We start from the raw sequence: 47,149 nt of genomic DNA on the forward strand, positions 1-47,149 counted from the left end.
TTGAGCTACGATCTTTACTACATCAAGCATCTTTCCTTCTGGTTGGATCTTCGGATACTGGTGAAGACTCTTTGGGTCATCGGGACCGGTTTTGGTGCGCGTTGAGGTGGGGTATGGATGGTGGGTAAGCGCATTTCCACGGGAACCGCTTTCAGACCCGACGTTCAAAGTATGCCGCGCGGGGCCGAGCATACGTAGAAGTTTGGGGGGCCTCGTTTGGGTCCCGTGTTGCTTACGGGCTAGTGGGGTTGGAGCAGGAAGTGGGATAGGGGGGTGCGGTAGGGTTAGCTTTAGGCGGAGGGTAAGGCGCAGTCGCGAGGGCATAGAGGGAAGCCTGGCGACAAAGTGGCCGGAGAATTGCGGTGAAGACGCCATGGCTATTAGCATTTGCTTGCCCACCCCCTCATTTCGTGGCCGATGAGCCTCTATCCTCCAGCCTCGTGAAAACGTTGGGAGGGAAGGTGAGATCACAGGGGGTTTGACGACAGGGCGTTTTTGCCCTACAATCCCCCTTGGACGCTGGGGCGTCGTCTAATGGCAGGACAGCGGACTTTGGATCCGCCGGTCGTGGTTCGAGTCCACGCGCCCCAGCCAGATTTTTTTCATAGCCTTTTCGCAACTCCTGTGTAAACTGGCGCCGTGGCGGCAGAGTATCCGGGGCTTCTTCTATTAAGCCGCAACGAGGCGCTGCGGGCCTATGCGGAACTGGCCCTTTTGGAAAGGGGATACCCTGTGGCCTACTTCGACTCGGCCAGGGAGGGGCTCTTTTGGCTTTTGGACCACACCCCCAAGGCCATCCTCTTGGACGAGGACCTGGACGTGGACCCCTTCGCTGTGGCCGCGCGCATCCGCCATGTGAAGCGGCTCAAGGAGGTGCCTTTGGCGGTGCTCATCTCCCCCTCGGAACGGCTTCGCATCACGGCGGAGGTGGTCCGGGTTTTGCCCTTAGAAAAGCCCTTAAGCCGCGAAAAGCTTTTCCGCTTTTTGCGCCTTTCTCCCCAACAGGGGGAGCTTGGGTAAACTGGTGGGCGTGCGGGTGCTCCGCTGGCTCGTCATGGTGCTGCTGGGGCTTTTGGTGGGGGGGAGCCTCGCCTTGGGCTATCTGGCCTACGCCTACACCCGGAACCTGCCGGACCTTTCGCAGTTTGAGCGTCTCCGCCTCACCGCCACCTCGGTTTTGTATGCCCGGGACGGCACGCCCTTGGCCCAGATCGCCAGCGTGGAGGAGGGGCGGGCCATCCACCGGAGCCTGGTGCGCCTAAAAGATGTGTCCCCGGCGGCGGTGGCGGCCATCGTTTTCTCCGAGGACCGCCGCTATTTCCAGCATTACGGAGTGGACTTTCTGAGGCTTCTCGGGGCGCTTTACGCCATCGCCCGGGGGGACTTACAGGGGGGAAGCACCATCACCACCCAGGTCATCAAGAACACCCTCCTCAAGGAGCTGGCCCAGGCCCGCTCCCTGGAGCGCAAGTTCAAGGAATGGGCCTTGGCCCTGGAGCTAGAGCGGCGCTACACCAAGGAAGAGATCCTGGAAATGTACCTAAACGTGGTGCCCTGGGGCGGGAACGCCGTGGGGATTAAGGGGGCGGCGGAGGCTTACTTTGGCAAGGACCCCGCTGCCTTGACCCTGGCGGAGGGGCTTTACCTAGCCTCCCTCATCCCCGCCCCCAACGCCCGCTACCAGGACCTGAAGGGGGTGCGGGAGCGGATGCGCCTCCTTCTGGACCAGATGGTGGCTGAGGGGTGGGTGAGCCCCGAGCTGGCGGAGGCCAGCTGGCGGGAGCCCTTGGTGCCCAAGGGCTGGCGAGCCCGCTACGACGGGGAGGGAAACCTTTTGGAGGCCCAGCTGGTGGACCCCGAAGCCCGGCTGGTGCGCCAGATGGACTTCCGCATGGCCCCTCACTTCGTCTTGGAGGTGCGGCGCTTCCTCGAGGCCCGCTTTGGCCGGGAGAAGGTGTACGGGGAAGGGGGACTAAAGGTCTACACCACCTTGGACCCCGCCATGCAAAGGGCAGCGGAACGGGCGGCCAAGGAGGCCCGCCTGCCGGAAGGGGCGGAGCTCGCCATCGTGGGCCTGGACCCGGAAACGGGGGAGGTCTTGGCCCTGGTGGGGGGCATCCGGCGGGAAGGGGATGAGTACAACCGGGCCACCCGGGCCCTACGGAACCCGGGAAGTGCGGTGAAGCCCTTCGTGTACGCCACCGCCTTCGAGGAGGGCTTCACGCAGGCCACCTTGGTGCCTGATCGCCCTCTGGAGTTCCCCGATCCCAGCCAGCCCGGGGGGGTGTGGCGGCCCAAGAACTTCTCCGGGACCTTCCTCAACCGGGAGATCAGTGTGCGCTACGCCTTGGACCTCTCCTTGAACCTTCCCGCCATTTACACCGCCAACGCCATCGGGGTGGAGAAGGTGGCGCAAAAGCTTTCCCAGGCGGGCTTCGCCGTGCGCTACCCCACCTTGGCCATCGCCATCGGCGGGGCCTCCATCACCCCCGTGGACCTGGCCGCCGCCTACGCCGCCTTTGTGAACGGGGGGTACCGGGTGTCGCCCCTCTACGTTCTAAGGGTGGAGGATGCGGAGGGAAGGGTGCTCTACCAGGCCTCCCCGGAGCGGCGCCCCCTCTTTAGCCCCCAGGTGGCGTACCAAGGGTGGGACCTGCTAAAGGGCTACGTCTACGACCTGGGGGAGAAGGGTCTGGCCAAGGGGGCCCGCATCCCGGGGCGGGTGGTGGGGGGGAAGACGGGGACCACCAACGAGGCCAGGGACCTCTGGTTTGCCGGGGTAACCCGGGGGCTTTCCGCCGTGGTTTGGGTGGGCCGGGACGACAACCGGCCCTTGCGCATGGGGGGGCGGGAGCCTTCCAGCTCCGTGGTGAACCCCCCCATTTGGCGGGCCTTCGTGGCGGAGGCCTTGCGGGGCCGCCCCGGGGGCGACTTTCCCCCGCCTTCAGGGCTTGTGCAGGCGCGGGTGGACCTGGTTTCGGGATTGCCCTCGCAAGCGGGCGTGGCCATGTGGTTCCCCCAGGGCAAGGTGCCCCTTCCCCCGGTGGTGCCGCCTTCGGAAACAGCCCCTCCCTCTTCGCCTGAGCCCACGGGCCAGGGGGCCCCAGAGGCTTCCCCCGAACCGATGCCTTTGGAGGAATCCCATGGAACATCGCCCTGACCTGAGCCACGTGCGCATCGTCTTGGTGGAGCCGCAAGAGCCCATGAACGTGGGGGCCGTGGCCCGGGCCATGCGCAACTTCGGCCTATCCCGGCTTTACGTGGTCAACCCTCACCCCCGGGTGGGGCCGCCTTGGGCCCGGGAGGCCTACTGGCTGGCGGTGCATGCGGAGGACGTCTTAGACCGGGCGGTGGTGGCCCCCACCCTCCAGGAGGCCTTGGCGGGGACCCACTTCGTGGTGGCCACCACGGGCCGCCCCCGGGAGCTTTACCCTGCCCCCGTGGCCCCGGTTTGGGAGGTGCCGCGCCACGTCCTGGCCGTGGCGGGGGAGGTGGCCTTGGTCTTCGGCCGGGAAACCTTTGGCCTCACCAACGAGGAGCTGGACCTAGCCCACCTTATCGGCACCATCCCCACCGCTCCCGAGCAGCCCTCCTTGAACCTGGCCCAGGCGGTGGTGGTCTTCGCCTACGAGCTTTTCAAGGCCACCCTAAAGGCGCTCGAGGCCAAGGAGGAGCTGGCCTCGGTGGAGGCCCTGGAGGCCCTTTTCGCCGATTTGGGGCAGTACGTGTTGGAGATCGGCTTCACCGATTCCCACCGCCATCCCTACGCCATGCGCCGCCTGCGCCGCATCCTGCACAAGGCGAGGCTTTCCCCGGGAGAGGTGCAGCTCCTCAGGGGGCTCCTCCACCAAAGCCGCTACGCGCAAGGGAAGAAGGATGGCTAGCCAAAGCCTTTACCGCCTGGTCCGCTTGGCGCAGCGCCTCTTGCCGCCCCTCATCGCCTTGGTGGTGGTGGCCTTTGAGGTGGCCCTGCTTCCCTACCGCCATGTGGACGCCTTGCTCTGGCTTCGCCTCGGGTTTTACGGCCTGGTGGGGCCCTTGGTCACCTACGCCGTTTTGGAGTGGATCGCCCAGGAGGTCTTGGAGAAGGTTCGGGCGGAGCGGGCCTTGGAGGAGGCCAACCGGAGGCTTTTGGCGGCGGGGCGGGTTTTCCGGGAGGCCTTGGAGAGCGAGAACCTGGAGGAGGCGGTGCACCGCGTGGCCTTGGCCCTGCGGGAAACCCTGGGCTACCCCGTGGCCCTCGAGGCGGAGGGGGTCCGGGCAGGGGAGGAGTGCGGGGGGGTCAGGGTGGAACTCCCCGGCCTAAAGGGGTACCTGGAGGCCTGCCCTCCTGCCCCAGAGCGGGCCTTTCTGGAGGTGCTCGCCCACGAGGTGGGGGGAGCCTTGCAGTCGGTGGTGGCGAGAAGCCGCGACCTCCTCACCCTCTTTGAGGTGGACCAGGCCCTAAAGGCCGAGGCCAACCTGGACCGCCTTCTGGATAACTTACTGGAGCGCATTCGGGACTGGGCGGGGGCGGAAGGGGGCGGGGTGCTCCTTTTGGACGAGGAGGGGTTTTTGGTGCCCCGGGTGGTGCGGAACCTATCCCTCCCCACCCACCCTTTCCTTCCCGAAGGGCCCTGGAAGGGGGCCTTGGAGGGCCCCGTTTTCGTGGCCCCCAAGACCCTGGCCCTGCCTCTGAAGGCCCGGGGGACGGTGGGGGTCTTGGTCCTGAAAGGGGAAGACCTTTCCCGGCGCATTGCCTTCCTCTCCTTCCTGGCCTCCCAGGTGGCCTTGGCAGTGCGCAACGCCCAGGCCTACCTGAGGGCGGAGGAGCTCGCCATCAACGAGGAGCGCACCCGCATCGCCCGGGAGATCCATGACGGGCTGGCGCAAAGCCTCGCCTTCATGGCCTTGAAGCTGGACCTGGCGGAGAGGCTTTGGGACAAGGACCGGGAGGCGGCGCTGAAGGCGTTGGGCGAGGTGCGGGAAACCCTAAGGAGCCAGATCCGGGAGGTGCGCCGGAGCATCTTCGCCCTGAGGCCCATCGACTTGGAGCGCTACGGGTTCCTGGAGTCGGTGCGGCGCTACGCCCAGGCCTTCGCCGAGCAGGCGGGGTTTAGGGTCCACCTCTCCTTGCCCGAGGCGGTGGGGCTTTCCCAGGCGAGCGAGCTGGTCCTCTTCCGCGTCCTGCAAGAAGCCCTCACCAACGCCGCCAAGCACGCTAAACCCACCCGGGTGGAGGTGGTCTTGGAGCCCTTGGGGGAAAGGGGGGCGAGGCTTCTGGTGCGGGACAACGGCCAAGGTTTCCAAAGCCCCGAGGCCCAGGGCCTGGGCGGCTTCGGCCTGACCCAGATGCGGGAGCGGGTGGAGGCGCGGGGAGGGCGTTTTTGGGTGGCTTCCACCCCGGGGAAGGGCACGGAGGTGGGGGCGGAGGTGCCCTATTAGGCCCCTATGATGAGGGGTATGGAGCGCCCCATACGCGTGCTCTTTGTGTGTTTGGGCAACATCTGCCGCAGCCCCTTGGCGGAAGGGGCATTGCGCAAGCTCCTCAAGGAGCGGGGCCTCGAGGCCCACTTTGAGGTGGACTCCGCCGGCACCGGGGCCTGGCACGCCGGGGAGCCCATGGACCCCAGGGCTCGGAGGGTTTTGGAGGAGGAGGGGGCCTACTTCCCCCACGTGGCCCGGGCCATGACCCGGGAGGATGCCCTTTACTACGACCATATCCTGGTCATGGACCGGAAGAACCTGGAGGAGGTCCTGAGGCGCTTTCCCGAGGCCCGGGGCAAGGCGCGGCTTCTTTTGGACTACCTGGGCGGGGGCGAGGTGAAGGACCCCTACTACGGCGACTACCAGGACTGCCTCGAGGCCTACTGGACGGTGGAGGCGGCCTGCAAGGCCTTCCTAGAAGCCCATGGACCCAAGGACCTTCCTCCAGAGGGCGGGGCTTGAGGCGGAGGGCCCCATCCTTCCCCTCCACGGGGGGGATATGGCCCGGGTCTATCGGGTGGGGCCTTACGTGGTGAAGCTGGCGGAAAACCCTCCACCGGGCCTCTTCCCCGCAGAGGCGCAGGGCCTTGCCGAGCTGGGGGGAAGGGGGGTAAGGGTTCCCCGGGTGTTCCACGTGGCCGAGGCGGGGCTGGTGCTGGAGTACCTGCCGCCAGGCCCGGAGGACTGGGAGGCCCTTGCCGCCATGCTGGCCCGCCTCCACCGGCAACCAGAGGAGGCCTATTGGGCCGAGCCCGGCTTCCTCGGCACCTTTCCCCTGCCGGGCAGGCGGGGAGGGGACTGGACGGAGTTCTTTTTCCTCCGGTGCGTGGAGCCCTTGCTCCGGGCCACTTGGGGCCGTCTGGAGGGGCTTGGGCCCAAGGTGGAGGCGCTTTTTCAGAAGCCCTTGCCCAGGGAAGGCCCGGTTCCCCTCCATGGGGACCTGTGGCGCGGGAACGTCCACTTCGCCCAAGGGGGGCCGGCCCTTTTGGACCCCTCCTTCTTCGTGGGGGAAAGAGGGGTGGATCTGGCCATGATGCGGCTTTTTGGGGGGTTTCCCCCGGCCTTCTGGCGGGCCTACCAGGCCCTGTATCCTGTGCCCGAGGAGGTGGAGCGGGCCCTTCCCCGCTACCAGGTCTACTACCTCCTCGCCCACGTGCACTTCTTCGGCCCGGGCTACTTGGGGGCGCTATGGAAGGCGATTTCCGCCTCTTAGGTCCCATCGACCTCCTGCAACTTTTGGCCCAGGGGGGTAAGACGGGCCTTTTCCTGGTGGAAGGGCCGGGCGGGGTGGGGGAGGTTTACCTGGAAAGGGGCCGCCCCGTCCACGCCGCCTTCCGGGGCCAGGTGGGCCGGGAGGCCTTCTTGGAGATCCTGGCCCTGAAGGAGGGGCGTTTCCGCTTTCACTTGGGCACGAAAGCCCCCCTCACCACCCTCTTGGGGCCCCTGGAGGCGTACCTCCTCGAGGCCATCCGCGCCCTGGACGAACGGGTGGAGGTGGGGCCCTTTGACCTGGTGCGCCCCTCGGCCCGGGGGGAGGCGGTGGGGGCCACCCTGGACCCCGTGGAGCTTGCCCTGCTCCAGGACCTGGGCCGGGGGAAAAGCCCCCTGGACCTGGTGGGCAGGTGGCCCTTGGAGGAGGTGCTGAAGCGCTTGGGGCACCTGGCCCGGCTCAGGCTGGTGGAGGTGGCCCCCCGGGTGCCCCGCACCGCCAAATTGCGGGTGGCCCTGGGCAAGCGGGGGGCCCAGGTGGAGGCCCTACTCCTCAAGGCCTGGCGGGCCCACTATGGCCCTTTTGCCCAGGTGCGGGTCAAGGGGGCTAAGGAGGTGCTCCTGACCGTGGAGGGGGCGGAAGGGCTTGGGGTGGAGCTTAGGCTGTCCCCCGAGCTCCTCCTCTTCCACGGCCTCAAGGCGGGGGAGGAAGTCCTGGTGTGGCCCGAGGTATAGTGGCCCCATGCGGGAAGCCCTGGTGGCCTTGGAATCCGCCCTCCTTACCCACGGCTTGCCCTACCCCTTGAACCGGGAGGTGGCCTTGGAGTTGGAGGAGGCGGTGCGGGAGGAAGGGGCGGTGCCCAAGACCATCGCCTTGGTGAAGGGCGAGGTGCGGGTGGGCCTGGAGCGGGAGGAGATGGAGCTTCTGGCCAAGGGAGGGGCGGAGAAGGCGAGCCTTTGGAACCTGGCGGCCCTCTTGGCCCAAGGGAAAAGCGCCGGCACCACGGTGGCGGCCACGGTGCACCTGGCCCACCGCCACGGGATCGGGGTCTTCGCCACCGGGGGCATCGGCGGGGTTCACCCGGAGCCCCACGACGAGAGCGCCGACCTGGTGGCCTTGGCCCGCACCCCTATCCTGGTGGTGTCCGCCGGGCCCAAGGCCATCCTGGACCTCCGGGCCACCTTGGAAAGGCTGGAGACCCTGGGGGTGAGCGTGGTGGGGTACCGCACGGACCGGCTACCCGCCTTCTTTTCCCCCGCCTCCCCCTACCCCGTGCCCGCCCGGGTGGAAACCCCTTTGGAGGCGGCGCAGGTGTACCGGAAGGCCCAAGAACTGGGTCTAGGGGCGGTGCTTCTGGTGAACCCGGTTTCCCAGGGCATCCCCTACGAGAAGGTGGCGGCGTGGGTGGAGGAGGCGAGCCACCAGGCGGCGCGGGAAGGGGTTTTCGGCAAGGCCCTCACCCCCTACCTTCTCAGGCGGCTTTCCGAGCTTTCCCAAGGGGAGACGGACCGGGTGAACCGGAGGCTCCTCGTGGAAAACGCCCGCCTGGCGGCCAAAGTGGCCCGGGCCTTGGCGGCGCTAGAATAGCCTTGTGTGCGAGCTGGGAGAGAGGCTTAGGCGGGCGCGGGAGGAACGGGGCCTAAGCCTTAAGGAGGCGGCGGAGCGGCTATCCTTGAAGGCGCGGGTCCTGGAGGCCCTCGAGGCCTGCCGCTTCGAGGACCTGCCCGAGCCCGCTTTGGCCCGGGGCTACCTGAGGCGCTACGCCCTCCTCTTGGGCCTAGACCCTGAGCCCCTCCTGGCCCTTTACCCCGCGTCCTCTCCCAAGACCCCTCCGCCCCCGCCCAGGGAGCGGCCCAGGCGGCCTTGGGGGCTTTGGGTGGCGCTCTTCCTCGCCCTTTTCCTGGGCTATGGGGCCTACCTGCTCCTCCGGCCCGAGCCCGAGCGGGTGGTGGTCCTCCCCGAGGCGCCGCCCCCGCCCGCTCCCGCCCGTTACACCCTCCGGGTGGTGAGCGAGCCCCCAGGGGCCCGGGTGTACCTGGATGGGTTCTACCTGGGCCAGACCCCCTTGGCCACCCCCCCGTTGGAAGGGGGAAGGCGGGTGCTCAAGGTGGAGCTTCCGGGCTATACCCCTTGGGAAGGGGAAATCCTTTTGGACAAGGACCTTTCCCTGAGCCTCCGGCTCACCCCCGCCGAGAAGCCCGCTCCCAAGGAGGCCGCCCCCCCGCCAGGGACAGGCCAGCTGGTCCTGAGGCTAGAGGGGCGGAGCTGGCTTCGGGTGACCCAAGGGGAGAAGCGGCTTTACGAGGGCATTCCCGAGGTGGGAAGCGAGCTTCGCTTTGACCTTCCCGTGGAGGTGCGGGCCGGGAACCCGGGTGGGGTGCGGGTCTTCCTGGATGGAAAGGACCTGGGGCTTCTGGGCGAGCCTGGCAAGCCCCTCACCCGGAGCTTCCCCTAGGCGGAGCCTTGGGTCCAGGCTATACTTAGGCCTTGTTGGGGGTTTACCCCAAGGAGCGCTATGGCGAAGATCGGCTTCGTGAGCCTGGGTTGCCCCAAGGCCTTGGTGGATTCAGAGCAGATCCTTTCCCGGCTCAAAGCCTTAGGCTACGAGACGAGCCCCACCTACGAAGAGGCGGAGGTGGTGATCGTCAACACCTGCGGCTTCATCACCCCGGCGGTGGAGGAGAGCCTCGAGGCCATCGGGGAGGCCCTCCGGGAAAACGGCCGGGTCATCGTGACGGGTTGCCTGGGGGCAAGGCCCGAGGTGATCCAACAGCGCCACCCGGAGGTCCTGGAGGTCACGGGGCCGGGGGAGGTGGAGCGGGTGCTAAAGGCGGTGGAGCGGGTCCTGCCCGCTCCCCGGGACCCCTTTTTGGACCTGGTGCCACCCCAGGTGAAGCTCACCCCCAAGCACTACGCCTACCTGAAGCTTTCCGAGGGGTGCGACCACCGCTGTAGCTTCTGCATCATCCCCAAGCTCCGGGGGCGGCTTCGCTCCCGGGACGCCGCCGAGGTCTTGGCCGAGGCGGCCCGCCTGGTGGCCACGGGGACCCAGGAGCTCCTTCTCATCGCCCAGGACCTCTCCGCCTACGGGGTGGACCTGGGCCACCGGGAGAGCTTCTGGGGGGAGCGCCTGGTGAAGGCCGAGCTCAAGGACCTCCTCACCCACATGGCCGAGCTTGGGGCCTGGGTCCGCCTCCACTACGTCTACCCTTACCCCCACGTGAAAGACCTCCTCCCCCTCATGGCCGAGGGCAAGGTCCTCCCCTACCTGGACGTGCCCTTGCAACACGCTTCCGAGCGCATCCTACGGCGCATGCGCCGCCCTGGAGGGTACCAAAGCCACCTCAAGACCCTAAAGGCCTGGCGGGAGGTGGTGCCGGAGCTGGCCCTTCGCTCCACCTTCATCGTGGGCTTCCCCGGGGAGACGGAGGAGGACTTCCAGATCCTCTTGGACTTCCTGGAGGAGGCGGAGCTGGACCGGGTGGGGGTCTTCCCCTACTCCCCGGTGGAGGGGGCGGAGGCCAACGCCCTGGACGGCCACGTGCCCGAGGAGGTAAAGGAGGAGAGGAAGGCGCGGCTCATGGAGCTCCAGGCCAAGGTGAGCCGGCGGAAAAACGAGCGCCTGGTGGGGAGGACGCTGGAGGTCTTGGTGGACGAGCTCCCCGAGCCGGGCCTCGCCCTGGGCCGCACCTACCGCGACTCCCCCGGCATTGACGGGGTGATCTACGTGGAAACGGACGGCACCGTGCGGGTGGGGGAGAGGATCCGGGCCCGGGTGACCCGGGCCGACACCTACGATCTTTACGGGGTCCAGGTTTAGCATAGGAGCCGTATGTACATCGTCATCGCCGGGGGTGGGGAGGTGGGCGGGGAGCTCGCCCGCACCCTGGAAAAGGCCCACGAGGTGGTGGTCATCGACCGCAATCCCCAGGCCAAGGAGCGCCTGGCCCACCTGGACGTGAAGGTGGTGGTGGGCGGGGCCACGGACCCCGACACCCTGCGGGAGGCGGGGGTGGACCAGGCCGACCTCTTCATCGCCAGCACGGACTCCGACGAGGTGAACCTCCTGGCCTCCCTCCTGGCCAAGGGCCTTGGGGCCAAGCAAACCCTTTGCTTTGTGGGCAAGGGGGGGTACGTGGAGGTGCTGGCCGACCCCCGCACGGCAGAGATCCTGGGCACCCGCATCGACAAGGTGCTCTGGCCCCAGCGGGCCATGGCCCGGGAGATCGTGGAGGTGATCCTGGTCCCTGGGGCGGTGGACACGGAGTTCTTGGCGGGGGGAAGGCTTCGCTTCGTGGAGTACCGGGTGAAGGAAGGGGGGCCCTACGCCCACCGCCTTCTGGCCGAGGAGGTTTGGCCCGAAGGGGTGTTGGTGGTGGGGGTGGTGCGGGACGGGACGTTTTTGAGCTTTGCCCACCCCGAGTTTCCCGAGCTGGTGCTGGAGCCTAGGGACAAACTCCTCTTTGTGACCACCTTGAGGGCCTTTCCCGAGCTCGAGGCCTGTTTCGCCACGCGTCGGGGAGTGAGGCGGGTCATGATCCTGGGCGGGGGGAATGTGGGCTTTATGGTGGCCCAGGAACTCGTGCGCCGCAGGCTGGAGGTGGTCATCATCGAACCCAACCGCGAGCGTTGCGAGTGGCTTTCCCAGGAGCTCCCCGGGGCCTTGGTCATCCAGGGGGACGGCACGGACCTGGAGCTTTTGGAGGCGGAAGGGATGCAGGAGGCCGACGCCGTGGTGGCGGTGACGGACAACGACGAGAAGAACCTCTTGGCTTCCCTTCTCGCCAAGCAGCTTGGGGTGGGCAAGGTCATCACCCGGGTTTCCCGTTCGGAAACCCGCAGGCTTTTTGAGCAGGTGGGGATTGACCTCCCCCTCACCCCCCGCCAGGCGGCGGTGCGGGCGGTGTTGGACTTCTTGGGGCCGGAGAACGTGGAGCACGTTTCCACCATGGACGAAAACATAGAGCTATTGGAGGTGGAGCTGCCCGAGGACTTTCAGCCCAGGGCCTTGCGGGTCCTGGCCGGGCCTCAGGTGGCCCCCGTGGCCTTGGAGCGGGACCATCGGGTCATGCTGTACCGGGAGGACTTGTTGGCCCTCCCCGGGGATCGGCTCTTCTTGGTGGCGGCCCGGGAGGTGGCGGATGAGGCCGTGGCCCGCATCGCCCACTAGGCCGGGGTTCCGCTCCAGCCTTTACCTCCTCGGTCTCACCTACCAGGGGGTAGGGGCGCTCCTCTTCCTCTTTGCCCTTTTGGCTCTCCTCTTAGAGGAGGACGCCCGGGGCTTCGCCGTGGGGGCCCTCCTCGGCGTGGGTCTGGGCAAGGCCCTCCAGGCCCTGGGCCACCCCCAGGCCCAGCCCCGGAGGGCCGAGGTCTTCGCCAGCGTGGCCCTTCTTTGGATCCTGGTGCCCGCCTTGGGGGCGGTGCCCTACTGGATTTCCGGGGGCATGAGCTACCTAGATGCTCTCTTTGAGTCGGTTTCCGGCTTCACTACCACCGGGGCCACGGTCTTGGCCGACTTTGACCGCTTTGGTCAAAGCCTCTTCCTGTGGCGAAGCCTTACCCAGTGGATGGGGGGCATCGGGATCGTGGTGCTCTTCTTGGTCATCTTTCCCCAGCTCCAGGTGGCGGGGCGTCAGGCCTTTTTCGCCGAGAGCACGGGGGTGGAGAAGGAGCGCCTCACCCCAAGGCTCCGCCACACCGCCGTGGCGGTGCTCAAGGTCTACGTTCTCCTTACCTTTCTGGCCCTCGTGGCTTACGGGGCGGCGGGTATGCCCCTTTACGAGGCCCTGGCCAACGCCCTCACCACCATCCCGGCCGGGGGGTTTAGCCCGAACCCGCAAAGCTTCGCCACCTATACGCCCCTGGCCCAGTGGGCGGGGGTGGTCTTTATGTTCTTGGCGGGGGTGAACTTCCTCCTCCAGTACCGTCTCCTGTTCGGCCGGGAGGTGAAGCCCCTTTGGCGCGACGCCGAGTTCCGGGCGTATTTGGGCATCGTCCTTTTTTTTGGGACGCTTCTTGCCCTTTACCTCTACACCCATCACCTGTACGGGCTGGAGGCGAGCCTCCGCCACGCCTTCTTCCAGGTGGTTTCCATCCTCACCACCACCGGCTTCGCCAGCGTGGACTTCGCCCAATGGGTGGTTCCAGCCCAGGCCCTTTTGGTCTTTCTGATGTTCTTCGGCGGAAGCGCCGGCTCGGGGGCGGGGGGCATCAAGGTGGTGCGCTGGCTCCTCCTGTTTGGGCTTTTGCGCCGGGAGGTTACCCGCACCCTGCACCCCCAGGCGGTCCTCCCCTTGCGCTTGGGGATGCGGGTGGTGCCGGAGGAGGCGCTGCGGCAGGTTGCTGTTTTCGTCTTCCTGTACACCGTGCTCTTTGGCCTCGGGGCTTTGCTCTTAGCCTTGTTGGAAAAGGATTTCGTGGTGGCCTTCACCGCCAGCGCCCAGGCCATCGGCAACATCGGGCCGGGTCTTGGCCCGGTGGGGCCCATGGGTTCGTACGCCGCCCTTTCCCCTTGGTCTAAGCTTGTCTTGATCTTTCAAATGTGGGCCGGGCGCATCGAGATTTTGCCCGTGGTCCTCCTCTTTAGCCCGGAGCTTTGGCGCAGACTGCGCTAGGGGTTTTGGGTATAATCTCCCCCCGTGAGAACCCTCGGCCACATCACCGCCATGCCCCTCTTGCCTGGCCCCCTGCAGGGCCTTAGGGAGCTGGCCTATAACCTTTGGTGGAGCTGGAACCCGGAGGCGGCGGAGCTTTTCCAAGAGATCGATCCTTTGCTCTGGAAGGGCTTCCGGGGCAACCCGGTGAAGCTCCTCTTGGAGGTGGACCCGGCCCGCCTCGAGGCCCTGGCCACCACCGGCTATCCGGCCCGGGTGGAGGCGGTGGTGGGGGCCTTGCGCCGCTACCTGGAGGAACGGAGGGCCAAGCGGGGCCCCTTGGTGGCCTACTTCTCCGCCGAGTACGGCTTTCACAGCTCCTTGCCCATCTACTCCGGCGGGCTTGGGGTCTTGGCCGGGGACCACGTGAAGGCGGCGAGCGACCTGGGGCTAGCCTTGGTGGGGGTGGGGATCTTCTACCACGAGGGCTACTTCCACCAGCGCCTTTCCCCCGAGGGGGCGCAGCTTGAGGTCTACGAGCCCCTGCACCCGGAGGAACTTCCCCTTTTGCCCGTGCCGGACCAGGAGGGGCGGCCCCTAAGGGTGGGGCTAGACCTTCCCGGGCGGAGGCTTCTTTTGGGGGCTTACCGGGTGCAGGTGGGGGCGGTGCCCGTCTACCTCCTCACCGCCAACCTACCGGAAAATGCGCCCGAGGACCGGGCCATCACCGCCCGGCTCTACGCTCCGGGTTTGGAGATGCGCCTTCTGCAGGAGATGGTTCTGGGCATCGGGGGGGTGCGGCTTTTGCGCGCTTTGGGCCTGGCGCCCCAGGTCTTCCACATGAACGAGGGCCACTCCGCCTTTTTGGGCTTGGAGCGGCTCCGGGAGCTTCTTGCGGAGGGGCACGCCTTCCCCGTGGCCTTGGAGATGGCCCGGGCCGGGGCCCTCTTCACCACCCACACCCCCGTGCCCGCCGGGCACGATGCTTTCCCTTTGGACCTGGTGGAGCGCTACCTGGGGAACTTCTTCCAGGGGCTTGGGGTGGGGTGGGAGGCCCTCTTGGCCTTGGGCTTGGAGGAGAAGCCCTGGGGCAAAGTTTTTTCCATGTCCCACCTGGCCCTTTCCACCAGCGCCCAGGCCAACGGGGTATCCCGGCTGCACGGGGAGGTTTCCCGGCGCATGTTCCACCATCTTTGGCCTGAGCTTCTGCCCGAGGAAGTGCCCATCGGCCACGTCACCAACGGCGTCCACACCTGGACCTTCCTTCACCCCCGCCTGCGCCGCCACTACGCCGAGGTCTTCGGGCCCGAGTGGCTCAGGCGCCCGGAAGACCCCGCCACGTGGAAGGTGGAAGGCCTGGGAGAGGAGTTTTGGCGCATCCACCAGGAACTTAGGGGGGACTTGGTGCGGGAGGTGCGGCGGAGGCTTTACGAGCAGCGCCGCCGCAACGGGGAAAGCCCAAGCCGCCTGCGGGAGGCGGAAAGGGCCTTGGACCCGGAGGCCCTCACCATCGGCTTCGCCCGCCGCTTCGCCACCTATAAGCGGGCGGTCCTCCTCTTTAAGGATCCGGAGCGGCTTCTCAAGATCGTGCGGGGGCCCTACCCGATCCAGTTCGTCTTCGCCGGCAAGGCCCACCCGAAGGACGAGCCGGGGAAGGCGTATCTGCAGGAGCTGGTGGGGAGGATCCGGGAACTGGGCCTCGAGGACCGCATGGTGGTCCTAGAGGACTACGATATGTACCTGGCCCGGGTCTTGGTCCACGGCTCGGACCTCTGGCTCAATACCCCTCGCCGCCCTATGGAAGCCTCGGGGACCAGCGGCATGAAGGCCGCCTTGAACGGGGCCTTGAACCTGAGCGTCTTGGACGGCTGGTGGGCCGAGGCTTACAACGGCAAAAACGGCTTCGCCATTGGCGATGAGCGCACCTACGAGAGCGAGGAGGCCCAGGACATGGCGGACGCCCAGGCCCTTTACGACATCCTGGAGTCCGAGGTCCTCCCCCTCTTTTACGCCGTGGGGTCGGAGGGCTACTCCTCCGGTTGGCTGTCCATGGTTCACGAGAGCCTGCGCACCGTGGGCCCCCGCTTCAGCGCCGCCCGCATGGTGGGGGAGTACGAGGCCCTCTACCAGACGGGGGAGGCCTGGTCAGGGCAGGCCAGGGTCCAGGGGGAGCTTCTGCGGGCGTTTCACGAAGCCCTCCCCGCCTTCTCTGCCTTAGGCCTCAAGGTGGAGGCGCCGGGGGACCTCACCCTAAACGGCACCCCCATGCGGGTGCGGGCTTGGGTGGAAGGAGAGGTACCCGAAGCCCTGCGGCCCTTTGTGGCCGTGGAGCTCGTGGTGCGCCGGGCGGACGGGGCCCTTTGGGTGGTGCCCTTGGAGCCGGAAGGGGAGGGCTACAGCCTAGCCTACCGCCCTCCCCGCCCGGGGAGCTACGCTTACGGGGTGCGCCTCGCCCTCCGCCACCCCATCACCGGCCGGGTGGGGTGGGTGCGCTGGGCCTAGGCTTGCCTCGGGGAAGAGGACGTTATAATCTTGCGGTGTACGTAAGGGGGTATGCCATGAAGAAGCTTCTTGTCTTGGTAGGGCTCTTGGCGCTTTCCTTGGGGCTTGCCCAAGTGCGGAGCATGGACCAGATCAGGCGCTCCGGGGAGATCCGCATCGGCACGGAGGGGGCCTTCCCGCCCTTCAACTACTTTGATGAGAAGAACCAGCTCACCGGTTTTGAGATCGACCTGGGCAACGCCCTGGCCAAGAAACTGGGCCTAAAGCCGGTTTGGATCACCCAGGCCTTCGATAGCCTCCTCATCCAGCTCAACCAGGGCCGTTTTGACTTCGTCATCGCCTCCCACGGCATCACCGAGGAGCGGGCCAAGGCGGTGGACTTCACCAACCCCCACTACTGCACGGGCGGGGTGATCGTGAGCAAGAAGGGCGGGCCCACGACCGCCAAGGACCTTCAGGGCAAGGTGGTGGGGGTGCAGATTGGCACCACCTACATGGAAGCGGCGCAGAAGATCCCGGGGATCAAGCAGGTGCGCACCTACCAAAAGGACCCCGACGCCCTCCAAGACCTCCTGGCGGGCCGGCTGGACGCCTGGATCACCGACCGCTTCGTGGCCAAGGAGGCCATCAAGGAGCGCAAGTTGGAGAACACCCTGCAGCTGGGCGAGCTGGTTTTCGAGGAAAAGGTGGCCATGGCGGTGGCCAAGGGCAACAAGAGTGTCTTGGACGCTCTGAACGGGGCCCTGGCCGAGCTGATGAAGGACGGCACCTACGCCCAGATCTCCAAGAAGTGGTTTGGGGAGGACGTCCGCTGCAAGTAGCCTCTTTCTAGCCCAAGGCGGCAAGGCCTTGGGCTTCGTCGTGCGCTTATGCCCTTTTGGCTACGCGTGATCCTCTTTCTGGCCCTCCTCTTGGGGGGCTACTTTCTCTTCTTCGCCCTTTTAGGGTTTGCCCTGGAGCGGTACTTCCTCCTCACGGGCTTCGGTCCGGAGCGGGCGGCCTCCGCCAGCCAGGCCATGGCCTTGGGGGCGGAGATCACCTTGAAGCTCACCCTGATCTCGGGGCTGGCGGGCCTTTTCATCGGCGTTTTCGCCGGGATGTTCCGGCTTTCCTCCCGGGCTTGGGTGCGGCTTCCCGCCACCTTTTACATCTGGGTGACCCGGGGCACACCCCTCTTGGTGCAGATCCTCTTCGCCTACAACGCCTTGCCCCTCTTGCTCCAGCCCCTATGGCCCGAGGCGCAACAGGCCCTCACCCCTTACTGGGCCGCCTTCATCGCCCTCGCCTTCAACGTGGGGGCCTACAACGCCGAGGTGGTGCGGGCGGGGATCCAGGCCATCCCCAAGGGTCAGTGGGAGGCGGCCTGGTCCTTAGGGCTTTCCCCGGCGGACACCATGCGCTTCGTGGTCTTGCCCCAGGCCCTTCGCATCGTGGTGCCCCCCTTGGTGAACAACGTGGTGGCCCTCCTCAAGGACTCCTCCTTGGCCAGCGCCATCGCCCTCACCGAGCTCGCCCTTTCCGGACAACGGATCATCTCCGCCACCTTCCGCCCGGTGGAGGTGTACTTGGCGGTGGCCGCCATCTACCTCCTCCTCACCACGGTGCTCACCGCCTTCACTAACCGCTTGGAACTGCGCCTTAAGGTGCCTGGGCGCTAGGGGTTGCCCCCAGTTGGGGGCCCCCGGTATACTGCCTTCGGCTAAGGAGGTGTAAAGATGCGGCTAAAACGGTATCTGCTTGCGGGGTTTGCCCTCTTGGGGCTAGGTTTTGCCCAGGAGTTCCTCACCATCGGTTCCGGTTCCACCACCGGCGTCTACTTCCCCGTGGCTACAGGCATGGCTAAGCTGGTGAACGATGCGGGCGTGGGGATCCGGGCCAACGCCCGCTCCACCGGGGGGAGCGTGGCCAACATCAACGCCATCGTCGCCGGGGAGTTTGAGATGGCCTTGGCCCAAAACGACATCGCCTATTACGCCGATCAGGGTTGCTGCATCCCGGCCTTTGAGGGGAAGCCGGTGAAGGGCATCCGGGCCCTGGCCGCCTTGTACCCCGAGGTGATCCACATCGTGGCCCGGGCTGACGCCGGGATCCGCACCGTGGCCGACCTCAAGGGCAAGCGGGTGGTGGTGGGGGACGTGGGCTCCGGCACGGAGCAAAACGCCCGGCAGATCCTCGAGGCCTACGGCCTGCGCTTTGAGGACCTGGGCCAGGCCATCCGGGTGAGCGCCAACCAGGGCATCCAGCTCATGCAGGACAAGCGGGCGGACGCCCTGTTCTACACCGTGGGCCTGGGGGCCAGCGCCATCCAGCAACTCGCCCTCACCACCCCCATCACCCTGGTGGCGGTGGACTTGGGCAAGGTGCAGACCATCGCCAAGAAGTACCCCTTCTACGTGGGCTTTAACATCCCCGGGGGCACCTACAAGGGCGTGGACGTCACCACCCCCACGGTGGCGGTCCAGGCCATGCTCATCGCTTCGGAGAAGCTCTCCGCCGACACCGTGTACAAGTTCATGAAGGCGGTCTTCGGCAACCAGGAGGCCTTCAAGAAGATCCATCCCAACCTGGAGCGCTTCTTCAGCCTGCAGAAGGCGGTGAAGGGTCTCCCCATCCCCTTGCACCCCGGAGCGGAGCGCTTCTACAAGGAGCTGGGGGTCTTGAAGTAGGCGGGTAGGGTTGGCCAGGGGCCCCGCCCGGGGCCCCTTTTGCCTGGTGGGCAAGGAGGAAGGATGACGGACGCCAATCTTTTGGTGGAGGAGAGCGAGCTTGGGGGAAGGCGCCCTAAAGGGTCGGGGCGGTTCCTTCTCTTGGGTTTGGGGGTGGCCTGGAGCCTCTTCCAGCTTTGGGCCACGGAGGTGGGCACCCTGGACCCCTTAAGGCTCAGGGCGGTCCACCTGGCCTTTGCCCTGGCCCTGGCCTTCTTGGCCTATCCGGGAAGGCGGGGGCCTAAGGACCGCATTCCCCTGCTGGACGTGGTCTTGGCCCTTTTGGGGGTGGCGGGGGCTTTGTACGTGGTGGTGGACTACTACGGCATCACCCAGCTTCGGGGGGGCATCCCCAGCGAGCGGGACGTGGTCTTGGGCACCCTTACCCTCCTCGTGCTCTTCCTCGCCGCCTGGCGGGTGGTGGGGCCCGCCTTGCCCATCATCGCCTCGGTCTTCGTGCTCTACGCCCTCACGGGGCCTAAGGGGCTTCTTCCCTTTAGCCTGCCCTCCTGGCTCCAGCTTCACGCTGGGAGCCAGTGGAGCCAGCTGGTGGGCCAGCTCTACACCACCGCCGAGGGGATCTGGGGGGTGCCCCTAGGGGTTTCCGCCACCTTCGTCTTCCTCTTCGTTCTCTTTGGGGCCCTTTTGGAGAAGGCGGGAGCGGGGCACTTCTTCATCCAGGTGGCCTACGGCCTATTGGGCCACTTCCGCGGGGGGCCGGCCAAGGCGGCGGTGGTGGCGAGCGCCCTCACGGGGGTGGTTTCGGGGAGCTCCGTGTCCAACGTGGTCACCACCGGTACCTTCACCATTCCCCTGATGAAGCGGGTGGGCTACCCCCCGGAAAAGGCGGGGGCGGTGGAGGTGGCGAGCTCCTCCAACGGGCAGCTCATGCCCCCCGTCATGGGGGCGGCGGCCTTCATCATGGCGGAGTTCCTGAGCATCCCCTATAGCCAGCTCATCCTCATCGCCCTCGTCCCCGCCCTTTTGGCCTACGCTACCCTCTTTATCACCGTCCACATCGAGGCCCTCCGCCTTGGGCTCAAAGGGGTGCCCCGGGCGGAGCTTCCGCCCCTGGCCCCGGTGCTCCGCTCGGGGTTCCACTACCTGCTGCCCCTCCTTTACCTCATCTACGCCCTGGTGGGGCTCAGGCTCACCCCGGAGCGGGCGGCGTTGAACACCGTTTTTCTCATGCTCCTCCTCATCCTCCTGCAGGAGGCGTGGCGGGGGTGGAGGAGCGGGGCGGGCCTGGGCTTTGGCCTCGTGCGGGGGGCAAGGCTTGTGGTGGAGGGCCTCGAGGCGGGCGCTAGGGGCATGGTGGGCATCGCCTTGGCCACGGCCACCGCCGGGATCATCGTGGGCATCGTCACCATGACCGGCATCGGCTTCGGCCTCACGGACATCGTGGAGCGGCTCTCCGGGGGGAACCTCATCCTGGTCCTCCTCCTGGCCCAGCTCACGAGCCTCCTTTTGGGCATGGGCCTTCCCACCACCGCCAACTACATTGTCATGGCCTCCTTGGTGGTGCCCGTGGTTTTGGCCCTTTCGGAAAAGGCGGGGTACAGCGTGCCCCCCGTGGCCGCCCACATGTTCGTCTTTTACTTCGGCATCATGGCCGACTCCACCCCCCCCGTGGCCCTGGCCGCCTACGCCGCCAGCGCCATCGCCAAGTCCGACTTCTGGAAGACGGCGGTCCAGGGCTTCGTGTACGAGCTACGCACCGCCCTTCTCGCCTACATGTTCTTCTTCAACCCCAAGCTCCTCCTCCTGGGGGTAGAAGGCCCCCTGGAGGCGGCGTGGATCTTCCTCTCCGCCCTCTTGGGCATGACCGCTTTTAGCGCCAGCCTTGTGGGGTTTCTGCATAAGAGGACCAACCTCTTGGAACGGGTGTTGCTCCTGGCGGCGGCCTTGACCCTGGTGGTGCCGGGGCTCGTCACGGACGCCTTAGGCCTCGGCCTTCTCGGCCTCACCTATCTCCTCCAGCGGGTGCGAAAATGAAGGCGGTGGAACCCATCATCCGCATCCACAACCTGCACAAGTGGTTTGGCTCCCTGCACGTTTTGCGGGGCATCAACCTGGAGGTGGCCCCCGGGGAGAAGCTGGTCATCATCGGTCCCTCGGGCTCGGGGAAGAGCACGCTCATCCGGTGCATCAACCGCCTGGAGGACTTCCAGGAGGGGGAGGTGGTGGTGGACGGGCACAACGTGAAGGAGGAGCGGGCCTTGAGGGAGGTGCGGCGGGAGGTGGGGATGGTCTTCCAGCAGTTCAACCTCTTCCCGCACATGACGGTGCTGGAGAACATCACCTTGGCGCCCATGCGGGTGCGGGGTTGGACGCGGGAGAAGGCGGAGGGGAAGGCCTTGGAGCTGTTGGAGCGGGTGGGGATCCTGGACCAGGCGCGGAAGTACCCGGCGGAGCTGTCTGGGGGGCAACAGCAGCGGGTGGCCATTGCCCGGGCGTTGGCCATGGAGCCCAAGGTGATGCTGTTTGACGAGCCCACGAGCGCCCTGGACCCGGAGATGGTGGGGGAGGTGCTGGACGTGATGCGGGACTTAGCGCGGGGGGGCATGACGATGCTGGTGGTGACGCACGAGATGGGGTTTGCGCGGGAGGTGGCGGACCGGGTGATTTTCATGGACCGGGGGCAGGTGGTGGAGGAGGGGAGGCCGGAGGAGATCTTCACCCGGCCCAAGGAGGAGCGGACCAAGGCCTTCCTGGAGCGGGTTCTGCACCATTAGGCCCGTGGAGGCGTTCTTCCAGGCGCTAAGGGCTTTGGCCGACCCCAAGGCGCCTTACCCAGAGCGGCGAAGAGGGCTTCGCCTGTACGCCCTTTCCCTTTTGGGCCTTCAGGGGCTTTTCCTTCTCCTTCTCGCTCCCCTGGTGCCCAAGGCGGGGCACCCCTTCCTTTGGCTTTTGGCTTTCCTGGGCGGGGGGTGGCTCCTTTGGCTCGGGATGCGAGCCCTAAAGGAGGAGGCCCCCATAGCCCCCTTGGTGGCGGCTGGGCTAGGGGCCTCCCTCACCTTCTTCCTGGGGGTGATGGGGCTACTTCTTCGGCCCTTGGGTTTTGCCCTCCTTGCCTTAGGCGTGTTGGGGTTTGCCTTTTTCCTCAGGTGGGCCGAGGCGGCCTTGGGACGAGGAGGTGAGGGAGGTCTTTGAGGCGGAGGCGGGAAAGGGCCTGGATTTCCTTTAGCTTTTCCTGGGCCCGCTTCTGCCCGAGGGTGTAGACCAGGGGAAGCTTTTCGTGGTCAAAGGTGTCTATGGGGAAGGGGGGGTCTAGGGTGAGGACCAGGTCCGCCGCTTGCAGGGCCAGCTCCTTAAGCCGCCTGCGGCTTGCTTCGCCTGCCAGGAGGGCGGCCTCGAGGGCGGTCTTGGGCGCCTCTTTGGGCGGGGGGTTGGACACGTCCACCGCCACCACCTTGGGGAAGAGGGCCTTGGCGGCCCGCACGGGCACCTTCTCCGCCACGTCCCCGTCCACCAAAAGCCTCCCTTCCCAGGCCACCGGGGGGAAGAGCCCAGGGATGGCGGCGCTGGCCAACACCGCCTTCCACACCGGGCCACGCCGTAAGACCACCGCCTCCCCCGTGAGGAGGTCCGCCGCCTGGATGGCCAGGGGGATGGGGCTGTCCTCGAGCCTGGCCTCCCCGAAGAGGCGCTTTAGCCCCTCCGCCACCTTGGCGGTGTCCGTCAGGGCTGGCCGCCTTAAGGCGGAGAAAAGGCGGGCTAAGAGGCGGAGGTTCCCTGCCCGTTGCAATTGGGCGATTCCCTCGTCAAAGACCGCCTGGTGCACCTTCCAAGGGTCCTTGTGGCCAAAGGCCCAGGCGCAGGCGGCCAAGGCCCCGGCGGAGCTTCCCGCCAGGCCCCGGATGGGGATGCCCGCCTCTTCCAAAACCCAGAGCACCCCCAGATGGGCGTACCCCCGCACGCCCCCACCGCCCAAGGCCAAGGCCACGCCCTTCATTCCGTATCCCCAAAGCCCAGTTCTTGGCCCTCGCGAATAAGTTTGTCTAGGAGAGCCTGCCCCTTCTTTTTGGAGGCTTCCAGGTAGGCTAGGAGGTCTTTGGCCAAGACCCGCCGGTGGGCCCCCACCTTGCGGTAAGGGATTTTCCCTTCTTCCAGGAGGCGCACCAGGTAGGGCCGGGAAATCCCGAGAAGTTCCGCCGCCTGCCCGGTGGTAAGCTCTGCCTCCAAGGGAACAATCCTTACCGGCTCGCCCCGGAGAAGCGCCGCCAAGAGGTCTTGTAGGAGCTGGGTTAGCTCGGGGGTGAGCACCAAGGTGGCTTCCTCCAGGCGCAGGGTTTTGCCAGGTGCTAACCGCTCCCGGAACTGGCGGAGCCCCTCGGGGGAAATGCCGGGCGCAAAGAGGACACCGCTCATGGCATCCCCAGGGTAGCCTATAAACGAAATAAACGCAACAGGGCCTTAGGGCCGAGTGGCGTACGGGCTTTCCCGGAGGAGCCTAGCGAAGTGGGTGAGCCTGGCCTTCCTTAGGCTCTCCCCAAGTTCAGGGCGCAGGCGTCCAGGAATAGGACCCAGGGGTAGGCTTAGGGGCATGGCTCCCCTCTAAGGCCCGGGTACAATGTCCCCATGCGGCCGGACCTTTCCCGGGTGCCAGGGGTCTTGGGGGAGATCGCACGGCGGCGGGCGGGGGCGGTGGCGCCCTACCCCCTTCCCGAGGCCCCGCCGGTGCCCTCTTTCCGGGAAGCGTTGCGTTCTCCGGGGCTCGCCCTCATCGCCGAGGTGAAGCGGCAAAGCCCTTCCGAAGGGCTCATTCGTCAGGTGGACCCGGCGGCGGCGGCGGAGGCGTACGCCCGGGGAGGGGCCCGGGCCCTTAGCGTCCTCACCGAGCCCCACTACTTCGGGGGAGGCTTGGAGGACCTCAGGAGGGTGCGGGAGAAGGTGGCCCTCCCCCTGTTGCGCAAGGACTTCGTGGTGGACCCCTTCATGCTGGAGGAGGCCCGGGCCTTTGGGGCGAGCGCTGCCCTCCTCATCGTGGCGGTGCTGGGGGAGCTCACCGGGGCGTACCTGGAAAGGGCCCGGGCCCTCGGCTTGGACGCTTTGGTGGAGGTGCACACGGAAACGGAGCTGGAATTGGCCCTCGAGGCGGGGGCGGAGATCCTGGGCATCAACAACCGCGACCTTGCCACCTTGCGGATCGACCTTACCACCGCCCCCCGCTTGGGCCGCTTGGCCCGGGAGCGGGGCTATTCCGGGGTGTTGGTGGCGGAGTCGGGCTACGGCCGCAAGGAGGAGTTGGAGCCCTTGAAGGGGCTTTTTGACGCCGTCCTCATCGGCACGAGCCTCATGCGCCAGCCGGACCTGGAGGGGGCGGTGCGGGAGCTTGTAGGATAGCCCCATGCTGGTCATCCCCGCGGTGGACCTCAAGGGGGGCAAGGCGGTGCGGCTCTACGAGGGCCGCCCCGAGGCGGAAACCGCCTATGGCGACCCGGTCTTGGCCGCCTTGCGCTGGCAGGAGGAGGGGGCGAAGCTACTGCACCTGGTGGACCTGGACCGGGCCCTGGGTACCGGGGACAACCGCGAGGTCCTTTCCCGCATCGCAAAGGCCCTTTCCGTTCCCTTTCAGGTGGGAGGGGGGGTCCGTTCCCTGGAGAGCTTGCAGGAAGTCCTCTCCTTAGGGGCGAGCCGGGCGGTGGTGGGCACGGTGGCGGTAAAAGACCCCACCCTCTTGGAAGCGATGCTGGCCCAGGCGGGCCCGGAGCGGCTCGCCGTGGCCCTGGACGCTCGAGGGCTTAGCGTGGTGGTTTCCGGCTGGAAGGAGGCCACCCCCCTCCCCGCCCTAGACCTCTTGCGGACCTGGGAGGCCATGGGGGTCCGCTGGGTCATCTACACCGACGTGCGCCGGGATGGGACGCTACAGGGATTGGACCTGGAGGTGGTAGCCCGGGTGCGGGAGGCGTGGCCCCACACCCTCATCGCCGGTGGGGGGATTGCGGGGCCGGAAGACCTCCAGGCCCTAATGCGCCTGGGCGTGGAAGGGGCCCTGGTGGGGAAGGCCCTTTACGAAGGGCGCATCCGGCTAGGGGACTTCGCCGTATCCTAAGGGGGTATGAAGCTCGTCCACTGGACCTTCCTCCTGGTGAGCCTCGGGGTGGCGGGGGCGGGGCTTTACCTTTACCTCACCTACCCCTCTTTGGCGGTGCCCACGCCTTGGGGCCCGTGGCCCCTCTACCTGGTCCTCCCCGCCGCCTACGCCTTGGGCTTCTTGGTAGGGGGGCTTTACGCCTTGGCCTTTTGGCTTTCCGGCATGGGGGGGCGGCGGGCCCTGCTCCGGGAGGTGCGGCGGCTGCAAGGGGAGGTGAACGCCCTAAAACGGGAGCGGATCGAGGAAATCCCCCGCATCCCCGACCGGGAAGCGCCATGAGGGATAGGGTCCGGTGGCATCTCCTCCCGCTGCCCCCGGTGCCCGAGTGGCTTGGCCTCATGCAGGGCCTAGGGGTGGGGCCTGAGGCGGCCTTGGCCTACTGGCACCGGGGGGTACGGCGGCGGGAGGACCTCGCCCCCCCCCTTACCCGGCTCCCCCTGAAGGGCCTGGAGGAGGCGGCTGAGCTCCTTGCCCGGGCCATGGGCGAGGGGAAGCGCATCCGCATCCACGGGGACTACGACGCCGACGGCCTCACGGGCACGGCCATCTTGGTGCGGGGGCTTCGGGCGCTTGGGGCCGAGGTCCATCCCTTTATTCCCCACCGCCTCGAGGAGGGCTACGGGGTCCTCATGGAGCGCATCCCCGAGCACCTGGAGGCGGCGGACGTCTTCCTCACCGTGGACTGCGGGGTCACCAACCACGCCGAGCTTAGGGAACTGGTGGAAAACGGGGTGGAGGTCCTGGTCACCGACCACCACACCCCCAAGGAAACCCCACCCCCGGGCCTGGTGGTTCACCCCGCTTACACCCCGGGGCTAGGGGAGCACCCCACGGGGGCGGGGGTGGCCTTCCTGCTCCTTTGGGCCTTGCACGAGCGCTTAGGCCTTCCCCCGCCCTGGGACTATGCCGATTTGGCGGCGGTGGGCACCATCGCCGACGTGGCGCCGCTTTGGGGCTGGAACCGGGCCTTGGTGCGGGAGGGGCTGGCCCGCATGCCCGCCTCGCCCTGGGTGGGCCTTAGGCTCCTCGCCGAGGCGGTGGGCTATACGGGGAAGGCGGTGGAGGTGGCCTTCCGCATCGGCCCCCGCATCAACGCTGCAAGCCGCCTAGGAGAGGCGGAGAAGGCCCTAAGCCTCCTCCTTACCGATAGCGAAGCGGAAGCCCGGGCCCTGGTGGAGGAGCTAAACCGCCTCAACGCCCGCCGTCAGGCCATAGAGGAGGAGATGCTGCGGAGGCTTCTCCCCCAGGCCGACCCCGAGGCCAAGGCCATCGTCCTCCAAGACCCCGAGGGCCACCCCGGGGTGATGGGCATCGTGGCGAGCCGTCTTCTGGAGGCCACCCTGCGCCCGGTGTTCCTGGTGGCCCAAGGGAAGGGGACCGTGCGGAGCCTCCCCCCCATCAGCGCCGTGGGGGCGCTCCAGGAAGCGGAGGACCTCCTCTTGCGCTATGGCGGCCACAAGGAGGCGGCGGGCTTCGCCCTTGAGGAGGACCGCTTCCTCGAGTTCCAAAGGCGGATCGAAGCCTACGCCGCCCGTTTCCCCGACCCCGTGCAGGAGGTGCCGCTTCTGGGCCCGCTTCCCCCCGCCTCACGCCTGGCGGAGCTTTACCGGGCCCTTCGCGACCTGGAGCCCTTTGGCGCCGGGAACCCCGAGCCCCTCTTCTTGCTTGCGGGAAGCCCCGAGGAGGTGCGGACCATGGGGGAGGGCAAGCACCGTAGCTTCCGGCTCCAAGGGGTAAGGGTGGTGGCCTGGCGCATGGGGGATAAGGAGGTGCCCGACCCCGTGGAGGCGGCGGTTCTCCTCACGGAGAACCGTTTCAACGGCAGCGTGAGCTACGAGGCCCAGGCCCTGGACTTCCGGGTACCCGGGGAACTCGTTGCCCAGGGGGAGCCCTTCGCCCACCCCCTTTCCCTGGGAGAGGCCTTGGCCCGGGCGCGGATGGGGGAGGGGGTCTACATCCCGGAGGAAAACCCGGAGGGGCTTGCCTACGCCAAGGCCCAGGGCTTCACCCTCCTTCCCCCCGAGGAGGCCTCCCTCTGGCTTGGCCTTCCCCCTTACCCCGTGGCCTGGAAGCGGGTGGACGTGGCCTTGGGGAGCGAGGCCAAGCGACGCCTGGCCACACCCCCCGCCTTGGACACCCCGGAGGAGGCCCTCAAGGCCCACATTGCCCGGAGGCTCCTTTTCGCCTACGAGCGGCGGCACCCCGCCCTCTTCAGCGAGGCGCTTTTGGCGTACTGGGAGGTAAGCCGTGTAGAGGGCCGCGGGAAGCCCATGAGGCCAGGATCTACACCCAGGCCTACCGGATCTACGGGATGATCTACCTGGTGCCGGGCTCGGGCACCGCAGACCTCCTAAACCAGGAAAAGGCGTACCTGCCCGTGACCGGGGCCCTATTGTATGCCCCCGGGTACGCCCATCCCCCCGAAGCCAAGGACCCGAAGGCCAGCACGGGCTTCCTCGCCTTGCGAAAGGAGCGCATCCCGTGGGTGGTGGGGGGCAAGGCGGCGGAACCCCGCACGAGCCCGGCGCTTTTGGAGAAGCGCCAGCTGACTTTTCTCTTTGGGGACTACCTCTTGGCGGGGGGGCTTTTGGTGCCCCGGGGGGTGCGGCTTTCCGACCACCTCTCCCAGGCCAAGCCCTTCCAGACCCTCCTGGAGGCCCGCCTGTACATCCTGCGCCCCGATCGGCCCATCGTGGAGCTGGAACAGTTGGAGAGCTTTTCCCTTCGTTACCCTCAACCTCCGCCTGGCGGAGGCCGTGGCCGAGGCCCCGGGGCAGGCGCACGACCCCCGCCTCACCCTATTTGGCTGAGGGCTTCGCGGATCCTTTCCGCTTGCTCCAGGTTTTCCTTAAGCCTGGCCTCCTCCGCCGCCACCACTTCCCGGGGCGCCTTTTCCCGGAAGCCGGGAGCGGAGAGCTTCCTTTGGCTTTTTTCCGCCAGCTCCAGGAGGTCTTTGAGCCGCTTTTCCTGCCGGCGCTTCCACTCCTCCACATCCAGAAGCCCCTCCAAGGGCATTCGGGCCGTGACCTTGGGCAAGGCCTTGACCAAGGCTTTTTCCGGCCTCTCCTCTAGGAGTTCGGCCCGGGCCAGGAAGCGGAACACCCCTAGGTTCTCCCGCAGGGGGGCCGTTTCCCCCTCCAGAAAGACCCGCACCTCCTGCCCCGGGGGAAGCCCGGCCTCGGCCCTTAAGGCCCGCACCGCCGTCACCGCTTGCTTGAGCGCTTCAAAGGCGGCTTCGGCCTTTTCGTCCTCCCTGCCCTGGGCCTCGGGCCAGGCCTCGAGGGCCAGCTCCTCCTTGCCCGTGAGGGCCTGGTAGAGCTCACTGGTGAGGAAGGGCATCATGGGGTGGAGGAGCTTGAGGAGGGTGGCCAAGGCCTCCTGCAGGGTCCGGAGGGTGTGGGCGTTCCCCGCCTTGAGGGCGGGCTTGGCCGCCTCCAGGTACCAGTCGCAGAACTCGCTCCAGACGAGCTCGTAAATCTCCCGCGCCGCCTGGGCTAGGTCCAAGGCCTCGTAAAGGGCGGTGATCTCCCGCACTCCCCGGTCCAGGCGGCTTTGCATCCAGCGGTCCGCCAGGGTGGGGGTGTCCGCCTGGGGCTGGAAGCCCTCCCGGGAGAGGAGGACGAAGCGGGCGGCGTTGTAGAGCTTGTTGGCGAAGTTGCGGGCCATCTCCAGCCAGCGGAGGTCCAGCCGTATGTCCTGCCCCCCCGTGGCCAGGTAGATGAGGGCGAAGCGTAGGGCGTCGGCCCCGTAGCGCTCCACCATCTCCAAGGGGTCGATCACGTTCCCCTTGGACTTGGACATCTTCTGGCCCTTCTCGTCCAGGACCAGGCCGTGGAGGAGCACGGTCTTGAAGGGCCTTTCCCCCATGAAGTGGTAGCCGGAAACCTCCATGCGGGAAACCCAGAGGAAGAGGATGTCGTACCCCGAAACCAGGACGTCCCCAGGGTAGAAGGCCTTGAGGTCTTCTGTCTCCTCTGGCCAGCCCAGGGTGGAAAGGGGCCAAAGCGCGGAGGAGAACCAGGTGTCAAAGACGTCCTCCTCCCGCCTGAGCCGGGGGCTTCCGCAGGCCTCGCAGAGGGTGGGGTCCTCCAGGTAGCGCTCGGGGCGGGGGACGTTTATGGCGTTGCAGTCCTCGCAGTACCAGGCGGGGATCTGGTGGCCCCACCAAAGCTGGCGGGAGATGTTCCAGTCCTTGACGTTCCTGAGCCAGTCCAGGTTGACCTTTTTCCAGCGCTCGGGCACGAAGGCGATATCCCCCCGCTCCAGGCCCCTTATGACCTTTTCCGCCAGGGGCTTCATGGAAAGCCACCACTGGGGGAAGATGGCGTACTCGATGGGGGTGCCGCAGCGGGAGCAGGTGGCGAGGTTTATGGTGTAATCCTCCTCCTTGACCAGGTGCCCCGCCTCCCGGAAAAGTTCCACCGCCTTCTTGCGGGCCTCGAAGCGGTCCAGGCCCCTTAAGGGCTCGGGTACCCTTTCCCCCTCCATCCTCCCTTCCAGGTTGATCACGGACACCGCCTCGAGGCCGTGGCGTTCCCCGATTTCGTAGTCCAAGGGATCGTGGGCGGGGGTGACCTTGAGGGCCCCGGTGCCGAACTCCTTCTCCACGGCGCTATCGGCCAGAATGGGGATCCAGATCTCCGTGAGGGGGATGCGGGCCCGCTTGCCGATGAGGCCTTGGTAGCGCTCGTCCTCGGGGTGGACGGCGATGGCCTGGTCGGCAAAGACCGTTTCCGGGCGCACGGTGGCGATTTCTATGAAGCCGCCCCCCTCCACCTCGTAGCGCAGGGTGTAGAGCTTGCCGGGGGTGGGCTCGGTTTCCACCTCCAGATCGGAGAGGGTGGTCTCGCACCGGGGGCACCAGTTCACGAGCCTCGGGGCGCGGTACGCCAGGCCCTCGTGGAAGTAGCGGGAAAAGGCGTAGCGCACCGCCTTGGAGCGCTTCTCGTCCATGGTGAAGGCCTCCCGGCTCCAGTCGGCGCTGGCCCCGAGGCGCTTGAGTTGCTTGAGGATCGTCCCCCCCGACGCCTCCTTCCACTGCCACACCCGCTTTAAGAACGCTTCCCGGCCCAGGTCGTGCCGGGTCTTGCCTTCCTTGAGGAGCAGGCGCTCCACCACCACCTGGGTGGCGATGCCGGCGTGGTCCGTGCCGGGGAGCCAGACCGCTTCGTAGCCCCGCATGCGCTTGTAGCGGATGAGGGCGTCTTGGAGGGAGTTGTCCAGGGCGTGGCCCATGTGCAAGGAACCCGTGACGTTGGGGGGTGGCATGAAGATGACGAAGGGGGGCTTGCCGCTTTTGGGGTTGGCCACGAAGGGGTTCTTCGCCCACCTTTCCGCCCACTTGGGTTCCACCGCCTGAGGGTCGTAGGCCTTGGGTAGGTCCATGCTATCCATCACTTTACCCGGGCGGGCCAGGGGAAGGCCAGGGCAGGGCTTAGGGAAGGGCGTAGAGGTAGTAGCGCCCGTTTTCCAGGTGGAAGAAGGCCTCCTCGTAGGCCAGGCCCTCAATGGGGGTTTCGGGGGGGATGGGAAGGGAAACCCCTCCCACCCGGATGCCCTCCGGGAGGACCTCCAGGGTTCCTTGGGCCACTTCTTGGCTTTCCGCCTCCGGGTCGTTGAGGGGCGTGTAAAGGAGGCGCACGGGAAGCCCCTTTAGGCTATGGAGCACGTTGCTGGGGTGGCGGAAGGGGGCGCGGTGGAGGAGGCGCTCCTCCACCTCCGCCACCTCCCCCAAGAGGGCGTAGCGGTCCAGGGGCAACAGGGCCTTGCCGCTTTCCAGGAGCACCAGGAACCGGGTGCGGTCTTCCTCCGAGAGGAGGACGGGGGCCTGGTGGCGGCCCACCTTGGGGTCTTGGTCCAAACGTCCCTTGAGGAGCTCTTTGGCGGCCTCCAAGGCCTCTTCCCTCGTGGGGTAGAGGCTATAGGGGTTCACCTTGAAGAGGAGTTGGTACCCCTGGGGCCCTTGGATGAGCCAGGCCACATGGAGCTCAAAGAAGCGGCGTTTTTGCCAGGCGGGGTGCATAGGGAGGAGTATACGCCCTCATTGTGCCTTCACCCCTTGCCCAAAGCTATCGCCGGGTATACTCTAGGCCCGGTATGGCGCTATCCGAAGAGCGGGTCCTGGAGGCCCTGCGCACGGTGATGGACCCCGAGCTGGGGAAGGACCTGGTGTCCTTGGGCATGGTGGGGGAGGTGCGGCTTGAGGGCAAGCGGCTGGAAGTGCTCGTGAACCTCACCACCCCCGCCTGTCCCCTCAAGGGGCAGATCGAGGCGGACATCCGCAAGGCCCTCCTCCCCTTGGGCCTCGAGGAGGTGCGGGTCCGCTTCGGCGGGGGGGTGCGTCCCCCGGAAAAGTACCCTATTCCCGGGGTGAAGCACGTGGTGGCGGTGGCCTCGGGCAAGGGTGGGGTGGGGAAGAGCACCGTGGCCGCTAACCTGGCCCTGGCCCTCAGCCAGGAGGGGGCCCAGGTGGGGCTGTTGGACGCCGACCTCTATGGCCCGAGCCAGGCCAAGATGTTCGGTCTGGAGGGGCAGAAGCTCAAGGTGGACCAAAACCGCCGGATCCTCCCCCTGGAGGCCCACGGCATCAAGGTCCTCTCCATGGCCAACATCGTTCCCCCGGGCCAGGCCATGATCTGGCGGGGGCCCATCCTCCACGGCACCCTGAAGCAGTTCTTGGAGGAGGTGAACTGGGGGGAGCTGGACTATTTGGTGGTGGACCTCCCCCCAGGCACCGGGGACGTGCAGCTTAGCCTGGCCCAGCTCACCCAGGTTTCCGGCGGGGTCATCGTCACCACGCCCCAGGAGGTGGCCGTCATCGACGCCGAGCGGGCGGCGGACATGTTCAAGAAGGTACAGGTGCCCATCCTGGGGGTGGTGGAGAACATGAGCGCCTTCCTCTGCCCCCACTGCGGCAAGCCCACCCCCATCTTCGGGGAGGGGGGCGGAAAGCGGCTCGCCGAGCGGCTCAAGGCCCGCTTCCTGGGGGAGATCCCCCTCACCCTTCCCTTACGGGAAAGCGGGGACCAAGGCACCCCCATCGTGGCCCAGGACCCGGAGGGGCCAGAGGCCCAGGCCTTCCGCCGGGCGGCCCGGGAGCTTGCCGCCGCTTTGAGCGTCCAGGCCTTTATCGCTTTGCCCATGGCCTGATATGGCCCTTCTCCTGGAAGGTACCAAGGAACGGGTTCTGGACCTCCTCAGGGTCAAGCCCCGCACGGCCAAGGAGGTGGCGGAGGCCCTGGGCATCAGCCAGGTGGCGGCCCGCAAGCACCTGGAGGACCTCGAGGCCCGGGGCCTGGTGCGCTCGGAGGTGCGCCGCTGCCCGGGCCGGGGCCGGCCCTACCGCCTTTACCAGGCCCAGGACGAAGGAGCCCCCTACGCCGCCCTTTGCCAGGATGTGCTCAAGGGCCTCGAGGGGGCCTTGGGGAAGGAAGGGGTGGTGCGGCTCCTCTTGGAAAGGAACCGGCAGCTTTTTGCTCCCCTGAACCTAAAGGGCCTTCCCCTGCGGGAGCGCCTGGAACGCTTGGCCGCCTTTCTCAAGACCCAGGGCTACGAGGCGGAGGTGGTGGAGGAGGGAGGAAGGCTTTACCTCTGCCAGCACCGATGTCCTAAGCTCGCCCTCTCCCGGGAACACGAGGCCCTTTGCCAAAGCGAGCTCTTGGCCTACCAGGAGCTTTTGGGCCTCCCCCTCCTCCGGGAGGAACGCCTGGCGGAGGGGGGAAGCTGCTGCCGCTACCGCGTAGAATGACGGGGTGTGGGTTTACCGCCTAAAGGGCACGCCCTGGGAACTGGACGCTATCCTCCCCGAGCTCTTTGACCGGGGGGCGCGGGGGCTTTGGGAGCGGGAAGGGGAGGTCCTGGCCTACTTTCCCGCCCCCTTGGACCTGCCCTACGGGGGGGTCTGGGAGGAGGCGCCGGACGAGGACTGGCTCGAGGCCTGGCGGCGCGACCTGAAGCCTGCCCTGGCCCCCCCCTTCGTGGTTCTCGCCCCTTGGCACGCTTGGGAGGGGGGGGAGATCCCCTTGGTCATCGAGCCCGGTATGGCCTTCGGCACCGGGCACCACGAGACCACCCGCCTGGCCCTCATGGCCCTGGCCCGCCACCTCGCCCCGGGGGAAAGGGTGCTGGACCTGGGCACGGGAAGCGGCATCCTGGCCATCGCCGCCGCCAAGCTGGGGGCGGAGGCCGTGGGGGTGGACATAGACCCCTCCGTCTTGCCCCAGGCGGAGGAGAACGCCCGCCTAAACGGGGTTTTTGCGCGCTTTCTGGAAGGGAGCCTAGAGGAGGCGCTTCCCCTCGGCCCCTTTGACCTCTTGGTGGCCAACCTCTTCGCCGAGCTTCACCAGGCCTTTGCCCCCCGCTATGGGGAGGCCTTGGCCCCCGGGGGGAGGCTTCTCCTCACGGGCATCCTTAAGGAGAAGGCCCCCTTGGTGCGGGAGGCCCTCCGGGATGCGGGGTTTTTCCCCCTGGAGGAGGCGGAGGAGGGGGAGTGGGTCCTCCTCGCCTATAGGAGGTAGCCCGTGCGTCCCCACCGCGCCTATAGCCCTGGCCTCAGCGGCGTCCTCTCCCACCGGGAAAGCCGCCACCTTTTGCAGGTGCTAAGGGCCCAGGTGGGGGACCGTTTTACCGTGTTTGATGCGGAGCGGGAGGCCTTGGCCGAGGTGGTGGACCTGGGCCCCCCGGTGCGCTACCGCATCCTGGAGGAGCGCCGCCCGGAGCGGGAGGTGGGGGTGGAGGTGGTCCTCTATATGGCCCTCCTCAAGGGGGACAAGCTGGCCGAGGTGGTGCGCATGGCCACGGAGCTCGGCGCCACCCGCATCCAACCCCTCATCACCCGGCACAGCGTGCCCAAGGAGATGGGGGAGGGGAAGCTTAGGCGCCTGCAGGCCATCGCCCTCGAGGCGGCCAAGCAGTCAGGAAGGCTAAGGGTGCCCGAGGTCCTTCCCCCCATACCCCTGAAGGCGGTGCCGGAGGTGACCCAAGGCCTCGTGGCCCACGTGGGGGCAAGCCGCTTGGTGCGGGAGGCCCTGGACCCGGAAAAGCCCCTGGCCCTGGCCGTGGGGCCGGAAGGAGGCTTCGCCGAGGAGGAGGTGGAGCTCTTGGAGGCGCGGGGCTTCACCCCGGTGACCTTGGGGCGGAGGATCCTCCGGGCGGAAACCGCCGCCCTCGCCCTCCTCGCCCTTTGCACTGCGGGGGAGGGAAGGTGAGGGGCCTTCTTCTCCTTCTTCTTTTCCTTTCCGCCTGCCGCTACACCTTTCTCCCCCTGGACCCGGGCAAGCCCCCTTCGCCCGAGCGGCCCTTCGTGGTGGCCAGGCTCGTCCCTGCGGGGAGTGAGGCGAGGCTTTCCCTAAAGGTGGAAAGGCTTCCCCGCCCCGGCTACCTCCACCTCAAGTGGTACCGGGAGGAGCGTCTAATCTTGGAGCGGGCGCTTTTCCTGGAGGGGCCTGGGGAGTACCAGGCCCGCTTGCCCCTTCAGGAGGGGTACCACCGCCTGGTGGGGGTTTTCGAGGGGGCGGCGCTCTTCCAGCTGGACCTGGGCGCCCCGCACCTACCGGACCCCGATGAGGTAGAGGACCAGGGGAACCGTTAGGAAGGCGAAGAAGGTGGAAACCACCACGCTCCGGGCCACCCGTGGGGCGTCCCCGCCGAACTCCCGCGTGAGGAGAAAGGCGTTCACCGCCACAGGGGTGGCGGACTGAAGGACCAGGACCTGGTGCTCCAGCCGGGGAAGCCCTAAGGCGAGCCCCACCCCGTAGGCCAGGAGGGGGGCGAGGAGGAGCCTTAGGGCGCTGGCGGTGGCCTCGAAGGCGCCCACCTGGAAGCGGGTCTGGCCCATCTGCATCCCCAGGGTGAGGAGGAGGACGGGGATGGCCGCCTGGCCCATGAGCCGCACCCCCTCGTCCAGGCGGAAGGGGAGGGTGAGGCCCAGGGCCTTGAGGAGGAGGCCCAAAAGGAGGGCGTAGAAGAGGGGAAGGCTTAAGGTGAGGCGAAGCCCATCCCGAAGCCCCCCGCCCCGGATAAAGGCGGGGCCGAGCCCGAACATGACCACGCTGGAGAGGATGAAGTAGACCACGGCCCGCCTGAGGCCCTCCTCCCCCAGGGCGAAGTAGGTGAGGGAAAGGCCCATGTTGCCCGAGTTGGGGAAGAGGCTACAGACCAAGAGGCCCTTGGTGGCCTGGGGAGAAAGCCCAAGAAGCCTTCCCGTTCCTTGGATGGTGAGGAACAGGAGGGCGTAGGTGAGGGCGAAGCCCAGGGTGAGCCCCCAAAGCCCTTCCCGGGTGTACTCCGCCCGGTACATGGCGTCGAAGATGAGGGCGGGGACCAGAAGGTAAAGGGTGAGGCGGCTTAGGGTGGTGAGGTCCATGGGCACGCGCCGCCCCAGGAGGTAGCCGGCGAGGACCACCAGGGCCACGGGAACCACCGTGTTGAGGAGGGCCTGCATGTGGGGCATTCTAGGGCTATGCCGAGCTACTTGGAACTGGCGGAGGCCATCCGGCGGGTGCTCCTGGAGGGGGCGGTGGCGCCCAAGCGGCAGGTCCTGCCCTTGCCCACGGGGCAGTTTCTGGTGATGCCAGCGGCGGATGGGGAGGTGGCGGTGTGCAAGCTGGTGGTGGTGGAGCCGGGCAAGACCCCCATGGTGCAGGCGGAGGTGTGGGTGAGGCGCCTCGCCACGGGGGAGGTCCTCCACCTTCCCGGGGAGGAGCTCACGCAAAGGCGCACCGCCGCCCTTTCCCTCCTCGCCGCCACCCTCCTTGCCCCGAGGCGGGAAGGGGCTTTGTTGGTGGTGGGGCCCGGGGCCGTGGGCGTGGCCCACCTCGAGGCCTTCGCCGAGGCCTTTCCCCTCACCCGGGTCCTGGTGCGGGGGAGGGGGCGGGAACGGGTCTTGGCCTTCTTGGAGCGGGCCAGAGCGCTGGGGTTGGCCGCCGAGGCGTGGACCGGGGACGAGGTCCCGGAGGACGTGGCCTTCCTGGTCACCGCCACCCCAAGCCCCACCCCTGTCCTGCCCCCCCGGGTGCCGGAGGGGGTCTTCTTGGCGGCGGTGGGGAGCTTCCGCCCGGAGATGCGGGAGGTGCCCGAGGCCCTGGTGGCCCAGGCCGCCCTCTACGCGGACACGGAGGATGCCCTCATGGAGGCGGGGGAGCTTCAGGGGCTCGCCCGCCCCGTCATCCCCTTGCGGGAGGCCCTCTTGGGCCGGCGGGGGGAAGGGCGGTTCGTCCTCTTCAAGAGCGTGGGGCACGCCCTCTTCGACCTGGCGGCGGCCAGGGCCTACCTCGGTCTATAACCGGACCACGATCTTCCCCGTGTGGCCCCGGTCCAAGAGGGCCTGGAAGGCGGCCTCCGCCTGGGCAAAGGGGAAGACCTGCCCCACCACGGGCCTAAGCGCTTTGCCCAGGCGGGGGAGGAGGAAGCCTAGCGCCTCGTCCACCAGGGGCCTTTCCCCCAGGAGGGGGGCGAGCCAAAAGCCCATCACGGTGAGGTTCTTGCGCATGAGCTTGAGGGGAGGGATGGGGGCCACCTCCCCCTCCGCCGCCCCGATGTAGACCAGGCGCCCCATGGGCTTGAGGAGGTTGAGGCTTTCCTCTACCGCCTTGCCCCGCACCTCCAGGAGGAGGTCCACCCCGCCTAGGGCCTTCACCCGTTCGGGCAGCTCCTCGTAGAAAGCGGTGAGGTCCGCCCCGAGGCGCTTGGGGAGGGCGAGCTTTTCCGGCCTCGAGGCTGCCGCCACCACCTTAAGCCCCAGGGCCTTCGCCACCTGCACCGCCGCCGTGCCCAAGGCTCCCGCCGCCGCCTGCACCAAGACGCTTTCCCCCGGCCTGGCCCCCGCCCGCCTTAGGGCCAGGTAGGAGGTGAGGAAGGAAACGGGGTAGGCCGCAGCCTCCTCTGGGCTAAGCCCTTCCGGCACCGGAAGGAGGGCCGTTTCCGGCACCTTCACCTTCTCCGCAAGCCCCCCTTGGCCCACGAGGGCGGCGTAGCGGCGATCGCCCACCCGCCCCACCACCTCCATTCCCGGGATGAAGGGCGGGTGGAACCGGGTGAGGTAGGCCCCAAGCCGCACCAGGTGGTCGGCGAAGTTGAGGCCCACCGCCTCCACCTGGAGGACCACCTCCCTTGGCCCCGGCGTGGGGTCCTCCACCTCTTTGCGCGCCAAGGGGGCGCCGAGCTTCTCCTGCACCCAGGCTTGCATGGGGATAGTCTAGCGGGATTTGGTATCTTGGCCCCATGACGGAGAAGAACCTTGCCCGCTTTTACCAGATCGCCCAAGAGATCTGGAGCCAGCTGCCCCCTTCCGCCCGCTTCCGGCCGCTAGAGGATGGAAAGGTCTTGGCCCGGTATGCTCCTCTGATGGAAGGCTGGACCGAGGACCTGGTGCAGGGCTTTTACGATACCCTCTTCGGCCATCCTGCCACCCGAAAGGTGTTCCGCGAAGGGGAGAGGCCAGCCCGGGAGAAAACCCTTAGAGACTGGTACCTCCGTACCCTGCGGGGTCCTTTCAACGGGCAGTACTTCGCTTGGCAGGCCCTGGTGGGGCTCGTGCACGTGCGCCGCGGCGTGACCAACGCCATGATGGCAGCCATGTGGAACTGGCTCGTGGAGGAGGTGGGCCGAAGGGCCAGGGGGCACCTCTCCTTGGAGGAGGCCCGGGCCCTGGAGGATGCTTGGCGCCGTTTGGCCTTCACCGTCATGGCCCTCATCGCCGAGGAATACCTGGAGGCCTACCTCGAGGCCCTGGCCCTGGCTAAAGGAGAAAATCCCCGGGCCTTTTTGCAGCAGGCCCAGGAGATGGCGGCAACGCTTCTGGAAGGTCTCAAGCCGGCCTAGCCCTTCACCGACCCCGCCAGAAGCCCCCGCAGGAAGTAGCGGCCTAGGAAGATGTAGACCAACAGCGTGGGCAAGGCGGCCAGGATGGCCCCCGCCATGGGCAGGTTCCACTTCACCGCCTCCCCCCCGGCGAGCTGCGCCAGGGCCACGGTGATGGGCTGGCTTTCTGGCCGGGTCAAGGTCACGGCGAAGAGGAACTCGTTCCAGATCTGCGTGAACTGCCAGATGGCCACCACCACGAAGGCGGGGGCGGAGAGGGGCAGAATGACGTGGCGGAAAACCCCGAAGAAGCCGGCCCCGTCAATGCGGGCTGCCTCCACCAGCTCGTCGGGGATTTCGCTGTAGTAGTTCTTGAAAATTAGGGTGACGATGGGGATGCCGTAGATCACGTGCACCAGGATGAGGCCAAGGAGCGTCCCGTACAGCCCGATGGCCTTCACGAACTGGAAGAGGGGGATCAGGATGCTTTGGTAGGGGATGAACATCCCGAAAAGCAAGAGGGCGAAGAGGAGGTTGGACCCAGGGAAGGGCCACTTGGCCAGCACGTAGCCGTTTAAGGCCCCCACCAGGGCGGAAAGCAGGGTGGCGGAGATGGCCAAGACCAAGGAGTTTTGAAACTTGGGCCGGAAGGCCTCCCAGGCGATGCGGAAGCTTTCCCAGTAGACGGGGTCGGGCCAGTGCCAAACGGTGTCCAGGGTAATCTTGGCGGGTTCCTTCAAGGCGGTGAGGACCACCAGGTAGACGGGAAGGAGGAAAAAGCCCGCCATGAGGAGGAGGAAGGCGTAGAGGATGACCCGGCCCATCAGCGCCGCACCTCCTTCCGAAGCTGGCTGGCCAGGTAGGGCACCACCACCACCGCCACCAGGAGGAGGAGCAGGATGCCGATGGCCGCACCCTTGGCGAACTGGTTGCCGCGGAAGGCCAGAAGGTACATGTAGATGGCGGGCACGTCCGTGGGGGCGTAGTCCAGGCCGGCCATGGCGAAGATGAGGTCAAAGATCTTTAAGGCGATGTGCCCCAACACGATCATGGCGGAAAGGGTGATGGGGGCAAGGAGGGGCAGAATCACGTGGCGGTAGGTCTGCCAGGGGGTAGCCCCATCCACCTTGGCGGCCTCGAGGACCTCCACGGGTATTCCCCTAAGCCCCGCCAGGTACAGGGCCATGGTGTACCCCGACATCTGCCACATGGCCGCCAGGATCACCCCCACCAAGGCCAAACTGAAGCCATGGGGCTCGGGGTAGGGAAGGAGGTGCGCGCTCCGTCCCAAGGTGAAGGCCCAAAGGAGGAGCAACCCGCCGGAAAGGAGGGCATAAAGGCGCCGTTTCCCTTCCCCTTCCCGGTGGGCCCGGTAGGCCACGTAGAGGAGCACAAGCCCCACCACCAAGGCGGTGTAGAAGGGAAGCTGGTTCCAGTCAAAGACCAGGACCTGTTCCCTGGTGGTGAGCCAGGGGAAGGACCAAGGGGGTAGGCCCAACAGCGTGGGCAGGACGTTCACCCCGCCTTGGGGCTGGAGAAGCCAGCGCCAGATGGTCCCCGTGACCACGAAGGAAAGGGCCATGGGGAAGAGGAAGACGGTGCGGAAGAAGCCTTCCCCCCTTGGGCTTTGGTCCAAGGCCACCGCCAGGAGAAGGCCCAGGCCTAGGCTTCCCGCCATGAAGAAGAGGGTAAAGAAGATGAGGTTCACCACGCTCTGGCGGAAGCGCACGTCCACGAAGCCCGTGAAGAGCTCGCGGTAGTTGGAGAGGCCCACGAAGTGGAGGGTGGGCTTCTCGGCCAGGGCTTGGGCGGGGTTCTTGCCCCAGTCGCTGAGGGAAACGTAGAGGTTTTGCCCGATGAAGCCGTAGACGAAGATGCCCACCGCCACCAAGGAGGGGAGGAGGACCAAGAAAGCCGTGATGCGGTCGCGCATGTGTCCTCGGGGAAAACCCCGTGGGGGACGTAGCCCCCACGGGGAGAAGGGCGCTTAGCGGCCCAGGCCTACCTGGTCGGCGATGGCCTGGGCGGCGTTGGCCGCCGCCTGCGGGCTCTTGGTCTGGAGGAAGATCTCCATCACCGTGCCGAACTGGCTCATGAAGCTTTCCGGCGCCACGGCCCCGTGGACCAAGGAGCCCACGATGCGGTTGGACTTCCAGTCCCGCATGGCCGCCTGGCCGTAGGCGTTGTACTTGGCCGGGTCGGAGTCCAAGCGGGCGGCGATGGAGCCCTTAAGGGGGTTGAAGGTGTCCTGCCCTTCCTTAGACCCCACCAGCCGGAGCCAGTTGAGGGCGTTCTGGCGGTTCTTGGCTCCCTTGGGCAGGCCGAAGGAGTCGGAGAGCATCATGAAGACCCCTTGGGTGCCCGGGGAAGGGGCCCAAGCAAAGTCGGTGCCGGGCTTAAGCTTCAAGGTGGTGGCCATGTACCCTGCGGCCCAGTCCCCCATGATGTTGAAGGCGGCCTGGCCTTGCACCACCCGGTCCACCGCTTGCTGCCAGGAAAGCCCAGCGGCGTCCTTGTTGGCGCAGTCCAGCACCTTGCCGAAGGTTTCCCAGACCGCCACCGCCTTGGGGTCGGTGAACTTCAGCTTGCCGTTCCAAAGGTTGTTCCAGCCGTCAGCCCCCAGCATGGCCAGGGCCACGCTTTCCCAAAGGTGCTGTTGCGTCCAGTTTTCCCCCAGGGCCAAGGGGGCCTGGAGGCCCTTCCGCTTCAGGGTCTCGCAGGTGGCGAGGAACTCGGCCCAGGTCCTGGGCGGGTTCACCCCCCATTCCCGCAGCTTGGCCGGGATATACCACATGACGTTGGAGCGGTGGATGTTCACCGGGACGCTCCAGATGCCCCCCTTGTAGGAGATGAGGTCAATGAGCCCCTTGGGGAAGGCCTGGAGCCAGCCCTCCTGGCGGAAGAGGGGGGTGAGGTCCTCCATGCGGTTGGCCACCACCCAGGTACCGATGAGCTCCATGCCGGCGTGGACCTGGAAGGTGTCGGGGGGGTCGCCGCCGAGCATCCGGGTCTTGAGCACCGCCTTGGCGTTAACCCCAGCTCCTCCGGTCACCGTGGCGTTGATGACCTCCACGCCGGGATACTTCTGCTTGTAGAGCCGGATGAGGGCCTCGAGGGCCGGCCCCTCGTCCCCCGCCCACCAGGAAAAGATCTCTAGCTTGCCCGTCTGGGCCAGGGCGCTAAGCCCCAAGGCCATGCCGAGTACCCAAAGCCACTTCCTCATACCTACCTCCATTGCGACGTGGGCTTTCCGCCCACAGGCCGCCCAACTCAAAGAAGCGCGCCAAAAAGAGGCTCGCCCCGCCCACCGCCGCCGCCAGGTGCCCGTAGGAAGAGGGTTGCACGGAAAGCGTGCGGTGGGTTTCCAAAAAGGCGTGCGCCGCCAGGGCGCGGCGCAAGGGGGCTTCCAAGAAGGGAAAGAGCTCCGCCGCCTTGCCCCCCACCACTACCCGGGCGGGGTCGTAGGCCACGGCCAGGTTGGCCACAAACCGGCCCAAGGCGTCCCCTAGGTGGGCCAAGGCGGTCCGGGCCAGGGGGTGGCCCGCCTGGGCCTGGGCCAAGAGGGCCTCGAGGTCCTCCGCTTCCCCTCCCAAGGCCCGGTGGTGCCGCAGCAAGGCTCCCAGGCCGAGCTCGGTTTCCAAGCACCCCTTGCGCCCACAGGCGCAAGGGGCTTCCCCAAAGCCGAGCCAGTGGCCCACCTCCCCCGCCGCACCACTCGCTCCCCGGAGGAGGCGGCCTTCCGCCACCACGCCCACGCCCAGGCCGGTGCTGAGGACCAGGTAGGCCAGGTTTTCCTCCCCGTGGAAGAAGACCTCGGAAAGGGCGGAGGCCTTGGCGTCGTTTTCCGCCAAGGTGGGTAGGGGGAAGGAGGCCAGAAAGGGGCTCAAATCCAGGTTGCGCCAGGCCAGGTTGGGGGCGTAAAGGAGCTGGGTTCCCACCACCACGCCGGGCAGGGTGAAGCCGAGGCCCAAGGCCCCTTGGGCCTCAGGCAGGCTTTCCTGCAGAAGCCGGGCGAAGCGCTCCTCCGGCCCCGCCTCCTTGGCGTGGGCCCACTCCTTGGCCCAAAGCACCTCACCCCGCCAGTCCAGGGCCAGGAGGACGGTACCTTCCACCCCGATTTCCGCTCCCAGGGCGAAGCGGGCCCCTGGCCGCAGGTGCAACAGGGTTCCCGGCCGCCCCAAGGGCGGGGAGGTGGAGGCCCCTTCCTCCAGGAGGCCTTCGTGCAAGAGCTCGTCCACCAGGCGGCTCACGGCGCTTTTGGCCAGGCCCGTGAGCCGGGAGAGGTCGGCGCGGGTGAGGGGACCCCGCCGCAGGTGGCCCAAGATGGCCCGGCGGTTCAGCCTGCGGATTTCCTGTGTGTCCCCTTTGCGCACCCGTGCCCCCCTTTAGTTCGTTCTCGGGACTAAGTAAACCACCGCCCCCGCCTTCCGTCAAGCCCTTGTCAGGTTCGCCCTCCAGGGCTTAGCCTTGAAGCCAAGGCCCGCTAGGGCCTCAAAGCCAGGTCCGTTGCCCTGGTGCCTGGGTGCGTAGCCCAGGCTTAAAGTGGGGAAGTCCGGTGCAAGTCCGGCGCTGTCCCGCAACGGTAACCGGCCAAGCCATGGGCCTTTCCTCGCAGGCCGGAAGCCCGAATACCTGCCAGGGCCGCCCGCCTTACCCCGTGGCGGGCACCTCACGCGGATGGGGGAGCGCTGGGGGCTTCTCAAGCGTTTTGGTGCCCCTGCCGCTCTTTCGGCAGGGGCGTTGCCCTACCTCCCCCGGGCCCGGTGCGCCTGGCCCTAGCGGCCTTAGGGAGGTGGGCATGAGGAAAATCTGGGCGTTTTTGTCGGTTCTCTTGGCCTTAGCCTTTGCCTTTCCCCTCACCCTCACGGACGACCTGGGCCGCTCGGTGACCCTGAAGGCCCCCCCTAAGCGCGTGGTCTCCATGCTGCCTTCGGTTACGGAGACGGTGTGCGCCCTGGGGGCCTGCGACCGCCTGGTGGCCACGGACGACTACTCGGATTGGCCGGAGAGCGTGAAGCGCCTGCCCAAGGCGGGGGGGCTTTACAACCCTAACCCCGAGCTGATCGTCTCCTTGAAGCCGGACTTGGTCTTGGTTTCCCGCTACGGCAAGCTTTACGAAACCCTGGAGCGGGCAGGGCTTACCGTGTTCGTGGTGCGCACGGAAACCTACGAGGACATCTTCAAAACCGTACGCACCCTGGCGCAGCTTCTGGGGCTTGGGTCGCAGGGGGAAAGGCTGGTGGCCCAGATCCAGAAGGAGGTTTACCAGGAGGAGGCCCGGGCCGCCAAGGCCAAGGCCAGGCCCCGGGTCTACTACGAGATTGACCCCACCCCTTACACCGTGGGGCCGGAAAGCTTTATCGGGGTCCTCATCCAGAAGGCCCGGGGGGTGAATATCGTTCCCAAGGAGCTTGGGCTTTTCCCCAAGATCGCCCCCGAGTTCGTGGTGGAGAAGAACCCCGAGGTCATCGTGGCCACCTACCCGAACGCCCGGGAAACCATACAGAGCCGACCGGGTTGGAGCCGGGTGAGGGCGGTGCAGGCGGGGAGGATCTGCGTGTATACGGGGGGGGAGGACAACCTTCTTTCCCGCCCCGGCCCCCGGGTGGCCCAAGGGCTTAGGCTCCTGGTGGACTGCTTCCACGGGCGCTAGGCCATGACCTTGTCCTTGCCCCTTGCCCTCAGGCGGAGCCTCGTCTTCGCCTGGCTCTTGGCCCTCTTGGCCTTGGCCTTGGTTTTGGGGCTCGCCTTGGGGGCGGTGGCGGTGCCTTTCGGGGAGGTGGTGCGGGCCCTGTTGGGCCTCGAGGAGAACCCCATCATCACCGAGCTACGCCTGCCCAGGGTTCTCGGGGGCATGCTGGTGGGGGCGGCCTTGGGGGTGGCGGGGGCTTCCTTCCAGGGCCTGTTCCGCAACCCCTTGGCCGATCCCTATCTCATGGGGGCGGCCTCGGGGGCGGCCTTTGGCGTGACCCTGTTGGCGGTCCTTATGGGCGGGCTTTCCCCCGCCTTCGCCCAGCATGCGGTCTTCCAGGGCCTTCCCCTTTCCGCCACCCTCTTCGGCTTCCTGGGGGCCCTTTTCGCCACCCTCCTCACCCTGGTCTTGGCCGGAGGGGTGGCGCGGACGGGGGAGCTGGTCTTGGCGGGGGTGGTGGTGGGCAGCGTCCTCACGGGGCTCACCACCTACCTGATGCTCCAGGACGCCGATCGGGTTCGGGCGGTGTTCGCCTACACCCTGGGGAACCTGGCCTTTTTGGGCTGGCCGGGGGTGAGGGCCTTGGCCTTCTTCCTCCTCCTCGCCTTACCGCCCCTTTTCCTCCTGGGCCGGGTCCTTAACGCCCTGCAGCTTGGGGAGGAGGTGGCGCGAAGCCTGGGCCTTCCCCTCAATGCGCTAAAGCTCCTCCTTTTGGCCGCGGCCAGCCTCCTCACCGCCGCCAGCGTGGCCCAGGCGGGGATCATCGGCTTCGTGGGGCTCGTCACCCCCCACGCCTTAAGGCGGCTTTTGGGGGAGGACTACCGCCTGCTCCTGCCGGCGAGCGCCCTGGGCGGGGCCGTCCTTCTGGCCCTGGCCGACCTCCTGGCCCGCACCCTTACCCGGCCCGCCGAGCTTCCCGTGGGGGTGGTGACCACCCTCCTCGGAGGGCCCTTCTTCCTTTACCTCCTTTGGAGGCGGCGTGGGCGGGCTTGAGGCGAGGGGTATCGTGGGGCCTTTCGCCCTAAAGGGGGTGGACCTCAGGGTGGGCCCGGGGGAATGGCTGGCCCTCCTCGGCCCCAACGGCTCCGGCAAGACCACCTTGCTTCGGGTGATGGCGGGGCTTCTTAGGCCCAAAGGCGGAGCGGTGTACCTGGAGGGGAAGCCCCTTGGCGCCTACGGGAGCTACGCCCGGGGCCGGCTTCTCGCCTACCTGCCCCAAGGAGGGCCTTACCCTGAGGGGCTTTGGGTGGAGGAGGTGGTGCGCCTGGGGCGGCTTCCCTACCTGGGGCTATGGGGCCGGGAGGGGCGGGAGGACCTCGAGGCGGTGGCCTGGGCCCTGGAGGCGGCGGGGGCGGCCCACCTTAGGGGGCGGCTCCTCGGTACCCTCTCCGGGGGCGAGCGGCAACGGGTCTTTCTGGCCCGTGCGTTGGCCGCCCGGCCCCGCTACCTCCTCTTGGACGAGCCCACCACCTATCTGGATCTGGAGCATCAAGGGGAGGTGGTGGCCCTCCTTAGGGCCTTGGCGGGGCGAGGCGTGGGGGTGCTTTCCGTCCTGCACGACCCCAACCAGGCGGCCTTGGCCCACCGGGTGGCGGTGTTGCGGGAGGGGCGGCTTGTGGCGGAAGGGCCGCCTGCGGCGGTGCTGACGGAGCCCCTCCTCCAGGGGCTCTACGGGCCCCGGGTGCGGGTGGCCCACGTGGCGGGGAGGCCCCATGTCTACCTGGACGGATAGGGCTCGGCTTTACGTGCGGGGCCGGGCGCTCCTGCTGGACCTGGGCAAGGAAACCCCTTTTTACACGGAAAGCGGTCCGAGGCGGGCCCGTTACCTCCTGGTGGGCCGGCTCTCCCCGCCGGAGTGGCTTCGGCTTAGCCTTCCACGGGAAGGGGTGTTGCACTACCCCCTTCCCGTGGACCCCTTGGCTTTTGAGTGGGAGGGGGAGACCCTCCTGCTACCGGGCCTACGGGTCTACCTGGGCGGGCCTCCTCCCTTCGTGGAAACGCCCTTTTACGCCTGGCGCTTGACGAGAGGAGAGGAGGAGGGGTAGGGTGGCCTTACCGACCGTTCGGTCGTGGGGAGGTGCGCCGTGCGGCTCAAGGATAAGGTGGTCCTGATTACCGGGGCGGCCCACGGGATCGGCCGGGCCACCCTGGAGCTCTTCGCCCGGGAAGGGGCGCAGCTCGTGGCCTGCGACATCGAGGAAGGCCCCTTGGCGGAGGCGGCTGCGGCCACGGGGGCCTTGCCCGTGGTCATGGACGTGGCCGACCCCGCTTCGGTGGAGCGGGGCTTTCAAGAGGCCTTGGCCCGCCTGGGCCGCCTGGACGGGGTGGTGCACTACGCCGGCATTACCCGGGACAACTTCCACTGGAAGATGCCCTTGGAGGACTGGGAGCTGGTCCTAAGGGTGAACCTCACGGGGAGCTTCCTGGTGGCCAAGGCGGCCTCGGAGGCCATGCGGGAGCGGAACCCGGGGAGCATCGTGCTCACGTCTAGCCGGGTGTACCTGGGGAACCTAGGACAGGCCAACTATGCGGCCTCCAAGGCGGGGGTGGTGGGGCTCACCCGGACCCTGGCCTTGGAGCTGGGGCGGTACGGGATCCGGGTAAACGCCCTGGCCCCAGGGTTCATCGAGACGCGGATGACGGCCAAGGTACCGGAGAAGGTGCGGGAGAGGGCCATCGCCGCCACGCCCTTGGGCAGGGCGGGAAGCCCCGTGGAGGTGGCCTACGCCGCGCTCTTTTTGGTTTCCGACGAGTCTAGCTTCATCACCGGCCAGGTGCTCTTCGTGGACGGGGGGCGGACCCTGGGAGCCGCGCCCGCTTAGCGGCCGTAGCCAAGGGGGTGAGGCGTGGACTTTAGCGGACTGGACCGGCTTTTCCGCCACATGACGGAGGAGGGCTTCCTGCCGGGGGCGGTGGTCTTGGTGGCCCGGGAGGGGGAGGTGGTCTTCCAGGGGGTCTACGGCTATTTGGACCCCGAAAAGCGCCTTCCCATGCGGGAGGACGCCCTTTTCCGCCTCTACTCCATGACCAAGCCCTGGGTTTCCGCCCTGGCCCTGAGCCTGGTGGAAGAGGGGGCTTTGAGCCTCTTGGACCCGGTGGAGAAGTACCTGCCCGAGCTTGGGGCCTTGCGGGTGGGGCGGGAGGTGGGCGGGGAGGTGGTGGTGGAGCCCCTTCGGGCCCCCCTCACCGTCTACGAGCTTTTGCGCCACACGGCAGGGTTTACCTATGGGGTCTTCTTCTCCTCCCCGGTGAAGCGGCTTTACCTCGAGGCCGGCGTGGACCGCTTCGATCTGGACCGGGAGGCCTTCTTGGAACGGCTCGCCGCTTTGCCCCTCCGCTTCCAACCGGGGGAGGCCTTTGAGTACGGGCTTTCCACCGACGTGTTGGGCCACCTCCTGGAGGCGGCCACGGGGAAGAGCCTAAAGGACCTCTTGGAAGCGTGGGTCTTTGCCCCTTTGGGCCTGCGGGATTCCGGCTTCCAGGCCAAAGACCCCACCCGCCTGGCCCAGCCCTTTTCCCGGGACCCGGAAACGGGCCGGCGCATCGTCCTCATCCCCGTGGAGGCCCCACCCCCCCGGTACGCCGGCGGGATGGGCGGGGTGAGCACCGCTTCCGAGTACCTGGGGTTCCTCGAGGCCCTGCGCACCGGCAAAGGCCTCCTCCACCCCCGCTTGGCCCGGCTCATGACGCAAGACCACCTGGGCCCCCTCTACGTCGAGGGCTTGAAGCGGGGCCCCGAGTACCTTCCGGGGCCGGGGTACGGCTTTGGGCTTGGGGTGGCGGTGCGCTTGGGCGAGGCGGGCCTTTCGCCGGGAAGCCCGGGGGAGTTCACCTGGGCCGGGTTTGGCGGCACCTACTTCTTCGTGGACCCCGCCTTGGGCGTGAGCGCCCTGTACCTGAGCCAGGCGCCCAATCTGCTTTCCGTGTTGGAGCCGGCAAGGGCCCTTCACTCGCGGCTGGGGGCTAAGTGCCCTCCCCCAAGATTTTCAACTCCACACCCCCGAGGGCCCTTAGGGCCTGCACCACAGCCTCTTTAAGCTCCTCCACGCTCCCGTAGTGCCGCCTCGGCATCAAATACCCCTTCAC

Annotated in this window: 46 protein-coding genes, 1 tRNA gene, 3 pseudogenes and 1 riboswitch; of the genes and pseudogenes, 39 read left to right on the plus strand and 11 right to left on the minus strand. The window is 67.4% G+C overall.

From position 1 onward, the window contains the following. From ABXG85_RS10765 to ABXG85_RS10865, 21 genes are all read left to right on the plus strand, one after another. Positions 1-105: a sugar transferase gene (locus ABXG85_RS10765; protein ID WP_353513678.1), complete on the plus strand. Its 105-nt coding sequence runs from the start codon at positions 1-3 to the stop codon at positions 103-105. A gap of 415 nt (positions 106-520) precedes the next feature. Beyond that, positions 521-594 (plus strand) — tRNA-Gln (locus ABXG85_RS10770). Positions 595-639: 45 nt separating this feature from the next. Then, on the plus strand, positions 640-1,020 hold the full coding sequence (locus ABXG85_RS10775; RefSeq protein WP_353513634.1) for a response regulator: 381 nt from the start codon (positions 640-642) through the stop codon (positions 1,018-1,020). Positions 1,021-1,054: 34 nt separating this feature from the next. Beyond that, positions 1,055-3,160, plus strand: coding sequence for a transglycosylase domain-containing protein (locus ABXG85_RS10780; protein WP_486401649.1), 2,106 nt, complete (start codon positions 1,055-1,057; stop codon positions 3,158-3,160). Next, complete coding sequence (locus ABXG85_RS10785; protein ID WP_353513635.1) at positions 3,144-3,884, plus strand: RNA methyltransferase; 741 nt, start codon at positions 3,144-3,146, stop codon at positions 3,882-3,884. The genes ABXG85_RS10780 and ABXG85_RS10785 overlap by 17 nt, the downstream gene beginning before the upstream one ends. Continuing rightward, entirely contained in the window at positions 3,877-5,424 is a 1,548-nt protein-coding gene (locus ABXG85_RS10790) for a sensor histidine kinase (RefSeq protein WP_353513636.1), read from the plus strand. Before ABXG85_RS10785 ends, ABXG85_RS10790 begins: the two co-directional genes overlap by 8 nt. A gap of 18 nt (positions 5,425-5,442) precedes the next feature. Beyond that, on the plus strand, positions 5,443-5,928 hold the full coding sequence (locus ABXG85_RS10795) for a low molecular weight protein-tyrosine-phosphatase (RefSeq protein WP_353513637.1): 486 nt from the start codon (positions 5,443-5,445) through the stop codon (positions 5,926-5,928). Then, entirely contained in the window at positions 5,891-6,679 is a 789-nt protein-coding gene (locus ABXG85_RS10800; RefSeq protein WP_353513638.1) for a fructosamine kinase family protein, read from the plus strand. The genes ABXG85_RS10795 and ABXG85_RS10800 overlap by 38 nt, the downstream gene beginning before the upstream one ends. Next, positions 6,655-7,410 (plus strand): DUF4388 domain-containing protein, encoded by a 756-nt coding sequence (locus ABXG85_RS10805; RefSeq protein ID WP_353513639.1) that lies wholly within the window; start codon positions 6,655-6,657, stop codon positions 7,408-7,410. The genes ABXG85_RS10800 and ABXG85_RS10805 overlap by 25 nt, the downstream gene beginning before the upstream one ends. Before the next feature lie 7 nt (positions 7,411-7,417). Next, positions 7,418-8,263, plus strand: a complete 846-nt coding sequence (locus ABXG85_RS10810; protein WP_353513640.1) for a pseudouridine-5'-phosphate glycosidase — start codon at positions 7,418-7,420, stop codon at positions 8,261-8,263. A gap of 4 nt (positions 8,264-8,267) precedes the next feature. Continuing rightward, a complete protein-coding gene (locus ABXG85_RS10815) occupies positions 8,268-9,131 on the plus strand; it encodes a RodZ domain-containing protein (RefSeq protein WP_353513641.1) in 864 nt (287 codons plus the stop codon). A 60-nt stretch (positions 9,132-9,191) separates the two neighbouring features. After that, positions 9,192-10,496, plus strand: coding sequence for a 30S ribosomal protein S12 methylthiotransferase RimO (gene rimO / locus ABXG85_RS10820; protein ID WP_353513642.1), 1,305 nt, complete (start codon positions 9,192-9,194; stop codon positions 10,494-10,496). Between the two features lie 12 nt (positions 10,497-10,508). Further along, entirely contained in the window at positions 10,509-11,846 is a 1,338-nt protein-coding gene (trkA, locus tag ABXG85_RS10825; protein ID WP_353513643.1) for a Trk system potassium transporter TrkA, read from the plus strand. Next, a complete protein-coding gene (locus ABXG85_RS10830) occupies positions 11,818-13,290 on the plus strand; it encodes a TrkH family potassium uptake protein (RefSeq protein WP_353513644.1) in 1,473 nt (490 codons plus the stop codon). Before trkA ends, ABXG85_RS10830 begins: the two co-directional genes overlap by 29 nt. Positions 13,291-13,314: 24 nt before the next feature. Beyond that, a complete protein-coding gene (gene glgP, locus ABXG85_RS10835) occupies positions 13,315-15,771 on the plus strand; it encodes an alpha-glucan family phosphorylase (RefSeq protein ID WP_353513645.1) in 2,457 nt (818 codons plus the stop codon). A 56-nt stretch (positions 15,772-15,827) separates the two neighbouring features. Further along, positions 15,828-16,592, plus strand: coding sequence for an ABC transporter substrate-binding protein (locus tag ABXG85_RS10840; RefSeq protein WP_353513646.1), 765 nt, complete (start codon positions 15,828-15,830; stop codon positions 16,590-16,592). Positions 16,593-16,640: 48 nt separating this feature from the next. Further along, entirely contained in the window at positions 16,641-17,429 is a 789-nt protein-coding gene (locus tag ABXG85_RS10845; protein WP_353513647.1) for an amino acid ABC transporter permease, read from the plus strand. 57 nt (positions 17,430-17,486) lie between these two features. Then, positions 17,487-18,437, plus strand: a complete 951-nt coding sequence (locus ABXG85_RS10850) for a TAXI family TRAP transporter solute-binding subunit (protein ID WP_353513648.1) — start codon at positions 17,487-17,489, stop codon at positions 18,435-18,437. Between the two features lie 63 nt (positions 18,438-18,500). Then, the gene (locus ABXG85_RS10855; RefSeq protein WP_353513649.1) at positions 18,501-20,471 is read left to right on the plus strand and encodes a TRAP transporter permease; all 1,971 of its coding nucleotides are present in this window, start codon (positions 18,501-18,503) and stop codon (positions 20,469-20,471) included. Then, complete coding sequence (locus tag ABXG85_RS10860) at positions 20,468-21,211, plus strand: amino acid ABC transporter ATP-binding protein (protein ID WP_353513650.1); 744 nt, start codon at positions 20,468-20,470, stop codon at positions 21,209-21,211. The genes ABXG85_RS10855 and ABXG85_RS10860 overlap by 4 nt, the downstream gene beginning before the upstream one ends. Before the next feature lie 4 nt (positions 21,212-21,215). Next, a complete protein-coding gene (locus tag ABXG85_RS10865) occupies positions 21,216-21,629 on the plus strand; it encodes a hypothetical protein (protein ID WP_353513651.1) in 414 nt (137 codons plus the stop codon). On the opposite strand, the gene ABXG85_RS10870 is transcribed toward ABXG85_RS10865, so the two are convergent. Beyond that, positions 21,580-22,431 (minus strand): patatin-like phospholipase family protein, encoded by an 852-nt coding sequence (locus tag ABXG85_RS10870; RefSeq protein WP_353513652.1) that lies wholly within the window; start codon positions 22,429-22,431, stop codon positions 21,580-21,582. The two genes, ABXG85_RS10865 and ABXG85_RS10870, sit on opposite strands and share 50 nt — an antisense overlap. After that, positions 22,428-22,847 (minus strand): helix-turn-helix domain-containing protein, encoded by a 420-nt coding sequence (locus ABXG85_RS10875; RefSeq protein WP_353513653.1) that lies wholly within the window; start codon positions 22,845-22,847, stop codon positions 22,428-22,430. The genes ABXG85_RS10870 and ABXG85_RS10875 overlap by 4 nt, the downstream gene beginning before the upstream one ends. 210 nt (positions 22,848-23,057) lie before the next feature. On the opposite strand from ABXG85_RS10875, the gene trpC reads away from it, so the two are divergent. The 5 genes and pseudogenes from trpC to ABXG85_RS10900 all read left to right on the plus strand — a co-directional run bounded on the left by trpC (position 23,058) and on the right by ABXG85_RS10900 (position 27,383). Further along, complete coding sequence (gene trpC / locus ABXG85_RS10880) at positions 23,058-23,822, plus strand: indole-3-glycerol phosphate synthase TrpC (RefSeq protein ID WP_353513654.1); 765 nt, start codon at positions 23,058-23,060, stop codon at positions 23,820-23,822. A gap of 4 nt (positions 23,823-23,826) precedes the next feature. After that, positions 23,827-24,531 (plus strand): 1-(5-phosphoribosyl)-5-[(5-phosphoribosylamino)methylideneamino]imidazole-4-carboxamide isomerase, encoded by a 705-nt coding sequence (gene hisA / locus ABXG85_RS10885; protein ID WP_353513655.1) that lies wholly within the window; start codon positions 23,827-23,829, stop codon positions 24,529-24,531. Positions 24,532-24,537: 6 nt separating this feature from the next. Beyond that, entirely contained in the window at positions 24,538-24,852 is a 315-nt protein-coding gene (locus tag ABXG85_RS10890; RefSeq protein WP_353513656.1) for a LapA family protein, read from the plus strand. Further along, positions 24,849-26,888 carry a single-stranded-DNA-specific exonuclease RecJ gene (locus tag ABXG85_RS10895; RefSeq protein WP_353513657.1) on the plus strand — a complete coding sequence of 680 codons (2,040 nt, stop codon included), beginning with the start codon at positions 24,849-24,851 and terminating at the stop codon, positions 26,886-26,888. Before ABXG85_RS10890 ends, ABXG85_RS10895 begins: the two co-directional genes overlap by 4 nt. Next, a pseudogene (locus ABXG85_RS10900) lies at positions 26,807-27,383 on the plus strand (DUF6812 domain-containing protein). The gene ABXG85_RS10895 and the pseudogene ABXG85_RS10900 overlap by 82 nt, the downstream one beginning before the upstream one ends. Here ABXG85_RS10900 and ABXG85_RS10905 read toward each other — a convergent pair. Continuing rightward, positions 27,367-29,958: a valine--tRNA ligase gene (locus ABXG85_RS10905; protein ID WP_353513658.1), complete on the minus strand. Its 2,592-nt coding sequence runs from the start codon at positions 29,956-29,958 to the stop codon at positions 27,367-27,369. The pseudogene ABXG85_RS10900 and the gene ABXG85_RS10905 sit on opposite strands and share 17 nt — an antisense overlap. Before the next feature lie 49 nt (positions 29,959-30,007). Then, positions 30,008-30,595, minus strand: a complete 588-nt coding sequence (locus ABXG85_RS10910) for a hypothetical protein (protein ID WP_353513659.1) — start codon at positions 30,593-30,595, stop codon at positions 30,008-30,010. 74 nt (positions 30,596-30,669) lie between these two features. On the opposite strand from ABXG85_RS10910, the gene ABXG85_RS10915 reads away from it, so the two are divergent. Genes ABXG85_RS10915 through ABXG85_RS10935 form a run of 5 tightly spaced genes read left to right on the plus strand, consistent with a single transcriptional unit; the run spans position 30,670 to position 34,162 of the window. Further along, positions 30,670-31,722 (plus strand): Mrp/NBP35 family ATP-binding protein, encoded by a 1,053-nt coding sequence (locus tag ABXG85_RS10915; protein WP_353513660.1) that lies wholly within the window; start codon positions 30,670-30,672, stop codon positions 31,720-31,722. A gap of 1 nt (position 31,723) precedes the next feature. Further along, positions 31,724-32,320 (plus strand): helix-turn-helix transcriptional regulator, encoded by a 597-nt coding sequence (locus ABXG85_RS10920; protein WP_353513661.1) that lies wholly within the window; start codon positions 31,724-31,726, stop codon positions 32,318-32,320. Between the two features lie 4 nt (positions 32,321-32,324). Next, on the plus strand, positions 32,325-33,089 hold the full coding sequence (locus ABXG85_RS10925) for a 50S ribosomal protein L11 methyltransferase (RefSeq protein WP_353513662.1): 765 nt from the start codon (positions 32,325-32,327) through the stop codon (positions 33,087-33,089). Between the two features lie 3 nt (positions 33,090-33,092). Then, positions 33,093-33,779, plus strand: coding sequence for a 16S rRNA (uracil(1498)-N(3))-methyltransferase (locus tag ABXG85_RS10930; protein ID WP_353513663.1), 687 nt, complete (start codon positions 33,093-33,095; stop codon positions 33,777-33,779). Further along, complete coding sequence (locus tag ABXG85_RS10935) at positions 33,776-34,162, plus strand: hypothetical protein (RefSeq protein WP_353513664.1); 387 nt, start codon at positions 33,776-33,778, stop codon at positions 34,160-34,162. The genes ABXG85_RS10930 and ABXG85_RS10935 overlap by 4 nt, the downstream gene beginning before the upstream one ends. Here the strand turns inward: ABXG85_RS10935 and ABXG85_RS10940 are convergent. Next, positions 34,121-35,023 (minus strand): AEC family transporter, encoded by a 903-nt coding sequence (locus ABXG85_RS10940; RefSeq protein WP_353513665.1) that lies wholly within the window; start codon positions 35,021-35,023, stop codon positions 34,121-34,123. The two genes, ABXG85_RS10935 and ABXG85_RS10940, sit on opposite strands and share 42 nt — an antisense overlap. A gap of 9 nt (positions 35,024-35,032) precedes the next feature. Between ABXG85_RS10940 and ABXG85_RS10945 the strand changes: the two genes are divergently transcribed. Next, positions 35,033-35,854, plus strand: a complete 822-nt coding sequence (locus ABXG85_RS10945) for a Rossmann-fold NAD(P)-binding domain-containing protein (protein ID WP_353513666.1) — start codon at positions 35,033-35,035, stop codon at positions 35,852-35,854. On the opposite strand, the gene ABXG85_RS10950 is transcribed toward ABXG85_RS10945, so the two are convergent. Next, a complete protein-coding gene (locus ABXG85_RS10950; protein ID WP_353513667.1) occupies positions 35,849-36,757 on the minus strand; it encodes a zinc-binding dehydrogenase in 909 nt (302 codons plus the stop codon). The genes ABXG85_RS10945 and ABXG85_RS10950 overlap by 6 nt on opposite strands. A gap of 35 nt (positions 36,758-36,792) precedes the next feature. Here ABXG85_RS10950 and ABXG85_RS10955 point away from each other — a divergent pair, with 35 nt between their 5' ends. Beyond that, a complete protein-coding gene (locus ABXG85_RS10955; protein ID WP_353513668.1) occupies positions 36,793-37,392 on the plus strand; it encodes a protoglobin domain-containing protein in 600 nt (199 codons plus the stop codon). Here the strand turns inward: ABXG85_RS10955 and ABXG85_RS10960 are convergent. The 4 genes from ABXG85_RS10960 to ABXG85_RS10975 are packed head-to-tail and all read right to left on the minus strand — an operon-like array spanning position 37,389 to position 41,744. Beyond that, entirely contained in the window at positions 37,389-38,195 is an 807-nt protein-coding gene (locus ABXG85_RS10960) for a carbohydrate ABC transporter permease (RefSeq protein WP_353513669.1), read from the minus strand. The genes ABXG85_RS10955 and ABXG85_RS10960 overlap by 4 nt on opposite strands. Then, positions 38,195-39,304, minus strand: coding sequence for a carbohydrate ABC transporter permease (locus ABXG85_RS10965; RefSeq protein WP_353513670.1), 1,110 nt, complete (start codon positions 39,302-39,304; stop codon positions 38,195-38,197). Before ABXG85_RS10965 ends, ABXG85_RS10960 begins: the two co-directional genes overlap by 1 nt. A 54-nt stretch (positions 39,305-39,358) precedes the next feature. Beyond that, entirely contained in the window at positions 39,359-40,594 is a 1,236-nt protein-coding gene (locus tag ABXG85_RS10970) for an ABC transporter substrate-binding protein (RefSeq protein WP_353513671.1), read from the minus strand. Further along, on the minus strand, positions 40,551-41,744 hold the full coding sequence (locus ABXG85_RS10975; protein WP_353513672.1) for an ROK family protein: 1,194 nt from the start codon (positions 41,742-41,744) through the stop codon (positions 40,551-40,553). The genes ABXG85_RS10970 and ABXG85_RS10975 overlap by 44 nt, the downstream gene beginning before the upstream one ends. 122 nt (positions 41,745-41,866) lie before the next feature. Next, a riboswitch (cobalamin riboswitch) is annotated at positions 41,867-42,025 on the plus strand. A gap of 144 nt (positions 42,026-42,169) precedes the next feature. On the opposite strand from ABXG85_RS10975, the gene ABXG85_RS10980 reads away from it, so the two are divergent. The 6 genes and pseudogenes from ABXG85_RS10980 to ABXG85_RS11005 all read left to right on the plus strand — a co-directional run. Next, the gene (locus ABXG85_RS10980) at positions 42,170-43,024 is read left to right on the plus strand and encodes an ABC transporter substrate-binding protein (protein ID WP_353513673.1); all 855 of its coding nucleotides are present in this window, start codon (positions 42,170-42,172) and stop codon (positions 43,022-43,024) included. A 3-nt stretch (positions 43,025-43,027) separates the two neighbouring features. Then, on the plus strand, positions 43,028-44,056 hold the full coding sequence (locus tag ABXG85_RS10985) for a FecCD family ABC transporter permease (RefSeq protein ID WP_353513674.1): 1,029 nt from the start codon (positions 43,028-43,030) through the stop codon (positions 44,054-44,056). Beyond that, a complete protein-coding gene (locus ABXG85_RS10990; RefSeq protein ID WP_353513675.1) occupies positions 44,043-44,795 on the plus strand; it encodes an ABC transporter ATP-binding protein in 753 nt (250 codons plus the stop codon). Before ABXG85_RS10985 ends, ABXG85_RS10990 begins: the two co-directional genes overlap by 14 nt. After that, positions 44,776-45,108, plus strand: a complete 333-nt coding sequence (locus ABXG85_RS10995) for a hypothetical protein (protein WP_353513676.1) — start codon at positions 44,776-44,778, stop codon at positions 45,106-45,108. The genes ABXG85_RS10990 and ABXG85_RS10995 overlap by 20 nt, the downstream gene beginning before the upstream one ends. 39 nt (positions 45,109-45,147) lie before the next feature. Continuing rightward, the gene (locus tag ABXG85_RS11000) at positions 45,148-45,885 is read left to right on the plus strand and encodes an SDR family oxidoreductase (RefSeq protein WP_353513677.1); all 738 of its coding nucleotides are present in this window, start codon (positions 45,148-45,150) and stop codon (positions 45,883-45,885) included. A 24-nt stretch (positions 45,886-45,909) separates the two neighbouring features. Further along, positions 45,910-47,031, plus strand: a pseudogene (locus ABXG85_RS11005) (serine hydrolase domain-containing protein); the annotation flags it as partial. Here the strand turns inward: ABXG85_RS11005 and ABXG85_RS11010 are convergent. Continuing rightward, positions 47,027-47,149 (minus strand): annotated as a pseudogene (locus ABXG85_RS11010) (IS630-like element ISTth6 family transposase); the annotation flags it as partial. The pseudogenes ABXG85_RS11005 and ABXG85_RS11010 sit on opposite strands and share 5 nt — an antisense overlap.

The organism is Thermus sp. LT1-2-5 (assembly GCF_040363165.1).
Classification (GTDB): Bacteria; Deinococcota; Deinococci; order Deinococcales; family Thermaceae; genus Thermus.

Bases quoted from the DNA above. Each gene is read 5' to 3' on its own strand.
- ABXG85_RS10780 (WP_486401649.1), top strand. From the start codon at position 1,055: ATGGTGCTGCTGGGGCTTTTGGTGGGGGGGAGCCTCGCCTTGGGCTAT.
- ABXG85_RS10785 (WP_353513635.1), top strand. From the start codon at position 3,144: ATGGAACATCGCCCTGACCTGAGCCACGTGCGCATCGTCTTGGTGGAG.
- ABXG85_RS10790 (WP_353513636.1), top strand. From the start codon at position 3,877: ATGGCTAGCCAAAGCCTTTACCGCCTGGTCCGCTTGGCGCAGCGCCTC.
- ABXG85_RS10795 (WP_353513637.1), top strand. From the start codon at position 5,443: ATGGAGCGCCCCATACGCGTGCTCTTTGTGTGTTTGGGCAACATCTGC.
- ABXG85_RS10800 (WP_353513638.1), top strand. From the start codon at position 5,891: ATGGACCCAAGGACCTTCCTCCAGAGGGCGGGGCTTGAGGCGGAGGGC.
- ABXG85_RS10805 (WP_353513639.1), top strand. From the start codon at position 6,655: ATGGAAGGCGATTTCCGCCTCTTAGGTCCCATCGACCTCCTGCAACTT.
- ABXG85_RS10810 (WP_353513640.1), top strand. From the start codon at position 7,418: ATGCGGGAAGCCCTGGTGGCCTTGGAATCCGCCCTCCTTACCCACGGC.
- rimO (WP_353513642.1), top strand. From the start codon at position 9,192: ATGGCGAAGATCGGCTTCGTGAGCCTGGGTTGCCCCAAGGCCTTGGTG.
- trkA (WP_353513643.1), top strand. From the start codon at position 10,509: ATGTACATCGTCATCGCCGGGGGTGGGGAGGTGGGCGGGGAGCTCGCC.
- ABXG85_RS10830 (WP_353513644.1), top strand. From the start codon at position 11,818: ATGAGGCCGTGGCCCGCATCGCCCACTAGGCCGGGGTTCCGCTCCAGC.
- ABXG85_RS10840 (WP_353513646.1), top strand. From the start codon at position 15,828: ATGAAGAAGCTTCTTGTCTTGGTAGGGCTCTTGGCGCTTTCCTTGGGG.
- ABXG85_RS10845 (WP_353513647.1), top strand. From the start codon at position 16,641: ATGCCCTTTTGGCTACGCGTGATCCTCTTTCTGGCCCTCCTCTTGGGG.
- ABXG85_RS10850 (WP_353513648.1), top strand. From the start codon at position 17,487: ATGCGGCTAAAACGGTATCTGCTTGCGGGGTTTGCCCTCTTGGGGCTA.
- ABXG85_RS10855 (WP_353513649.1), top strand. From the start codon at position 18,501: ATGACGGACGCCAATCTTTTGGTGGAGGAGAGCGAGCTTGGGGGAAGG.
- ABXG85_RS10860 (WP_353513650.1), top strand. From the start codon at position 20,468: ATGAAGGCGGTGGAACCCATCATCCGCATCCACAACCTGCACAAGTGG.
- ABXG85_RS10870 (WP_353513652.1), bottom strand. From the start codon at position 22,431: ATGAAGGGCGTGGCCTTGGCCTTGGGCGGTGGGGGCGTGCGGGGGTAC.
- ABXG85_RS10875 (WP_353513653.1), bottom strand. From the start codon at position 22,847: ATGAGCGGTGTCCTCTTTGCGCCCGGCATTTCCCCCGAGGGGCTCCGC.
- trpC (WP_353513654.1), top strand. From the start codon at position 23,058: ATGCGGCCGGACCTTTCCCGGGTGCCAGGGGTCTTGGGGGAGATCGCA.
- hisA (WP_353513655.1), top strand. From the start codon at position 23,827: ATGCTGGTCATCCCCGCGGTGGACCTCAAGGGGGGCAAGGCGGTGCGG.
- ABXG85_RS10890 (WP_353513656.1), top strand. From the start codon at position 24,538: ATGAAGCTCGTCCACTGGACCTTCCTCCTGGTGAGCCTCGGGGTGGCG.
- ABXG85_RS10895 (WP_353513657.1), top strand. From the start codon at position 24,849: ATGAGGGATAGGGTCCGGTGGCATCTCCTCCCGCTGCCCCCGGTGCCC.
- ABXG85_RS10905 (WP_353513658.1), bottom strand. From the start codon at position 29,958: ATGGACCTACCCAAGGCCTACGACCCTCAGGCGGTGGAACCCAAGTGG.
- ABXG85_RS10910 (WP_353513659.1), bottom strand. From the start codon at position 30,595: ATGCACCCCGCCTGGCAAAAACGCCGCTTCTTTGAGCTCCATGTGGCC.
- ABXG85_RS10915 (WP_353513660.1), top strand. From the start codon at position 30,670: ATGGCGCTATCCGAAGAGCGGGTCCTGGAGGCCCTGCGCACGGTGATG.
- ABXG85_RS10920 (WP_353513661.1), top strand. From the start codon at position 31,724: ATGGCCCTTCTCCTGGAAGGTACCAAGGAACGGGTTCTGGACCTCCTC.
- ABXG85_RS10940 (WP_353513665.1), bottom strand. From the start codon at position 35,023: ATGCCCCACATGCAGGCCCTCCTCAACACGGTGGTTCCCGTGGCCCTG.
- ABXG85_RS10945 (WP_353513666.1), top strand. From the start codon at position 35,033: ATGCCGAGCTACTTGGAACTGGCGGAGGCCATCCGGCGGGTGCTCCTG.
- ABXG85_RS10950 (WP_353513667.1), bottom strand. From the start codon at position 36,757: ATGCAAGCCTGGGTGCAGGAGAAGCTCGGCGCCCCCTTGGCGCGCAAA.
- ABXG85_RS10955 (WP_353513668.1), top strand. From the start codon at position 36,793: ATGACGGAGAAGAACCTTGCCCGCTTTTACCAGATCGCCCAAGAGATC.
- ABXG85_RS10960 (WP_353513669.1), bottom strand. From the start codon at position 38,195: ATGGGCCGGGTCATCCTCTACGCCTTCCTCCTCCTCATGGCGGGCTTT.
- ABXG85_RS10965 (WP_353513670.1), bottom strand. From the start codon at position 39,304: ATGCGCGACCGCATCACGGCTTTCTTGGTCCTCCTCCCCTCCTTGGTG.
- ABXG85_RS10970 (WP_353513671.1), bottom strand. From the start codon at position 40,594: ATGAGGAAGTGGCTTTGGGTACTCGGCATGGCCTTGGGGCTTAGCGCC.
- ABXG85_RS10980 (WP_353513673.1), top strand. From the start codon at position 42,170: ATGAGGAAAATCTGGGCGTTTTTGTCGGTTCTCTTGGCCTTAGCCTTT.
- ABXG85_RS10985 (WP_353513674.1), top strand. From the start codon at position 43,028: ATGACCTTGTCCTTGCCCCTTGCCCTCAGGCGGAGCCTCGTCTTCGCC.
- ABXG85_RS10995 (WP_353513676.1), top strand. From the start codon at position 44,776: ATGTCTACCTGGACGGATAGGGCTCGGCTTTACGTGCGGGGCCGGGCG.